The organism is Streptomyces sp. NPDC002845 (genome assembly GCF_053591955.1).
This window is the reverse complement of sequence record NZ_JBSFUU010000002.1, coordinates 57,672-115,342: the sequence shown is the minus strand read 5'-3', so window position 1 is coordinate 115,342 and position 57,671 is coordinate 57,672. Positions and strand designations below refer to the sequence as shown.

The following is a 57,671-nucleotide window of genomic DNA, read 5'->3' as shown; positions in this document are numbered from 1 at the left end:
CGGGACCTGGTAGCGGCCCGTACGGACCTGGGTGGCGAAGTCGTACATGGTCCGCGCCGAGTTGTCGCCCAGCATCCCGATGCGCCGGCCGGGGTAGTAGCCGAGCACCGAGGAGACGGCGGCCGCGAAGTGGACGCCCGCGAGCATGCCCACGTTCATCGGGAAGGGCCAGCCCCGGTAGTGGCAGGAGGGGGCGCCGACCAGGATCGCCCCCTCGGCCATGTGCGGCTCCTGGCTGAGGTAGAGCGTGCCGAGCTGTCCACCGAGGCTGTGGCCGAGCAGGTAGCGCGGTGCCCGGGGGAAGGCGTCCGCGACGGCACGGAACAGGGCGGGGTAGTCGTACGTCACCATCTCGTGGTAGCCGTAGCGCACCCCGCGCCGCACGCGGACGGAGCTCGTGCCCTGCCCCCGCAACTCGCCGACCACCACCTGGAAGCCGGCCTCGAAGAGGGCGTCCGCCAGGGGGGTGTAGTAGGCGGCCCGGGTGCCCATCGCGGGCATGCAGATCAGCACGGGGGCCGACGGGTCGTCGAGTCTGCGGCAGAAGCGGAGCCGGACCTCGGCGCCGTCGTCCGCGCGTACCGTCTCGGTGGTCACCTCGGTGGACAGGGTCACAACCCTTCCTCGCTCATCGCCGTCCTCCGCATGTCGCGGAACACGTTCAGCAGCTGGATCTCGCTCGACCCCTCGAAGATCGTGAGGGCGCGCGCGTCCCGCCAGCGCTTCTCGACGCCGTAGTCGGCGGCGATTCCCCGCCAGCCGTACAGCTGGAGGATCTCGTTCGAGGCACGCACGGCGAGTTCTGTGGCAGCGTACTTCGCCATGGAGCTCTCCGTGCCGAACGGCAGTCCCTGATCGGCCAGTTCGGTGGCCTCCCGCATGAGCCCACGGGAGGCTCGGAGCTCGACGTACAGCCGGCCCAGCGCCAACTGGACGTGGCTGAGGGTGTCCAGGCGGTCGTCCGGATACACGCGGCGCTCGCCCGCCCAGGTGAGGGCGTCACGGAGCATGGCGGCCACGATGCCCGTGCCGCACGCGGCGCCGCCGATGCGGATCGTCGCCAGGAGTCCCTGGAGAAGCGCCTCTCCGTCGCCGGCGCGGCCGATCAGGTGGACCGGTTCCAGGGCCACGTCCTGGAAGGTGACCGACGGCGTGGGCAGGCAGCGGAAGGCCGCCTTGTCGATGTCGTCGCTCACGGTCACGCCGGGGGTGTTCCGGGGGACGGCGAAGAACGACAGGCCGGTCCGCCGGGAGTCCACGACGGTGTTGGCGAGCACCAGGAACACATCGGCGACCGTGCCGTTCCCGGACATGCACTTGCCGCCGTTGAGCAGCCAGCCCGAGTCGGTCTTCACCGCTCGGGTGGTGGCGGCGAGGAGGTTCGAGCCGTTCTCGGGCTCGGTGAGGCCGAGGGCCGCGTACTCGCCCCGCTGGAGCAGCCGGGTGACGAAGAGGTCCTTCTGCTCGGGGGTGCCGGCTTCGAGTACGGGGTGCAGGGCGCCACGGCTGAACACGAGTGTCCAGGTGATGCCCGGGCAGACCGCCGAGAGTTCGGCGATGCCGTCGGCGAACTCCGTGTAGGAGAGCCCTCGTCCACCCAGTTCCTCGGGGAACGGAGCGCTGAGGAGTCCCTCGGCCGCCGCCTGTTTGTGGATCTCGACGGGGTAGCTCCGCTGTTCGTCGTGGCGCCGGACGTGGGGTGCCATCACCTCCTCGGCGAACCTGCGGCACTCCCACTTCCAGCCCGACTGGCTGCTGTTCGACTCTTCCATGACTGTCCTGGACCGCCTTAGACCGTTCTGCGAAACGTCCTGTGAGATCTGCGAGACGTCCTACGAGACGCTGATGACGAACTTGCCGATGTTGGCCCGGTTGCGCAGCCCCGTGATCGCCTCCGCGGCCTGGTCGAACGGGAAGACGCCGCCCACGACCGGCCGGAACACCCCCGCGTCGATCAGCTCGACGAGCCGCCCCATCAGCGGCTTGAGGCTCGCCGGATCCCGCGCCAGGGCACCGACGTTGACCGTGCAGAACGAGCGGCTGCTCATGAACAGGTCCCGCCCGTCGACCGCCAGGTCGAGCACGCCCGCCGCCCCGATCTCGATGAAGCGGCCCCCGGGCCGGAGGAGTTCCAGACCCCGGGCCACGGCGTCACCGGAGAGGGAGTCGACGATCAGGTCGAGCCCCTCGTCCGGCGAGAGGTCCCGTACGGCGTCGGCGAAGTCGGACTCCTCGTAGTTGACGGGGTGCTGGACCCCCATCGCGGCCAGGTGCTCCAGCTTGGCCGGCGTGCTCGCGGTGCCGAACACGGTGGCGCCGTGGTGCAGTGCCAACTGCACGCACGCGGTGCCGGTGGCGCCCGCCGCCGCCTGGATGAGGACCCGGTCGCCGGGGTGCACACGCGACTGGCGCTCCAGGCAGGCGATCGCGGTGAGGCCGCTGATCAGCATGGACACCGCGTCCGTGAAGGAGACGTCGCCCGGCAGCGGAACGACCGTGAAGGACTCCGTCGTCACCCGGGCCGCGTAACCCCCTTGCTGCGTCAGGGCGATGACTGGGTCGCCGGGCCTGACGTGCTCGACCGCGTCACCGACCGCGTGCACGACACCGGCGACCTCGTGGCCGGGGACGAACGGCGGGGTGGTGAGGAACGGGTGGAAGCCCGTGGAGGCCAGTACGTCGATGAAGTTGACTCCGACGGCGTGGACGTCGATGACGACCTCCTGGGGCCCCGGCGCGCGGACGGGCACCTCGCGCACGGTCATGGCGAGCCCGGAGGGGGCGGTGGCGATGACGTAGCCGGGGACGGTGCTGTGCCGCCGGGCCTCGTCGAGCTCGATCTCCTGCGCGCTCGACGGCAACGGCAGCGGGGCCTCGGAGGCGGCCGCCGGTTCCTCCGTGACGAGTACGCCGTCCAGGTAGAGCCCGACGGCGTCCACGGTCTGGTGGGTGAACAGGAACGTCGCCGGAAGCTCGATGCCGTAGTGCGCCCCGATCCTGCGGGTCACCGAGACGGCGAGCAGCGAGTCGACGCCCAGGCGGTCGAAGCGGACCGAGGAGTCGATCTCGTCCGGGGAGCGGCGCAGGGCACGGGCCAGTTCCGCCCGGACGAAGTCGGCCGCCGCGCCCGTCTCGGCCCCCGTACGTGCCCGGGGTGCCGGACTCACGGCGCCCTGCCCCCGGTTGAACCCGGCGACCAGCTCTTCCGCGACGTCATCACGCACGTCGAGCACCGCGAGCTGCCGGTGACCGCCGGCCAGGACGTGCAGGAAGGCGCGCGCCCCGTCCTCCGGGGTGATCGGATGCAGGCCCGATTCGAGCATCCGGCGCTGGTACTTGGCGTCCGCGACCATCCCCAGCTCCGCCCAGGGGCCCCAGTTGATCGACCGCACGGGCGTACGGCGACCGCGGCCGGTCCCGGTCAGGGCGTCGAGGGCCGCGTTGCCGGCCGCGTACGCGCCCTGTCCCGGTGTCACGAACAGGCTGGCCAGGGAGGAGAACAGGACGATGAAGTCGAGGTCCTCGGCGGCCACCGTGTCGATGAGGACCCGCGCGCCGCGTTCCTTCGGTGCCGTGATCGCGTGCAGCTGCTCGGCCGACGTCGACTGGATGAGGGCGTCGTCGAGGATGCCCGCGGTGTGGATGACGCCGTGCAGGGCGCCGAAGCGGCGCAGGGTCTCGTTCAGGGCGCGGCGCATGGAGGCCTTGTCGGTCACATCGGCCTGGATGTACAGCAGCCGTCCGCCCTCGGCCTCGACCGCTTCCTCAAGCTCCGAGTCGATCCGCTCGCGGCGTCCGGTGAGCACCACGCGGGCGCCCGCCTCGCGGGCGAGGGTCAGCGCGAGCGTCCGGCCGAGGCCGCCCTGGCCGCCGGTGATCCAGTAGACGCCACCGGGCCTGAGGTCGGCCGGTTCGGAGCTGGGCTCGACCGGTGTCAGGGTCGGCAGCACGCGCTCCCCGCGCTGGTAGCGCACGCCGAACGTGCCCAGCGGCAGGGCGAGTTCGGCCGCGATGTCACGGGCGAGCTCGCGTGTCGGGAGTTCGTCGGCGTCGATCCGGATGGCCCGTCCCGACCAGCCGACGGTCTCCTCTTCGAGGGCACGCAGGAGCGGCGGAAGGGTGACATCGCTGGTGACCAGGGCCAGTTCGCGCCGCGCGGGGGACGTGGTCCGCGCGGCGGCGCGCAGGAGGGCGAGGAACTCCTCCCGCTCCGGTTCGACGCACAGCAGCCGCGCGTCCGGCGTCTCCAGAGCGCCGTCCTCGGACAGCGGTGCGACCGTGCAGGTGGCGCCGGCCGCGGTCAGCTCCGCCACCAGCGGCGCGCATCGCCCGGCGTCCGGGGTGAGGATCACGACCCGGCCCAGGGGCTCGGGCTCGGCGGGCCGGGGCCGCGGCCGCTGCTCCACCGCCAGGAACCGCATCGCGTGCTGGTCGCGCATCCGCTTGAGCGACACGGACTCGAACCGTACGAGGACCCGGCCCTCGGCATCGAGGATCCGCACATCGCAGTCGAAGCTGTCGGCGTCCTCGTCCAGTTCGCCGCGCAGCCGTACATGGGAGTACGTCGGCCCCGTCCACTTCGCGAAGACGTCGGCCCGCCGGTAGCCGAACCCGACGAACGTGCCCCGGGCGCCCGCGTCGAGGGAGAGCCCGGCGATCGACTGCATCGCCCCGTCCACGACGTCCGCGGGCAGCCGGCGGCCGAGGGTCCGCTCCGACGGGGGCGCGAGCCGGGCGAGGAGCTCCCTCTCCCCCAGCCGCATGTCGGTGACCATGCGCATGCTGGCTCCGTACGAGAGCCCGGACGCCGCCAGGTGCTCGTACAGGGCCCGGGGCTCGACCTGCCGGCCGCAGCGGCTCCGTATCGCGGAGAGGTCGTCCGCGGGCGGGGCCGCCGGTGTGGCGGACCAGACCGCGGAGACGTGTTCCTCCCACACGGCGTCGGGGTCGTCGGCCGCGCGGCTCTCGACGGACAGATACGGTTCGTCGCCCGCGCGGCCCCGCCGTGAGACCCGTACGCGCCGTGACTCGCCCTCGGCGACGGCCAGCGCCTTGGTGACGAGGACGTCACCGAGGCCGTACCGGCTCTCCTGCCGGGGGTTGAGTTCGTGCAGCGCCGCGTCGAGCATCCACGCGGCCGGGGCGATGGCGCGCTCCTGGACGCGGTGGTCGCGGATCGCCGGGAGCGACCCGGTGACGAGGATCCCCTCCGAGCGGGGGCCCGGCGGCTCGGCCCAGCGCTCCTGCCGCTGCCAGGGGTACGTCGGCAGGCGTGTGCCGGAGCGGGGACGGCCGCCGTGGAACTTCTGCCAGTCGACGTCGTACCCGGCCTCGAAGAGCGCGGCGACGGACTCGTACGGTGCCCGGTCCTCGCCGCGCCGCATCGCGGGTACGGCGGCTCCGGCGTGGCCGGCGTCCTCCAGGCACTCGGTGACGGAGACGGACAGCAGGGGGTGCGGGCTCAGTTCCAGGAACACCCGGTGGCCGGCCTCTGTGGCGCCGCGCACGGCGTCCGCGAAGAGCACGGGTTCGCGCAGGTTGCGCCACCAGTAGCCGGCGTCGAGCGGGTGGGTGTCGTGGCGTCGTCCGGCGAGGGACGAGTAGAAGGGGACGGTCGCGTGGCGCGGCGACAGTCCGGCGAGTTCCTCGCGCAGGTCGTCCTGGAGGTCCTCCAGCAGGGCGCAGTGCGAGGCCACGTCGACCTTGATCCGGCGGCAGAAGGCGCCCCGGGTGTCCATCGCGGCGACGAACTCGTCGACGGCGTCGGTCTCGCCGGACACGACGGTGGTGTGGGGGCCGTTGTGCGCGGCGAGCGACAGGCGGTCGCCGTAGGGCGCCAGCAGCTCGCGTACCTCCGTCACCGGCAGCGAGACGAGTGCCATGGCGCCCTTGCCCCGGTGGCGCATCATCAGCGCGCTGCGGCGGCAGATGACCCGGGCCGCGTCCTCCAGCCGAAGGGCGCCCGACACGGCGGCCGCGGCGACTTCACCCATGCTGTGGCCGATGACCCCGGCCGGCTGGACGCCCCAGGAGCGGAAGACCGCGGCGAGGCCGACCTGCATGGCGAAGATCGCCGGCTGGACGACGTCGATGCGCTCCAGCAGGGGGGCGCTGTCCTCCTCGGTCAGGACCTCGCGCAGGGACCAGGAGACGTACGGGGCGAAGGCCTGCTCGCAGCGGGTGATGGCGAGGTCGAAGGCGGGTTCCGCATCCAGCAGGGCCCGCCCCATGCCGAGCCACTGGGCGCCCTGTCCGGGAAACACGAAGACGACGCCCTTGTCGTCCGGTGCCGGGGTTTCGGCGGCGAGCGGCGCCCGCAGGCGGGCGAGCAGCTCGTCCTTGTCGGTGAAGGCGATCGCGGCGCGCACGTCACGTCCGCGCGGGCCACGGCGTCCCCGGACGAGGGTCGCCGCCGCGCTGCCCTGCCACAGGTCCCCTTCCCAGGTGGCGAGTCGCTCGGCCTGGGCGCGCAGGGCGTCCTCGGTCGCGGCGGTCAGCGCCAGGATCTGTACGGGGTGCTCCCTTGCCGCCGGGGTCCCGGTCTCGGGGGCGGGGGCGAGGATCGCGTGGGCGTTGGTGCCGCCGAAGCCGAAGGAGCTGAGTCCGGCGACGCCGATCTCGCCGCGCGTCAGCCCGGTCTGCACACGCAGGCCGAGGCCGTCGAAGTCGATGTCGGGGTGGGGTTCCGCGCAGTGCAGGGACGGCGGCAGGGCCTTGCGTTCGAAGCTCAGGGCCAGCTTGATGAGTCCGGCGATGCCCGCCGCCGCTTCCAGGTGGCCGACGTTGGTCTTCACCGAGCCGATGGCACACGGCCGTTCGGGGTCGCGGCCCTTGGCCAGGGCGCTGCCGAGGGCGGCGGTCTCGATCTGGTCGCCGATCGCGGTGCCCGTGCCGTGGGCCTCGACGTAGTCGACCTCCCAGGGCTCGACGCCCGCGTGGTCGAGGGCGAGGCGGACGACCTCCTCCTGTGCGTGCCGGCTCGGCGCCAGCAGCCCGTTGGTGCGTCCGTCGGAGGTGACGGCCGAGCCCCGGATCACCGCCGAGACGCGGTCGCCGTCGCGCAGGGCGTCGCTCAGCGGTTTCAGTACGACGGCGCCGGCGCCCTCGCTGCGGACGTAGCCGTCGGCCCGCGCGGAGAACGTCTTGCAGCGGCCGTCGGGGGCCATGACGCCGGAGTTGTCGAAGGCCTCGGTGATCGACGGCGTCAGGATCACGTTGACGCCGCCGACGAGGGCGGTGTCGCACTCCCCTCGCCGTATCGCCTCGCACGCGAGGTGGACGGCGACCAGGGAGGAGGAGCAGGCCGTGTCGACGGCGAGGCTCGGCCCGCGCAGGTCGAGGAGGTAGGAGAGCCGGTTGGCGGCGACGCTGGAGGCCCCGCCGAGCAGGGAGTAGGCGTCGGCGGAGGGGGAGTCCGCGAGGACGTCGCGGTAGTCGGAGCTGGAGATGCCGACGAAGACTCCGGTGGGCGAGCCGGCCAGGCCGTACGGGTCGATGCCCGCGTCCTCGACGGCCTCCCAGGCGACCTCCAGCAGGAGCCGCTGCTGCGGGTCGATCTTGGCGGCCTCGTGCTCGCTGATCCCGAAGAAGTCGAGGTCGAGGCCGCCGACCTGGTCGAGGAACCCGCCGAGGCCCGCGCGCGGGGTGCCGGTGTTGCCGCGGCCCCACAGCGCGAACCGCTCGTCGGGCACCTTGCCGATGGCGTCGCCGCCCCGTTCGAGCAGGTCCCAGAACGCCTCCGGGTCCCCGGCTCCGGGGAACCTGCACCCCATGCCGACGATCGCGATCGGCTCGCCCTGGACGGCGTCGGCGGCCGCGCGGCGTGGCAGGGCAGCGGGGCTCTTCTCGGGCATGCGGTCCTGGAGGTGGTCCAGGAGTTCGCGCAGGGTGGGGTAGTCGTAGGCGATGGTCGGCGCGATCTTCCGGCCCAGGCGGTCGCCGATCTCACCGGCCAGCGCGACCGCGTCGGCCGACGACAGCCCGTACGCCGCCAGCGGTTCGTGGACCGAGATCTCCTCGGCCGTGTCCAGCCCCGCGAGTTCGGCTACGCGTGCGCACAGCCAGGTTTCCAGTTCGGTTCCCGCCACTGCTTCCCCCTCGGTCTCCGGCGTCATGACCTCAGTACTTTCCGTTCCACGGTGACTGGCCGGTCAGGTATTCCTTCTTCGACTCCCGGCGCTGGAGCTTTCCGCTGGATGTCTTGGGCAGGGCTCCGGCCGGCAGTAGGACGACGTCCCGTACGGCGATCCGGTGCTCCTGCATCACCGCGCGCCGTACCGCGCCCGCCACGTCGGCGGGGTCGGTCTCGTCCTGTCCGCGGCGGAGTTCGGCCGCGACGACGACGGTCTCCTCGCCGCCGGTGTCCACGCCGAAGACGGCCACGCAGCCGGGGCGGACGGCGGGGTGCGCGGACTCGGCGGTGCGCTCGATGTCCTGGGGGTAGTGGTTGCGGCCGTCGATGATGATGACGTCCTTGATGCGGCCGGTGACGAACAGGCCGTCCTCGGTCTCGAAGCCGAGGTCGCCGGTGCGCAGGAAGGGGCCCTCGCCGCTGTCGCTCAGCGTCGCCCCGAAGACCTCTTCGCTGAGGTCGGGTCGCTGCCAGTAGCCGACGGCGACGCTCTCGCCCGCGACCCAGATCTCACCGACCCGACCGGGGCGGCAGGCCACGCGCCGCTCGGGGTCGACGACGGCCACCCGCAGGCCCTGGCTGACGCCGACGCCGACGAGGACGCGGGCGCCGGGGCTGGACTCGGGCACACCGCGGGCGGTCCCGCGTTCGAGGTCGCCGCCGTCGAAGGTGCGGAGGATCCGCGGCTCGCTCGTCGTCGTGCCGCTCACCATGAGGGTGCCTTCGGCGAGTCCGTAGACAGGACGCATGGTCTCCGGCCGGAATCCGGACGACTCGAAGACCGTACAGAACCGGTCGATGGAATCCGCCCGAATCGGCTCGGCGCCATTGCACACGACGGCCCAGGACGACAGATCAAGTGCCGCGCGGTCCTCTTCGGTGGTTTTCCGCGCGCACAGCTCGAACGCGAAATTGGGGGACGCCGAAACCGTGCCCCGGTACTTCGAGATCGCGCGCAGCCACCGTACCGGTTTCTGCAGGAATGCCACGGTCGGCATCGTCACCGAGTGGATCCCCGTCACGGCCGGCAGGATGATCATCGAGATCAGGCCCATGTCGTGATAGGGCGGAAGCCATCCGACATAAACGGACGACTCGTCCAGGCCGAGCGAGCGGCAGATCAGCCCGATGTTGTGAATGAGGTTGCCGTGGGTGACCATCACTCCCTTCGGTCGGCCGGTCGAACCGGACGTGTATTGCAGCAGGGCGACGGAGTCCGGCGTCAATTCCGGGGCGGTCCACGCGGCGGCTCGCGTGTCGGGAATCGTGTCGGTGGTCAGCCAGGCCGTTTCCTGGAGTTCCGGAATGGCGCCCGCCGCCGGTTCGACGTAGGCCCGGATGTCGGAGGTGGTCAGGATGACGGCGGGCTGGGCGTCCTCGGCGATCCCGGCCAGCCGGAGCAGTCCGCGGGCGCGCTGCGCGGGGTGCGGGAGGTAGGTCGGGACGGCGACGACACCGGCGTACAGGCAGCCGAAGAAGGCGATGACGAAGTCCTGGCCGGGGGCGAACAGCAGCAGCGCGCGGGAGCCGGGCTCGACCTGCGCGCGAATGCTCGCGGCGACGGCCCGCGCCTTGGTGTCGACTTGCGCGAAGGTGAGCGGCTGCTCTTCCTCCTCGCCGTCGGGCAGGACGGTGAACAGCCGGTCGCGCGGAATACGATCCGCGTGCGCGCGTAACGCGTCGACGACCGTCTCGAAGGGGATGCCGTCGAGGGTCGCGACCTTTCCGGACGACATCGCGTGCTCGTGCTCAAGCATTCACAGCCTCATTCAATGCCGGGACAACAACAAACCGAGCCGTACGAGGTTCACACACACTGAGGGACATTGAGGGATCGCCGCGAGGACACGGCGTGAGTCACACAGAGAAACCCGGAAAATGGACAGTCCGATGGAATACGGCATGCCTGCCGTCAGAATTTCCGCGCCGCGATCGGCACGCACGCATACGCAATCTGCGCTTCCCCCTCCCCCGTGGCCGGACGGTCCACACAAACAGCTTCCGCGACTCCGCACAAAAGTTGTTGAAGGTGAAATGACCGCCGCTCGAAAAATCCTTGCATGAGTCACGCCGCATGGTCAACGCGTTTCCGTTGGCCGGATAATTCCCCTGGACCGGGAGCACGTGAGTGATTTTCGGCCACCCACGACGCACGCTCGATGACCGACCGCTCAGATCGGAACGACTCCGAGCACGGACGACGAGATCCGCGCCGAACGAACGCCGATGGCTACTGGCGAGTAAAAAAGCTCGCCCCAGGGGTCGGCATCACGCCACTCAGGCGCGTTTTGAGTTTCTGTGAAATGTGGAAGACGCGACGAAACCCCTGCGGCGAGCCCGCGCGCGGTCAGGACGACGTCACGACGGCGTACGCGCCGCCGCCAGCAGCCGTGTCACGTCGTCCGCGCCGATGGTGAGGGCGGCGCCCACGGTCGTGAGGACCTCGCGTTCGGCCGGGGTGTACGGCCCGTCCGCGAGGGCGATGCGGGCGCCCTGGAGGAGGATCGACTCGCGGCCGGCGGGGGCGAGGTGCGGGGCCAGTGGGTCGAGGGCCTCGTGGAGCTCTATGGCGAGGCCGGCACCGCAGGGTTCGCCGAGGATGCGGCCGGTGTCGGCGGCCAACGCCTCGACGAGCGCGCCCAGCTGGTCCTCGGTGCAGTCGTCGAAGCCGGCCGAGCGGACGGCGGTGGCGGCGGTCGCGAGGGACGTACGGGCGCAGGTGCCGCCCGCGGCGAGGACGGCCAGCGCGACGGTCTGGACGGCGTCGCGGAGCATCGCCGAGAAGCGGATGGTGGTCGGGTGGTCGAGGACGTCCGTGCCGAAGTGGCGGCGGCAGGCCGCGCACTCCACGACGGGGCCCGTCTCGCCGCGCGGGACGAGGGGAACGCCCACGACGGTGAAGCGGCGGCGTCCGATCAGGCGCTGGTAGTTGCGGTCGCCCCCGCAGCCTGGGCAGAAGAACTCGCCGTCCCCGGCGCCGGTCCACGCGGTCCGTGTGCCCAGGACGCGCGACAAACGGCCCCTTCGAACACGGTGGCCGTCCCGTCCCCGTCCGTGCAGCACGTCGCACCTCCGTAACGCCGCGGCAACATCGCCGCGCTTGCGTGATGTTAGCCACATGGGCGATGCGGAGTCAGTACCCCGGACGGTCCCTAAGAGTTCCCGATCGGCGGATTGGCCGGTAAGCGACGGGGTCCCGCCTGCCGCGAACGGCGGACGGGACCCCTGAATCCCCGGTCAGGAGGCGGTCAGCGGGCCGCCCGGTTGACGGCGGAGACGACGGCCTTCAGCGAGGCGCGTGTCGTATTCGCGTCGATACCGATGCCCCACAGGACCTTGTCCTCGATGGCGACCTCGATGTAGGAGGCGGCCTGCGCGGAGGCGCCGCCGTCGCCCATCGTGTGCTCCTGGTAGTCCAGCAGGCGGGCGTCGATGCCGATGCCCTGCAGCGCGTGGAAGAACGCCGAGATCGGACCGTTGCCGGTGCCGACCAGCGTGGTCTCCACGCCGTCCACCTCGGCCGCGACGGTGAGCGTGTCCACGCCGCCGGTGTCGGTGGTCGACTGGTTGTCGCGTACCTGGATACGGCCCCACGCGTTGTCCGGGTTGGGCAGGTACTCGTCCTGGAAGGTCGCCCAGATGGCCTTCGGGGTGACCTCGCCGCCCTCGGCGTCCGTCTTGGCCTGGATGAGCCTGGAGAACTCGATCTGCATCCGGCGCGGCAGGTCCAGCTTGTGGTCGTTCTTCAGGACGTACGCGATACCGCCCTTGCCGGACTGCGAGTTGACACGGATGACCGCCTCGTAGGAACGGCCGACGTCCTTGGGGTCGATGGGCAGGTACGGCACCGCCCACTCGATATCGTCGACCGTCCTGCCCTGCTCCTTGGCGGACGCCTCCATCGCGTCGAAGCCCTTCTTGATGGCGTCCTGGTGGGAGCCGGAGAAGGACGTGTAGACCAGGTCGCCCACGTACGGGTGGCGCGGGTGGACCTCCATCTGGTTGCAGTACTCCCACGTACGGCGGATCTCGTCGATATCGGAGAAGTCGATCTGCGGGTCGACGCCCTGCGAGAACAGGTTCATGCCCAGGGTGACCAGGTCGACGTTGCCGGTGCGCTCACCCTGCCCGAACAGGCAGCCCTCGACGCGGTCGGCGCCGGCCATCAGCGCCAGCTCGGCCGCCGCGACCGCTGTACCGCGGTCGTTGTGCGGGTGGATCGACAGGCAGACGTGCTCGCGGCGGGAGAGGTTGCGGCCCATCCACTCGAAGCGGTCGGCGTGGGTGGACGGCGTGGAGCGCTCCACGGTCGCCGGCAGATTGAGGATGATCTCGCGGCCCGGGCCCGGCTGCCAGACGTCCATGACCGCCTCGCAGACCTCCAGCGCGAAGTCCAGCTCGGTGTCGGTGAAGATCTCGGGGCTGTACTGGTAGCCGAATTCCGTCTCCGCGCCCAGCAGCTTCTCCGCGTACTCCATCACCAGCCGCGTGCCGTCGACGGCGATCTGCTTGATCTGGTCCTTGGAGCCACGGAAGACGACCCGGCGGAACACCGGCGCGGTGGCGTTGTACAGGTGCACGGTGGCCCGCTTGGCGCCCTTCAGCGACTCCACGGTCCGCTCGATCAGGTCCTCACGGGCCTGGGTCAGCACGGAGATCGTCACATCGTCCGGAATGGCACCGGGCTCCTCGACGATCGAGCGCACGAAGTCGAAGTCGGTCTGCCCGGAGGCCGGGAAGCCGACCTCGATCTCCTTGTAGCCCATCTTGACCAGCTGGTCGAACATCCGGCGCTTGCGCTCGGGCGACATCGGGTCGATCAGTGCCTGGTTGCCGTCGCGCAGATCGGTGGACAGCCAGCGCGGGGCCTTGGTGATCCGCTGCTCCGGCCACGTACGGTCGGGGATGTCGACCTGCTCGTAGCCGCGGTACTTGTGGACCGGCATGGACGTGGGCTGCTGGCGGTTCTGGCTCTTCGCCATGATGCTTCGGGCTCCTCATTGGTGTCCGGAAGGACGGCCGACGACGCAACGCCAAGCTCCGCGGGGAGGGAGTCGGCCTCGACTACAGGCCCTCGCCGCGGCAGCTAAGGAGAAGCAGCCCGAAACGCATGATGCTCCGCAGCGTAGCCGAGTCCTGTTCCGTGCGGGGGGCTGTATCAGTATGCGGGATTGCGGGGGCACACGGGAAAAAAGGTGCGCAATGCCACAAAAGGCGAGATGGAGCGCCCTGAAGGGGCGCGGGGCTGTGACATTGTGCGGCTCCGCCGCGTGGGCGCGAGCAACCCCATCGCGCCCGCAGCCGCCACTCAACCTGAACCACCCCCCACAGCGGCGACGGTCCACGCAACCCATACGCCCACATTTCACCAATCAAGGTCGCCCCTAGTGACACGCCCCTAACGGAGTGCAATCGTGCGGGCATGACGACCAACGGGGGCCACGAGCCCGTCTTCTGTACCGTCGTACCACCACACGTCCTCGACAAGCTCGCCCAGTCCGAGGACCCCGCGCTCGCCGATCCCGCCCGCCGCACCCTCCAGCGCGACGCCTACGAGCGCACCCACCGCCGTCTGACCACGGTCGTCGGCGCCCCGTCCATCGCCGCGGCCGCCGGGGCGGAGGCCGGCAAGCCGCAGCGGACCGTCTACGACGCCGGACACGGCACCGCCCTGCCCGGCAGCAAGGTGCGCGGCGAGGGCGAGGAGCCCGGCCAGGACGCCACCGTCAACCGCGCCTACGCAGGCCTCGGCGCGACCTTCGACCTGTTCCTCAAGGCGTACGAGCACGACTCGATCGACGGCAACGGGCTGCCGCTCGACGCGACCGTGCACTACGAACGCGACTACAACAACGCCTTCTGGAACGGCGAGCAGATGGTGTTCGGCGACGGGGACGGCGAGATCTTCCTCGACTTCACCATCCCGATCGACGTCATCGGCCACGAACTCGCCCACGGCGTCACGCAGTACACGGCCAACCTCACCTACTTCGGCCAGCCCGGCGCCCTGAACGAGTCGATGTCGGACGTCTTCGGCGCCCTCATCAAGCAGTACACGCTCGGCCAGACCGCCGCCGAGGCCGACTGGCTGATCGGCGCGGGCCTGCTCGCCCCGCGCGTCACCGGTGTGGCCCTGCGTTCGATGAAGGCTCCGGGCACGGCGTACGACGACGACGTCCTCGGCAAGGACCCGCAGCCCGCGACGATGGACGACTTCGTCCGCACCGGCCGCGACAACGGCGGCGTCCACATCAACTCCGGCATCCCCAACCACGCGTTCTACCTGGCCGCGCAGGCACTCGGCGGTCACGCCTGGGAGCGGGCCGGGCAGATCTGGTACGACGTCCTGACCGGCGGCGAGCTGAAGGCCCAGGCCATGTTCACCGACTTCGCCACGCTGACCGCCGCTGCCGCGAAGGCACGGTACGGCGACGGCAGCGAGGAGCTCCAGGCCGTACTGAAGGCGTGGGAGCGGGTCGGGGTGCGCACCCTGTAGTTCCGTACTAGACAGGAACCATGCGTATTCAGGTACGGCGCACCGGTGGATTCGCGGGCATCGAGCGGCACGCCGAGGTGGACACCTCGGGGCGGCCCGACGCCCAGGAGTGGCACGCCCTGGTCGAACGCGCGGTCGCGGACGGCCGGGGCACGCCCCCGATCGGGGTCCCGGACGGCTTCAGCTACCAGATCACGGTGGACGAGAAGACGGTGTACTGCTCGGACCCCCGGCTGACGGACGAGCAGCGGACACTGATCACGAAGGTGCTCAAGGAAGGGGCGTGAGGCGAACGCCACTACGCGCGTAACCGGTTGTTCACGCCTGCCCGTTGACTTCCGTTACCGGTGGTACGGGATGATCCGGCGCATGACGACGAACCCGATACCCCAGTTCCCGGCCGACTTTCTGTGGGGCGTCTCGACCTCCGCACACCAGATCGAAGGGGCCGTGGAGGAACGCGAGCCCTCCGTCTGGGACGCCTTCTCGGCCGAGCCCGGACGGATCAAGGACGGCTCGACGGCGGCGGTGGCCTGCGACCACTACCACCGCTACCGCGAGGACGTGGGCCTCCTGCGCGACCTGGGCGTGGACGCGTACCGCTTCTCGATCGCCTGGCCGCGGGTGAACGCCCCCGGCGGCCTCGACTTCTACGACCGTCTGGTGGACGAGCTGTGCGCGGCGGGCGTACGGCCGGTCCCGACCCTCTTCCACTGGGACCTGCCGGTGTCGGCCGAGGAGGCGGGCGGCTGGCTGAGCCGCGACACGGCGTCCCGTTTCGCCGACTACGTGACGGTGGTGGCCGACCGCCTCGGCGACCGCGTCACCAAGTGGATCACTCTCAACGAGCCCGCCGAACACACCTTGCTGGGCCACGCCCTGGGCACCCACGCCCCCGGCAAGCAGCTCCTGTTCGACGCGCTCCCGGCCGCCCACCACCAGCTGCTGGCGCACGGCCTGGCCGTACGGGCCCTGCGTGCGGCCGGAGCGACGGACATCGGCATCGCCAACTCGCACGGCCCGACCTGGCCGGCGTCCCGGGAGCAGGCGGACCTGGAGGCGGCGGAGTTCTACGACCTCCTGCTGAACCGCCTGTTCGCCGACCCGGTCCTCCTCGGCCAGTACCCGGACGGCATCGGCGAGTTGATGCCGGGCGGGCCCGACGGCATCGAGGTGGACCTCAAGATCATCGGGGAGCCCCTGGACTGGTACGGGATCAACTTCTACGCGCCGACGAAGGTGGGCGCGCCGCGGGGCACGGAGATCGAGTTCGGCGGTGTGACGATGCCCGCCGAACTCCCCTTCTCCGTCCAGGAGATCGAGGGCCTTCCGGTGACGGACTTCGGCTGGCCGGTGGCCCCCGAGGCCCTGACGGAACTGCTCGTCGCCTACCGCGAGCGCTACGGCGACCGCCTCCCGCCCGTCGTCATCACCGAGAACGGCTGCTCGTACGAGGGCATCGACGACCAGCAGCGCATCGCCTACCTGGACGGTCATGTCCGGGCGCTGCACCGGGCGTTGGAGGCAGGCGTCGACATCCGCGGCTACTTCGTGTGGTCGCTGCTCGACAACTTCGAGTGGGCGGAGGGGTACGCGCGCCGCTTCGGCCTGGTCCACGTCGACTACGACACGCAGGAGCGGACGCCGAAGGCCTCGTACAGCTGGATGAAGGACATGCTTCGGGCCCAGAGATGACGGCGGCCGACGCCGTCCGCCCACCGGCCGCGCTCACCGAGCCCGTCGAACCGGTCGGCCGGGGCTGGACGGCGGCGCTCGGCCTCGCCAACGGGGCGATCTGGGTGGGCTGGTACGGCCCGCTCCAGATCCTCCTGGCCTCCCAGGCCGAGGACTTCGCACCCGGCACCGGCATGTCCAAGGAGACGATGCTCGCCTGGGTGACGGGCGCGGGCGCGGTGGTGTCCCTGTTCGCCAACCCGCTCTTCGGCGCCCTGTCCGACCGCACCACGGCCCGCTGGGGCCGCCGTACGCCCTGGATCGTGGCGGGGACGTCGGGCGGCGCCCTGTCGCTGCTGCTTCTGGCGGGCGCGGGCGGGCTGTGGACCATGATTCTGGGCTGGTGCCTGGTCCAGCTGACGCTGAACGCGGCCTACGCGGCGGTCACGGCAGCCGTGCCCGACCGGGTGCCCAGGCTCCAACGGGGTTCCGTGGGCGGCTGGTTGGGCGCCGCGCAGATCCTCGGCGTGGTCGCGGGCACGGGCCTGGCCACGGTCGCGGGAGGCGTCGGGGGCGGCTATGCGGCGTGCGCGGTGTTCACGGTGGTGGGGGTGCTGCCGTACGTCATGCGCCACCGGGACCTGCGGCTGCCGCCGGAAGCCCGCCCGGTGTGGTCCTGGCGGAGGTTCCTGTCCGGCTTCTGGCTGAGCCCGCGCCGCCACCCGGACTTCGGCTGGGCCTGGCTGACCCGCTTCCTGATCAACCTGAGCAACACCCTCGGACTCCTGTACCTCCTCTACTACCTGAGAGACGGCCTGCACCACGCCGACCCCGAGCAGGGCGTACTGATCCTCACGGCGGTGAACGCGGTGACCCTGCTCTCCACGGTCGTGGTCAGCGGGGTGTGGTCGGACCGGGTGGGCCGCCGCAAGCCGTTCGTCATCTGGTCCGGCGTCCTGATGGCGGCCGCCACGGCGATCATCGCGGCCTGGCAGACCTGGCCCGCCACGATCCTCGCCGCCGCCCTCCTCGGCATCGGCTTCGGCGTCTTCACCTCGGTCGACTTCGCCCTGATGACCGACGTCCTGCCCCGGGCCCGCGACCGCGGCAAGGACCTCGGCGTCATCAACGTCGCCAACGCCCTCCCCCAGGTCGCCGCCCCGGCCCTGGCGGCGCCGATCGTGATGTACCTGGGCGGATACCGTGGCCTCTACCTCGTGGCGGCGTTGATCGGGGTGGCGGGGGCGGTGCTGGTGGGGCGGATTCGGGGGGTGGACTGAAGACCGGGACAGCGGCGGCTGTATCGCGGTATGGTTGCCCCATGGTCACCAAGAAAATCACCATCACAGTGCCTGAGGAACTTGTTGAGTCAGCGCGTGAGCTCACCGACAACATCTCCGGGTTCGCGGCAGAAGCCCTTGCCGCCAGGATTCGACGCGAATTGCTGGCCGAAGATCTCCGGCGTTACGAGGAGGAGCATGGAGCGTTTACCGAGGAGGAGTTGGCCGAGGCCTTCGCTCGACTCCACGGAACCGCCCCCTCGAAGCAGGAAGCCGCGTGACTTCGATCGCTACCCTCGTCCTCGGCTCCGAAGGACTCTCGGCCTGGATGGCTCAGGACCGCAAGACCGCCGCCCTGTTCAGGGTGACCTCCGAGGCGAACCTCGTCGTGTCGGCGAACACCATCATCGAGGTCACCCACATCGGCACCAGCATGCCCCGCCTGAACTGGGCTCTGTCCCGCATAAAGGTCGAGCCCGTCACCGAACACACCGCCAAAGCCGCGGCCAAGCTCCTCAAGGACGCGGGCCTGCACGGCCACAAGTACGCCATCGACGCGACCGTCGCCGAAGCGGCCCTCCGTCAGCCGGGGCCCGTCGCGATCCTCACCTCGGACGTCGACGACATGACCAAGCTCTGCGGTCGGCGGGTCAGGGTCGTCCCACTCTGACCCGGCCCGTCAGAACCCCAGCCGCCGCAGCTGCTTCGGATCCCGCTGCCAGTCCTTGGCGACCTTCACGTGCAGGTCGAGGAAGACCGGCGTACCCAGAAGCGCCTCGATGTGCTTCCGCGACTTCATTCCGACCTCCTTCAACCGCTTGCCCTTGGGGCCGATGATGATGCCCTTCTGGCTGGGCCGCTCGATGTAGACGAAGGCGTGGATGTCGAGGAGGGGCTTGTCGGCGGGCCGGTCCTCGCGGGGCAGCATCTCCTCGACGACGACGGCGATGGAGTGCGGCAACTCGTCCCGCACCCCCTCCAGCGCGGCCTCGCGGATGAGCTCGGCCACCATGACCTGCTCGGGCTCGTCCGTGAGGTCACCCTCCGGGTAGAGGGCGGGCCCCTCCGGCAGCAGGGGCACCAGCAGATCCGCGAGCAGATCCACCTGCTTGTCCCCGACGGCGGACACCGGCACGATCTCGGCCCACTCGAACCCGAGCTCCTTGCCGAGCTGATCGATGGCGATGAGCTGCTCGGCGAGCGTCTTGCTGTCCACGAGGTCGGTCTTCGTGACGATCGCGATCTTCGGCGTCTTCTTGATGGACGCCAGCTCCTTCGCGATGAAACGGTCACCGGGCCCGAGCTTCTCGTTCGCCGGCAGACAGAAACCGATGACGTCGACCTCGGCCCAGGTGGTCCGCACGACGTCGTTCAGCCGCTCCCCCAGCAGCGTGCGCGGCTTGTGCAGCCCAGGGGTGTCGACCAGGATCAGCTGGGCGTCGGGCCGGTGCACAATCCCCCGCACCGTGTGCCGCGTCGTCTGCGGCTGATTCGCGGTGATCGCCACCTTCTGGCCGACCAGAGCGTTCGTGAGGGTGGACTTGCCCGCGTTGGGGCGGCCCACGAAACAGGCGAAGCCCGCGCGGTGCTCCCCCACTGCCTCAATGGCGTGGGAGGTGCCCCCGCCCTCGGACGGCTCGGATGACTGACTACGAACGCTCATGGCGCCCATTGTCCCTGATCGCCGGAGCGCCACTGCACCGCGACCGGGAACCACACCTTGGGCGAGCACCCGGAACAGCGACGGGCTTCCGTGCGGGTGAGAAGCAGGAGCACACCGCCGCGGCCCTTACGGCGCACGCCGGGACGGCTTACGATCACGGAGTTCTGGGGCACGGCTCCCCGCTCACGTCGTCCGTGTCATCCGTATCGTCCGTGTCATCCATGTCGCCCCTGTCGTCCGTGTCCCCGTCCCCCGTCCCCACCACCGAGAAGGCCAAGGCCCAGGCATGAAGCTCATCACCGCCATCGTCAAGCCGCACCGCCTCGACGAGGTCAAGACCGCCCTCCAGGAAGTCGGCGTGCACGGCCTGACCGTCACCGAGGCAAGCGGCTACGGCCGTCAGCGCGGGCACACCGAGGTGTACCGCGGCGCCGAGTACCAGGTCGACCTCGTTCCCAAGGTCCGCATCGAGATCCTCGTCGAGGACGCGGACGCCGACGCGGCCATCGAGGCGATCGTCAAGGCCGCGCAGACCGGCAAGATCGGCGACGGCAAGGTCTGGGCGCTGCCCGTGGAGACCGTCGTCCGCGTCCGGACGGGCGAGCGCGGCCCCGACGCCCTCTGAGACCGGCCCCCGGCACGGCGCGACGGAGACCGTTGCCCCTGCCGGGGCACCAGGCCCCGCCTACCCCCCGAGCCGCGCCTGGCGCCGCCGTACCCTGATCACCACGACCGCCCCGGCCAGCAGCGCCGCGAGCACCACCGCCACCAGCCACGGCAGCGCGAAGAACGACACGCTCACCGATTCGCGGGTGCCCTCGGCGGACGCGGTCAGGGTGATGTCGCCCCAGTCGAACTGGGGTGCCCCGCGCCAGGGTTCGGTGAGCCGCACCCGCTGGCCGGGCAGCAGCTCCGAGGGGAGCCCGGTCAGGTCGCGGGCCAGGAGCGTACGGCCGAAGAGGCCCACGGCCCGCAGTTCGACCCGGGGATCGACGGTGACGTTGCCGGTGTTGTGGAGGGTGTACGAAATCGTCGCGGTGCTGGAGCCGATGCCGGGGACCAGGGGCCGGTCGTGCCGGACGCGGACCTGCTCGACGGCGAGCGCGGGCACCGTCGGCCCGCTCACCCGGAGGTAGATCCGGGCACCCACGGCCCGCTGCACCCCGAGGGCCGTCGCCCCGTCGCCGGGGTCGATCCGCTCGTCGAGGGCGACCAGCGCGCCCGGGTGGTCGCCGGGTTCGGCGCGCTCGGGCACCCGGAGGGTGAACGGCACGGTGACCGAACCGCGCGCCGGAACGGTCACCCGGGACTTCGAGGGCTTCGCCCAGGCGCCCACGCCCCGCTGCTTCTCCGTCACGGTCCTGATCGCGAAGCCGCCGTCCCGGGCGGTGTTGTAGGCGTCGGCGGCGTAGAGGCGGAAGGTGAGCGGCTCGGCGGTCTTGTTGGTGACGACCACCTTGTCCCGGACGGTCGTGCCGGGGTCGGCGGTCACATAGAAGTAGGGCCGCGTGGAGATCTCGGAGGCCTGGGGGAACACGGACCAGCTGCCGTTGTCGGCGGCGTACGACGGCGCGGCGGGCCAGAGCAGCAACAGGGTCAGGAGGAGGACATACGGCTTGCGCATGGGTGCGGACCCCCGCGGAACGCGGTGGGCGGGCGGGTGCGCGCCCGGCCCACCTGGACTGTTGGCCGGTCGGACTTCTCGCTCAGGCGAGGGTCAGCGTCAGGACGCCCGCGTAGGTGCCGGGCGGGGTGTACGCCGGGACCTTCAGCGAGAGCCGGGCGTCGACGGTGAACTCACCACCGGTGAGGGTCCCGTCGGGCGCGGACGCCAGGGTCGCGCCCGCGCTGCCCACCGAACCGGCGGAACCGGCCTGGCAGGTGCTCGGACTGCCGTCCTTGGTGACGCACGCGGGCGTCCAGCTCAGCTTCGACGCCGGGATGCTGGCCCCCGGACCGGCGAAGTCGGTGACCTTGCCCGTCAGGGACCAGCCCGCGGAGCCGCCGCGGTGGTCCTTGACGGTCACCGTTTGCAGGTCGCCCTTGGCGGACCCGCCCGAGCCGAACTCGACGTCACTGAGGGCGACGGTGTCTCCGGCCTGGGTCATCGACAGGGTCCCCGCGGTCACCTTGGAGGTGATCCGCTGGCTGTTCTCGGGGACCGGGGTGTCGTCGATGACGACGTACGTGGCCGGACCGGCGCCCTTGTCGGCGCTCCAGCTGTCGCCCTCGTACGCCACGATCCCCGTCGTCGTACGGTCGTTGACCGTGAGCGAACCGCTGAACGCGCCGCCGCCGTCCGCGGTGACCGTGGCCGTGTCCGCGGTCTGGGTTCCGCCCGCGCGTCCGGCGAGGGTGACGGTCGCCCCCGGGGTGAAGTCGCTGCCGGTGACGGTGACGCTGTCACCGGGTGCCCCGGATGCCGAACCGAGCGAGATGGAACGGGTGTTGGGCTGGCTCACGTCCGTGGCGGTGACCGTCTCGGAGACGGGTGCGGGCGGGTTGGTCACCGTGCAGGGGGTGTCCAGTTCGACGATGTAGCTGGTGTGGATGTTGTAGTCGCCGGGCGAGAGCGTGATAGCTCCGGGCGCGGTGACGGTGAAGGTGCCGGTCATCGAGAACGACGGGAAGGTGCCCCGGCCGGGCACCGGGTCGTTCTTCTGCGGTCCGGCGACCGTGACGTCGCCCGTCTGCGCCCCGCCGAGGGTGACCTTGCCGGTGGGCGTCATGATGTCGGCCGGCAGGGCGAGGTCGGTGGGGTTGCCGGCGGCGGGTTCGACCACCGTGTACGTCACGGTGACGGTGTCGCCGACCTTGGGCGCCGTGTTGTCCACCGTGATCTCCGCGGTGGTGGTGCCGTCGATCGGCGGGATGCCCGCGATCGGCGGCGGGACGCAGTGCGTGGGGAAGTCCACGGCCGTGGACTGGGCGCTCGCGGCACCGGCGGGCACGGCCAGCGCGCCTCCCGCGGTGACCGCCAGCGCGGTCGCCCCGAGAAGCGCCGCCAGACGGCGTCTTCGCGCGGCTCTCCGGGTGGTGGGTCCCATGAATGCCCCCTCCTGAGGGATGGCGGGCGCAGCGGCTCGTCTGCGCCGACAGGGGGCCATTGATGTGCGGGTTGTGTGAAAAGTCAATGCATACGCAAGACGTCAACTGATGGGCCATCAGTTTCTGCCAACATCACCCTCTCACCCGTGAGTTGGCATATGTGAACCCGCGCGCCGACCGGTGCCGCCCGACCATGGGACGACACCGGCCCTCATATACCCCGCACAAGCACAGGGCTCACTCTTGAAGTTCTCTCCCGGATGAATCCGGGAGATTCTCCCCTGGATCTCTCCGGGAAGTTTGACAGGTCACGCCTGTCCGACGACGACCCTTCCGGCCGCTGGAGCAAGTACGGGACTCACTCGGGTTGTTGGGGACTTGGCTGTCGTCCCCGACGATGCACTGAGCGTACCAGATGCGTTACGAAGTGTAGACGAACGGCCCCGGCGACTGCGGGCCATCGGCGGTGCACGTCACGGTGATCCCGAAGATCACCATCTGCAGCGAGCCGCCGTACGCGTCCAGGCTGTCGCCGGAGGCGACGGTGCCGGTGAGCGGTCCGACGGTGACGTTGTCTCCGGTGGCCATCGCCGGGTTCTCGGTGCCCGTGAAGGCGACGGTGCCGCCGCCCGCGTTCGTCATGGTGAGGGTGGACTGGATGGAGTCCTCGGCGAGGGCGAGCGGCGCGGTGATGGCCGAGGTGAGGGTGATGGTGGCGGAGGTGCCGTCCTGGGTGGCCGTGAGGGTGGCCTCGCCGCCGCCGAACAGCCCGCAGTCGGCGGTGATGGTCGCGGACTGCGGGTCGACGGCCGCGGCAGCGGGCGCGAAGGCGAGCCCGGCGAGGGCGACCGCTCCGGCCGTGAGGGCCGCGCTGACTCCGAATCGCTTGCGTGTCATGTGATCGAGTTCCCTTCCCTGGTACGGGAATTGCCGTGTGGGGACGGATCGGCGGACCACGGGCGTCCGGGGCGCACGCGCGCATCGCCGCGCCGGTGAACGACTGGGCGACGAGGTGGGGAAGCGTGCACACACGGAACCCACCGCCACGGGTGGGGTGCGGCACACCACGCGGCGGAATCTGACGGTCCGTCTGGAGAGCGGTTTCCATTGATGCGCGGGCGACCGGAGATTGCAAGACACGCCCGCCACTTGTCCCAGGGGGCGGCGAAAGTGGCCGAAGTCATTCCCTGACGGGCCGTCAATCTGTTTGCGATTGGGAGGTGTTGAGGGGATGTGTCCCCGGCGGGGCGGTGGCGCGAGAAACGGCATCTGTCGCACCGGTACGGCTTTCCGCGGCCCCGGAGGACCGAGTACCGGCCGATCCGCTCCGCCGGAGCCCGGGCGGGCCGGCACGGGACACGGAGCCGGCCCCCGACGCTCACCCGGCGGTGACGACGCCCCGCACCGTGCCATCGGGACCGGCCAGGAGAACCGGCGTCCCGGGCCCACCGAGATCCCGCACGGCCGCAAGGTCCTCCTCCGACGCGCTGTCTCCGTCGGAGACCACCGCCGCGGCCTCCAGCGACTTCGCCCCGGACGCCACCGCCATCGCCACCGCCGTCCGCAGCGCGCTCAGCTTCAACGAGTCCAGGTCGACGGTCCCGGCCACATACGTACGCCCTGTCTCATCACGCACGGCCGCGCCCTCGGGCACACCGTTGCGGGCCCGCGCGGAACGGGCCAGGGTGACGATCTTGCGGTCTTCGGGGTCAAGCGCGCTGCTGTCGGTCATGAGCCGAGCATACGTAGGCCCCGCCGTCCGGCGCGGCTCAGGGGCGGTCCAGCCGGAGCCGTTCGGCGCGCGGCAGCCCCGCCACAACCAGGTCGTACGAGTCCTCGACGAGCTCCCGGACGAGACGGTCGGGGAGGTCGCCGTCCACGGTCACCGTGTTCCAGTGCCGCTTGTTCATGTGCCACCCGGGCACGATCAGGCCCTCGTACTCGGCCCGGAGCCGTACCGCGTCCTCGGGGTCGCACTTCAGGTTGACCTTCAGCGGGCGGGCGTCGAGAGCGCTCAAGGCAAACATCCTGCCCAAGACCTTGAACACCGAGGTCTCCGGGGTGAACGGGAAGTCCTCGACGGCCGCGTTGAAGGAGAGGCAGAGGCCGCGCAGCTCCTGGGGGGTCACTCCGCCTTCTCCTCCTCGTCGCCGACCGGATTCGCCGGACCGATCGGCTCCACCAGCACGGTCACGATCTTGTTCCGGCGCCCGGCCGCCGCCTCCGCCGTGAGCCTCAGCTCCCGCTCGTCCGGCAGGCACACGACCGACGACGCCCCGGCGATGGGCACCCGGCCCAGCGCCTTCGCCAACAGCCCGCCCACCGTCTCGACGTCCTCGTCGTCGTACGCCTCGATGCCGTACAGCTCGCCGAGGTCGCCGATGTCGAGGCGGGCGGTGACGCGGTAGCGGTCGTCGCCGAGATCCTCGACCGGCGGCAGCTCACGGTCGTACTCGTCCGTGATCTCGCCGACGATCTCCTCAAGGATGTCCTCGATGGTGACGATGCCGGCCGTGCCGCCGTACTCGTCGATGACGACGGCGACATGGTTGCGCTCCTGCTGCATCTCGCGCAGGAGGGCGCCGGCGTTCTTGGTGTCGGGCACGAAGGCGGCCGGCCGCATGGCCGTGGAGACCAGCTCGGACTCGGCGTCCCGGCTGATGTGCGTCTTGCGGGCCAGGTCCTTCAGATACACCATCCCGACGATGTCGTCCTCGCTCTCCCCCGTGACCGGGATGCGCGAGAAACCGGAGCGCAGCGCGAGGGTCAGCGCCTGGCGGATGGTCTTGTACCGCTCGATGACGATCAGGTCGGTCCGGGGGACCATCACCTCCCGTACGAGCGTGTCGCCCAGCTCGAACACCGAGTGCACCATGCGGCGCTCCTCGGCCTCGATCAGGGACTCCTTCTCGGCGAGGTCGACCAGCGCGCGCAGTTCGGCCTCGGAGGCGAAGGGACCGCGACGGAAACCCTTGCCGGGGGTGAGGGCGTTGCCGATGAGGATCAGCAGCGGCGGGATCGGGCCCATGATGCGGGCCAGCGGGAGCAGTACGTACGCGGCTGCCGTGGCCGTGTTCATGGGGTGCTGGCGGCCGATCGTGCGCGGGGACACGCCCACCGCCACGTACGACACGAGGACCATGACGCCGATGGCGACGGCCAGGGCCTCCCAGGTCTCGTCGAACTCCTGCAGGCAGGCGTACGTGATCAGCGAGGCGGCGGCCATCTCGCAGGCGACGCGGATCAGCAGCGCCATGTTGAGGTAGCGGGTCGGGTCGGCGGCGACCTGGGCGAGCTTGGCGCCGCCGCGCCTCCCGCCGCGTACGGCCTCCTCGGCGCTGAAGCTGGAGACGCGCGCGAGGCCGGCCTCGGCGCAGGCCGCGAGCCAGGCGACGACGACCAGGGCGACGGCACCGGTGACGAGTGGGAAGCTCATGACACGGTCGGGGCCGGGGACGGGCCGGTCAGGCCCTCCTCCGCGCGCCAGCCGTCCACGATGGCGGCCTGCAGGCCGAACATCTCGGCCTTTTCGTCCGGGACCTCGTGGTCGTAGCCGAGCAGGTGCAGCACCCCATGGACGGTCAGGAGCTGGAGCTCCTCGTCCATGGAGTGCTGCGTCGCGGCTTCCTTGCCCTGCCGCTCGGCGACCTCGGGGCAGAGCACGATGTCGCCGAGCAGGCCCTGCGGCGGCTCGTCGTCGTCCTTGGACGGGGGCCGCAGCTCGTCCATGGGGAACGACATGACGTCGGTCGGTCCCGGCAGGTCCATCCACTGGATGTGCAGCTGCTCCATGGCGTCGGCGTCCACGACGATCACCGAGAGCTCGGAGAGCGGGTGGATACGCATCCGCGCGAGCGCGTAGCGGGCGATGTCGAGGATCGCCTGCTCGTCGACCTCGGTTCCGGACTCGTTGTTGACGTCGATCGACATGGTCGTGCTGGTCTACTTCCCCTTGTGCCCGGACTTGCCACGGCCCTTGTGCGTGCCGTTGTCGGTGCCGTGCTTGTCGTCGTACTTCTCGTACGCGTCGACGATACGGCCGACCAGCTTGTGCCGTACGACATCGTGGGACGACAGCCGCGAGAAGTGCACGTCGTCGACCCCCTCCAGGATCTCCTGCACCTGCCGCAGCCCGGACTTGGTGCCGTTCGGCAGGTCGACCTGCGTCACGTCACCCGTGATCACGATCTTCGAGTCGAAGCCGAGGCGGGTGAGGAACATCTTCATCTGCTCGGGGCTCGTGTTCTGGGCCTCGTCGAGGATGATGAAGGCGTCATTGAGGGTGTTGTGCGTCAGCAGGTAGTCCTGGGTGACGTAGAGGGAGTCCTCGGCGGCCACCTGGATGCAGACAGTCTCCTCCCTGCCCGCGGGCTCGATCGAGTCGATGAAGCGCATCGGGCGTCCGCCGCCCCCGGCCGCGTGGTACTTGTCGCGCTTGCGGGCCAGGCGGAAGGGTTCGATGCCTTCGGGGAGGCGGATGTCGATGATGTGGGCGTCGCGGCGGTACTCACCGCGTGTGGTGCTGCTCTTCGTCCGGCCCTCGGCCATGCGGCGCCGAGTGTAGGCGACACCGCCCAGCGACTGCACGAGCGAGATCACATCATCTCGGAGGATGATCGACGTGGTTGTGTACTGGATCCGGCAGGTGCGGTCCTTCTGCGTGACCGGGCCTCCGTCCGTGTCGAGCAGCCCTTGTAGGACCGCGAGACGTACATCGGCTGAGTTGTAGAGGTAGTCGTCTGGGATGAACTTCGAGTACGCCTTGCTTCCGAGCAGGTCCAGCATGCGCAGCGCCTGTTTGAGCGGATGCGTCAGAACGCCGCCCTCGCCGTCGCTCGGCATCGGGAGGCGGTTGATGAGGTAGTTGTAGCCGCCTCGCGACCGCACCTTGATGCCTGGAAGCGCTGCCTCCAGGGCGGGGATCATCTCCGGGTCCGCTGTAGCGAACGAGGGCGTGCCTCCCTTCGAGATGCATCCATCGCCGAGCAGAAGACCCAACGCGTACGGATCGATGGGAACCTCGCGCTTGGGGAAGCACACCGGCGCCGTGAGCAGCGGCAGCTCGTACCGGCGATAGTGCGCCGCCCGCAGGTTGCCGATCATGTCCTGGGTCTCCAGGACACGCCACGGCTTGTTGCGGCGCTTGTCGTCGCGCGTCCTGACCGTCCACAGGTGCTCGCCGCAGCACAGGGTCCAGGAGCCGTCCTGGGCTGTGACGCGGTAGACATCCTTCTCGCCCTGCGGATAGACGCCCAGGACCGGGGTCGGCTCACCGTTCGAACCGATCACCAGGTCACCGACCTGGAGGTCACCGATAGGGCGCCAGCCGTCTGGTGTGAGGACGTTTGTGAACGTCGGGTGGGCACGGCCCCTCATATACGCCAGCGGCGCCACCTCAATGGTCCCCGCCGCCATCAACCGCGGAATGGAATCCGGGTCGAGCATGTCGTGCAGCGCGTCGTAGAGGGGCCGCAGATACGGGTCGATCTTCTCGTAGAGCGTGCCCGGCAGGAAGCCCAGCCGCTCCCCCGCCTCCACCGCCGGGCGGGTCAGGATGATGCGGTTGACCTGCTTGGACTGGAGGGCCTGGACGGCCTTGGCCATGGCGAGGTATGTCTTGCCCGTACCGGCCGGGCCGATGCCGAAGACGACGGTGTGCTTGTCGATGGCGTCGACGTACCGCTTCTGGTTGAGCGTCTTGGGGCGGATGGTGCGGCCGCGCGAGGACAGGATGTTCTGCGTGAGCACCTCGGCCGGGGTCTCCTGGCCGTCGCTCTCCCCGTTCTCGCTCGCCCTGAGCATGGCGATCGAGCGTTCCACTGCGTCCTCCGTCATCGGCTGCCCGGTGCGGAGCACCAGCATCATCTCGTCGAACAGGCGCTGGACGAGGGCGACTTCACCGGCCTCGCCGACCGCGCTGATCTCATTGCCCCGGACATGGATGTCGACCGCCGGGAAGGCCTTCTCGATCACGCGCAGGAGGGAGTCGCCGGAACCCAGCACGGTCACCATGGGGTGCGCGGCCGGGACGGTGAACTGTGCTCGTGCCTGCCCCTGCGCGGGGGTGTGAGCTGTGGGTGTCTGTGTCATGGGCCGGCTCTGTAGGCCTTGCTCGTCCTCCTCGAAACGGCTCGCGTGCCACGTGGGCAGCCTGGCGATTTCCAGGGTACGACGGGGCACCGACAACGCCGTAGGCCTTTTCACGGTCGGATGGTCCGACGCCGTGGGGGTCAGGCCGAGCGGCGGAAGCCGATGGTCGGTACCGCGCGGCGGAGGGGCCACGGTCTCGCGCTCTGCTGGGGCACGAGGTCGTCGAGGAAGGCGTACCGGCGCAGCGCGGCCGGGTCCTGGGCCTCGACGGACTGGACGCGGCGCCACCAGGCGGCGATCTCGGACCAGCCGGGAGCCGACAGGGACCCCCCGAACTCCTGCACGGACAGCGCGGCGGTCAGCCCCGCGAAGGCCAGCCGGTCGGCGAGCGGCCAGTCGGCGAGTGTGCCGGTGACGAAGCCCGCCACGAACACGTCACCCGCGCCGGTGGGGTCGAGCGCCTCGACGGCGATGGCCGGAACCTCGGCGCTCTCGCCGGTACGCCCGTCCACGGCGTACGCGCCCTCCGCCCCCAGAGTCACCACGGCGAGCGGCACATGGTCGGTGAGGGCGCGGGCGGCGGCGCGAGGGCAGTCGGTGCCGGTGTAGTTCATCGCCTCCTCGGCGTTGGGCAGGAAGGCCTCGCAGTCCGCCAGGTCGGCCAGACCGGCCAGGTCCCAGGCGCCGGTGTCGTCCCAGCCGACGTCCGCGAAGATCCGGGTGCCCTTCTTCGCGGCCTGCGCGATCCAGGGCGCGCGCTTGCCGGGCGCCAGCGAGGCGATGGCGGCACGCGTGCGTGGCGGGCACTCCGGCGCGGGCTCCTCCGGGGGCGGCTCGTGGCCGTGGGAGACCATCGTGCGCTCCCCCTCGTACGCCATGGAGACGGTGACCGGGGAGTGCCAGCCCGGAACGGTCCGCGACGCCGACAGGTTGATGCCCTCGCCATGCTCCAGCGCGTCCCAGCAGTACTCCCCGTAGTGGTCGTCCCCGAAGGACGCCGCCAGGGAGGTCTTCAGCCCGAGGCGGGCCAGGGCGGTCGCCATGTTCGCCACGCCACCGGGGCTGGACCCCATTCCGCGCGCCCAGGACTCGGTCCCGCGCACCGGGGCGGAGTCGAGTCCGGTGAAGATGATGTCGAGGAAGACGGTGCCGGTCAGATACACGTCCCAGGGCGGATCGCCCGGGGCACGCAGGTCTGCCAGCGGGTCGACCTGGGCCCGGCAGTACGGTCGCTCTCCCTTGGACGCGGTCACGGTGGGCTCCCTGACATGATGCGGATCAGGCCAGTGTGCACCACCCCACTGACAACACGCCGAGGATCGAGCCCGAGCCGCTCCGGGCGTCGCACCGGGCCACCACCGGCCCGACCGTCACCAGCGAGGCACCACCGGCGTGACCCACTCCGCATCCGCCACCCGCATCGCGGCCGTGTCGTCCCGGTCGCGCAGCGAACCGTCGTCCTCGGCCCATCGCCGATGCAGCAGCGCCAGCTTGTCGCGGTCGAGCCGGACCCCGAGACCGGGCGCGTCGGAGACGGTGACCTTGCCGTCCACGAAGGCGAGACGCTCGGTGAGCACGTCCTCCGACTGCCAGGGGTAGTGGGAGTCGCAGGCGTGGTGGAGGTCGGGGACGGTCGACGCGACGTGGGTCATCGCGGCCAGCGAGATCCCCAGGTGGGTGTTGGAGTGCATGGACACCCCGACACCGAACGTCCGGCAGATGGCAGCCAGTTCACGCGTGTTGCGCAGCCCGCCCCAGTAGTGGTGGTCGGACAGCACCACCTGCACGGCCCCTTTCGCGAACGCCTCCGGGATCTCCGCGAACGTCGTCACGCACATGTTGGTGGCGAGCGGCACGCCGGTCCGTGCCGCGACCGCGGCCATGGCAGGCGTACCGAGGGCCGGGTCCTCCAGATATTCGAGTACGTCACCGAGCTCGCCCGCGACCCTCAGCGAAGTCTCCACGCTCCACGCCCCGTTGGGGTCGAGCCGCAGCGGATGCCCGGGAAACGCCTCGGCGAGCGCCCGTACGGCCGCGACCTCCTCCTCGGGCGGAAACACCCCACCCTTGAGCTTGAACGACCCGAACCCGTACCGCTCCTTGAACTTCCGCGCCTGCTCGACGACTCCGCCCGGGTCGAGGGCCGCCCCCCAGTCGTCCCGCTCCCCGACGACCCCCTCGGGATGATCGGCCCACTTGTAGAAGAGATACGCGCTGTACTCGACCGCGTCCCGCACCTTGCCCCCGAGCAGCGCGTGCACCGGCAGACCGAGCGCCTTGCCGAGGGCATCGAGACAGGCTACCTCGAAGGCGGACACCACCGACAGCCGCAGCTTGTCGGCAGTCTGAACACCCCGCAGCCCACCCACGTCGACCTGCCCGGAAACCCGCGACCCGTCGACGGCCACTTCCTCCGCAACAACGAACAGCCCGTTCAAATCCGATACTTGACGCCCCACCACCTTCCGGGCGAACGGCCGGGCCAGCTCCAGATACTTGGTGTCCCCATACGTCTCACCAACACCAGCGACCCCGTCGGCGGTCACGACCTCCACGATCAGCCGAGGGGTATACGGCTGGTGAACGCCCTGCGTGTTCAACAGCGGCGGATCGGCCACCAAGATCGGCGTCAGCCGCACCTCGGCGATGGTCAGGTCGCACAGCGCCGCACCCACACCCATCTCCCCACATGGAAACCATTCACATACGGAGATGGAGATTAGACAGCCGAACAGACCCCGTCAACGGACGCACCCACGGCGAGACAGCCGCGTACGCACGGAAGCGGAAGGGGGTGTGCCGGGGGGCCGACCGCAGCGGATGTCGCGACAACGCAGCTCATTTCTATCCGCGTACGGCAACGAAACCCCGTTGCGCGCGGCCGGCGCAAACGCCCGAACCACTCACCGCCGCTTCGGCACCGGCACCCGCAGCAGATCACGCGCCACGGTCAGCTCCCCCTCGAACCCGGCGGCCCGAGCCTGCCGCTCGAACTCTCCCCCAGACTCCGTCCGGGAGGTGCCCCCAGGCTCGGAGTACCGCTGGCTGAAGTGCGTCAGCACAAGATGCCGCACTCCCGCGTCCACAGCGACCCGCCCCGCCTGACCGGCCGTCAAATGCCCGTACTCAACGGCGAGTTCCTGATCCTCATCCAGAAACGTCGACTCGATGACGAGCATGTCGCACCCCTCGGCCAGCGCGTACACCCCGTCGCACAGCCGCGTATCCATGACGAACGCGAACCGCTGCCCCCGCCGCACCTCACTCACGTCCTCAAGGGCGACACCCCCCAGCGCCCCCTCACGCTGGATGCGCCCCACATCCGGCCCCTCGATCCCGTACGCGGCGAGCCGCGCGGGCAGCATGCGGCGCCCGTCGGGCTCGATGAGCCGGTACCCGTACGACTCGACGGGATGGGAGAGCTTGCGCGCCTGAAGGCTGTACGCGGCGGTCGCGGCCAGCACACCGTCGGAGGCGACCGGCGCCTCGATCAGCCGCACGGTCTCCCGATACGCCGTGGCGTACCGCAGCCGGTCGAAGAACCGCTGCCCGGAGCGCGGATAGTGCGCGGTGACGTCGTGCGGCACCCGGTCGAGGTTGATGCGCTGGATCACCCCGGCCAGGCCCAGCGAGTGATCCCCGTGGAAGTGCGTGACGCAGATCCGGTGCAGGTCATGGGCGGCGACCCCGGCCCGCACCATCTGCCGCTGCGTGCCCTCGCCGGGGTCGAACATCAACCCCTCGCCGTCCCACCGCAGCAGATAGCCGTTGTGGTTACGGTGCCGGGTCGGGACCTGGCTGGCCGTGCCGAGGACCACCAATTCACGTACGGACACGACAAGTTACCCGGGCGGCCATTCGAGCCCGCGTCCGCCGAGGACGTGCGCGTGGGCGTGGAACACGGTCTGCCCGGCGCCGCTGCCGGTGTTGAACACGACCCGGTAGCTCTCCAGCTTCTCCTCGCCCGCGACCTCACCGGCCTCGTGCAGCACATCGGCGGCGATGCCCGGCTCGGCGGCGGCGAGGGAGGCGACGTCGGGGTGGTGGACCTTCGGGATGATCAGCACGTGTGTCGGCGCCTGCGGATTGATGTCCCGGAACGCGACGATCGTGTCGGTCTCCCGCACCACGGTCGCCGGAATGTGCCCCGCCACAATCTTGCAGAACAAGCAGTCTTCCTGCGGCGCGCCGTCCTCTTGTCGCGGCTCCCCTGCCATGCGTGTGCCTCCTCACGCCAGCTGATCGTTACGTCGGCATCGTATCGGCCGTAAGGCGTACGCCGCCCGATGCGGCCCCGCCCAGGGGCCGCACCGTCCAGACCAGAGCAAGGTCCCCCAGGCCGCCCTACAGCTCAGGCACCCCCGGAGCCGTCTTCGCCGGGTCCTCCGCGAGAGCGGCGAGCGCGATGCGAATCGCCTCGTCCAGCTGAACGTCCCGCCCGGCCACGTAGTCCTGCGGCGCCTGCACGACCTCGACGTCCGGGTCGACGCCGTGGTTCTCCACGCCCCACCCGTAACCCTCCAGCCAGAAGGCGTACTTGGGCTGGGTCACGAGCGTGCCGTCGACCAGGCGGTACCGGCTGTCGATCCCGACGACACCGCCCCAGGTGCGCGTACCGACGACCGGACCGATACCGAGGGCCTTTATCGCCGCGTTGACGATGTCCCCGTCGGAGCCGGAGAACTCGTTGGCCACGGCGACGACGGGACCGCGCGGGGCGTCGTCCGGGTAGCTGGACGGGCGCATGCCACGCGGCACGTCCCAGCCGACGATCCGCCGCGCGAGCTTCTCGACGACGAGCTGCGACGTGTGCCCGCCCCGGTTCTCGCGGACGTCCACGACGAGCCCCTCCCGCGCCACCTCGATCCGCAGATCGCGATGCAGCTGGGCCCAGCCGGAGCCGACCATGTCCGGCACGTGCAGGTACCCGAGCCGCCCGCCGGACTTCTCGTGCACGTACGCCCGCCGGTCCGCGACCCACGCGTGGTAGCGCAGCGGCTCCTCGTCGGCGATGGGGATGACGACGGCGTGCCGTGGATCACCGCCGCCGGAGGGCGAGACGGTCAGCTCGACGGGCTTGCCCGCCGTCCCGACGAGCAGCGGTCCGGGCCCGGCCACCGGGTCCACCGGCACACCGTTGACAGCGACGATCGCGTCCCCGGCGCGCACCGCCACGCCCGGCGCGGCGAGCGGCGCCTGCGCGTCCGGATCGGAGGTCTCCGAGGGCAGCACCCGGTCGATACGCCACTGTGCCGGTCCCTGGGAGCCGTCCTCGTGCCGGGAGATGTCCGCCCCGAGCAGCCCCTGCCGCCGGTCGCCCCAGCCGCCTCCCCCGCGCGGGGTGACGTACGCGTGCGAGGTGCCCAGCTCGCCCTGCACTTCCCACAGCAGGTCCACCAGGTCGTCGTGGGTGGCGACGCGGTCGAGCACCGGCCGGTACCGGTCGAGCACGCCGTCCCAGTCGACGCCGCCCAGGTCCGGCCGCCAGAAGTTGTCGCGCATGAGGCGGCCGGTCTCGTCGTACATCTGGCGCCATTCGGCGGCCGGGTCGACGGTCTGCCGTACCCGGGACAGATCGACGGTGATGTTGCTGTCGCTCTCCTCGTCGTTCGAGGCGCGCCGGTCGCTCGGTACGACCTTGAGCTTGTCGTCGGTCCACAGCAGGACGCGTTTGCCGTCGCCGGTGACGGCGAAGTGGTCGGCGTCGGCGGCGAGGTACTCGACGCGCCGCTGGGCGAGGTCGTACCGCTCCAGGCTGGTCTTCGGGTCCGGGTCGTCCGGGGTGGCCCGGGAGTGGCCGAGCACGCCGCGCACCGGGTGGCGCAGCCACAGCACCCCGTCCTTGGCGGCCCGCAGCCCCGTGTAGCGCGCGGCCTCGACGGGGAACGGCACGATCCGGTCGGCGAGCCCTTCGAGGTCGATACGGGTCGCGGGGGCGCCCTCGCTGTCGGGGGTCTCGTCCTTCTCCGGGGCCTCGAACGGCCGCCCGTGGCGCTGTGGCCCGAAGGGGGACGGGGTCGTCGCGGCGAGCGTGATGAGGTACGGCCGTGAACCGCCCACGAAGGCGAGGTCGAAGACGTGCTCGTCGTAGACCGGGTCGAAGGAGCGCGCCGACAGGAACGCGACGTGCTTGCCGTCGAGGGTGAACGCGGGCGCGTAGTCGCGGAAGCGCAGCGGAGTCGCCTCGGTGACCGACAGGTCGGCGGTGTTGGCGAGCTTGAGCTGCCGCAGCGGGCTCGGTCCGGCGTGCGACCAGGCGAGCCAGGCGGAGTCGGGCGAGAAGACGAGTCCCGACGCCTCTCCGTCCTCGCTGCGGTCGACCTCCCGTACCTCTCCGGTCTCCCGTTCGACGAGCAGTACCCGGCCGTCGTGCGAGGCCACGGCCGCCCGGCTGCCGTCGGGCGCCATCGCGAGCCCGAGCACCCGGCCCAGCTGCCCGGCGGCCAGCCTGCGCGGGGTGGCCCCCGGGGCGACCCCGGTCGCCGGCGCGAACTCCAGCGCGTCGTCGCCCTCCGCGTCCGTCACCCAGACCACGTGTTCCTCGCCGTCCGCGCGGAAGGTGCGCGGCATCCGGGCCCGTACGCCGTGCTCGACGGCGAGCGCCCGCGCGGGCCCCGAGCGGTGGGTGACCCAGTGCACGGCCCCGCGCACGGCGATCGCGCTGCCCCGCCCGGTGTGGTCGGGCGCGGCCGCCCCGAACCACCGGCCGGCGCTCACGGGATGCGGTTGCAGATCGACCCGCTGCCCGCCGAGCCGGATGTCGAGCCGTCGCGGTTCGGCGCCGTCCAGGTCATCGAGGAGCCACAGTTCACCGGCGGAGGAGTACACGACCCGCGACCCGTCGGTGGCCGCGTGCCGGGCGTAGAACCCGTCGACCGCCGTGTGCCGCCGCAGATCCGACCCGTCACCCAGGGACGAGTAGAGCGCCCCCACACCCTCGTGATCGGAGAGAAAAGCGATCCGCTCCCCCACCCAGGACGGGTACTCGATGTTCCCGTCCAGCTCGGCGTGCAGCCGTACGAACTCGCCCTGGTCCTCCCGGTCGATCCACAACTTGCCCGCCGTACCGCCCCGGTACCGCTTCCACCACGCGGCCTCGCGCCCCATGGGGGCGGACAGCAGCACGGTGGCGGGCCCGTACGCGACCTCGCCGACGGGCCCGTACGGCAGGGTGGTCGCCGGTCCGCCGTCGAGCGGGACCGCGCGGGCCCAGGTGCGGCGCAGGCTGGCCTGGCCCTGGGTGCTGAGCGCCAGGACCTGCCCGTCCGGGGTCCAGCCGCGTACCTGGGTCTTCGAACTCCCCCAGTACGTGAGCCGTTTGGCGGGCCCGCCGTCGATGGGCGCGATGTGCGCCTCGGACGCCCCGTCGCGGGTGGAGGTCCAGGCGACGGTGGTGCCGTCCGGGGAGATGCGTGGATGGTTCACGGGGACGTTGTCGACGCTGACCCGCCAGGCGCGGCCACCGTCGAGGGGCGCGACCCAGACGTCGTCCTCGGCGGTGAAGGCGACCGACTCGCCATGCAGATGCGGATACCGGAAGTACGCAGACGGTGCAGACTCTGTCACCAGGTCACCTTACGCAGCGTGCGTTCCTGAGGGCAGGGGTTGGCGCTTTTTCGACTAGGAGTGCGCACAAGGCAGCTTTAACTCGATCGTGTGGTGGTCGACTCACGGGCTTGCGGCGTCCTGGGGCCGTTCGGGCTACGGTGATCGTGCGATCTGGGACGCCGGGTACGGCGCCAGCGTGCGGGACCCCCGCTCCACGGGAGTGATGGTTCGGGGCCTCCCCGTCGCCTCTGGCCGTACCCATATGGCGAGGTCGCGCAGGGCAGCGTCGATCAGCGGCCTCCGGCCGCGGGGGCCTCGCGGGCCCGGACCACGCACAGGATGCGTGTCGCCGCCCCGGGGTCGAGTACGCCGGGGACCAGTACGCCCAAGACCGTTCGGGGCGTGCGGCTGAGCAGAATCACTCCTGCTCAGTCTTCAGACGGTTTGGATCACTTGCCCTACTGTCCTACCGCCCTACTTGCCCTCGGGCCAGCACTGCGGGTCCGTCTGGCACCAGATGCTCTTGGTGACGGTCACGGTGGGCCCGGGCTGTCCTGGCCGGCTGCTGCTCGGCCGGGCAGTCCGTTCCCGACCTCGCAGGCGGACGCGCCCACGACGGCACCCACGGCGAGTGCTGTTCCCAGCAGAACCCGACGCCCGCCCAACCGGTGCCGTAAACGCCTCAACGCACCCATGGGCAGCAGCCTGCCACCGACGTGGGTACGGCGGTAGGTCTCATACCGCCACGCCCCGGAGACCGGTCAGGACCAGCGGCCCGTGCGTCCGAGCAGCAGCGCGACCGCCGCGGTGCCGGCGGTCGACGTACGCAGGACACTGCGCCCCAGCCGGTACGCCTTCGCCCCTGCCTCGCCGAACAGGGCCAGCTCCTCGGGGGAGACGCCCCCTTCGGGCCCGACGACGAGCACGATCTCGCCGGAGGCGGGGAGTTCGGCGGTGGCCAGCGGCTCGCTGTCGTGGTCGCGGTCCTCGTGCAGTACGGCGGCGAAGTCGGCTTTGGCGAGAAGTGCGGCAACCTGCTTGGTCGTTGCCGCGTCCGCGACCTCCGGGAAGCGCACGCGGCGGGACTGTTTGCCGGCCTCGCGGGCGGTGGCCCGCCACTTGCCGAGTGCCTTCAGCCCGCGCTCGCCCTTCCACTGCGTGATGCAGCGGGAGGCCGCCCAGGGCACGATCGCGTCGACGCCGGTCTCGGTCATGGTCTCGACGGCGAGTTCTCCGCGGTCGCCCTTGGGCAGGGCCTGGACGACGGTGATACGGGGCGACTCCTCGGGTTCCTCCGCGACGGCGTCCCTCCGGACGATCAGCCGGTCCTTGCCCTCGGTGCCGAGTACGACGCAGTCGGCCCACCGCCCGTGTCCGTCCGTGAGGACGACGTCCTCGCCGGCCCGCAGGCGCTTGACGGAGACGGCGTGACGTCCCTCGGCCCCGTCGAGGACGTACCGTCCGCCGTCCCCCGCGCTGAAGTCCTCCACGACGAACACGGGAGCGGTCATGAGGCACCCCCGTCAGCGGGGTGTCCCGACAAGGCCGCCTTGGCGGAGGCGAGTTCCGCGGCCAGTACCTCGACCAGCCGACCGGCGGGGAGTTCGCGCGCCAGCCGGTGCCCCTGTCCGGCCCACAGCGCCATGCCCTGCGCGTCGCCCGACTTGGCGGCGGCCTTGCGCAGCGGCGAGGTGAGGTGATGGACCTCGGGGTAGGCGGCGGGGGCGTACGGGCCGTGCTCGCGCATGAACCGGTTGACGAGCCCGCGGGCCGGGCGGCCGGAGAAGGCGCGCGTCAGCTCCGTACGGACGAAGAGGGGGTTGGTGAGCGCCTCCTTGTGCACGGCGTTGGCGCCGGACTCGGGGGTGGCGAGGAAGGCCGTGCCGAGCTGCGCCGCGCAGGCGCCCGCGGCGAGCACCGCGGCGATCTGGCTGCCGCGCATGAGGCCGCCGGCGGCGACGATGGGCAGGGAGACGGCCTCCCGCACCTGCCCGACGAGGGCCAGCAGCCCGATCCCCGCGCAGTCCCTCTCCGGATCATCCCGATGGGTGCCCTGGTGGCCCCCCGCCTCCACCCCCTGCACGATCACCGCGTCGGCGCCCGCCCGCTCCACGGCCTGCGCTTCCTCGGCGGTGGTGACGGTGACGAGGGTGCGGGTGCCCTTGCGGGCGAGGGACTGGAGCACCTCTGGGGCAGGGCAGCCGAAGTGGAAGGACACGACAGGCACCGGGTTGTCGAGCAGGACGGCCAGCTTGGCGTCGTACCCGTCGTCCCGCCCGCTCTCCGGGTCGCCCAGCTCCGTCTCGTACCAGGCGGCTTCTCCGGCCAGCTGGTTGGCGTAGACCTCGACGGCGGCCGGGTCCGCAGACTCCGGCTGCGGCATGAAGAGGTTCACCCCGAAGGGGCGGTTCGTGAGTCCGCGCAGCTGCTTGATCTCCTGGTACATGCCGTCGGCCGTCTTGTACCCGGCAGCCAGGAACCCCAGCCCGCCGGCCCCGGACACGGCCGCGGCGAGCTGCGGGACGGAGACTCCGCCCGCCATCGGGGCCTGCACGATCGGGTGAGCGAAGAGATCGGTCAGCGCGGAGGACATGACGGCATGTTGTCACGTCCTCCGAACAAGTCCGAATCGGGTCCGACGGGCTCCCCAGCCCACCCAAGCCCCGACATCCGGTCAAGCCACGAGGGTCCTCGCCCCCGCCGCCCCTACCTCAGCCGCACCGCCCCCGGCACAACAGCTCGGCGCGCGCCTCAGCGCCCGTTGAACGCGTCCTTCAGGCGCGAGAACAACCCCTGCTGCCCCGGCTGGAACTGCCCCGTGGGCCGCTCCTCGCCCCGCAGCTTGGCCAGCTCGCGCAGGAGCCGCTCCTGCTCGGGATCGAGCTTGCTCGGCGTCTGCACCTCGACGTGGACGACAAGATCGCCCCGCCCGCCACCGCGCAGATGGGTGACCCCACGCCCGTGCAGCGGGATCGACTGCCCGGACTGAGTGCCCGGACGGACGTCGACCTCCTCCATCCCGTCCAGCGTCTCCAACGGCACCTTCGTCCCCAGAGCCGCCGCGGTCATCGGAAGGGTGACCGTGCAGTGCAGGTCGTCGCCCCGCCGCTGGAAGGTCGGATGCGGCAGCTCGTGGATCTCGACGTACAGGTCACCGGCGGGACCCCCACCGGGCCCGACCTCACCCTCACCCGCGAGCTGAATCCGCGTGCCGTTGTCGACACCGGCGGGGATCTTCACCGTCAGGGTCCGGCGGGACCGTACGCGGCCGTCCCCCGCACACTCCGGGCACGGGTTCGGCACGACCGTCCCGAACCCCTGACACTGCGGACAGGGCCGCGACGTCATGACCTGCCCGAGGAAGGACCGCGTGACCTGAGAGACCTCACCACGGCCCCGGCACATGTCACACGTCTGCGCGGTGGTCCCCGGAGCGGCACCCTCGCCACTGCACGTGGTGCACACCACGGCCGTGTCGACCTGGATGTCCTTGGTGGTCCCGAAGGCCGCCTCGTCGAGCTCGACCTCCAGCCGGATCATCGCGTCCTGGCCGCGCCGGGTACGCGAGCGCGGCCCGCGCTGGGACGCCGTACCGAAGAAGGCGTCCATGATGTCCGAGAAGTTCCCGAAACCGCCGGCGCCGAAGCCACCCGCACCACCCGCGCCGCCCGCCTGGGACAGCGGGTCGCCACCGAGGTCGTAGACCTGCTTCTTCTGCGGGTCCGACAACACCTCGTACGCGGCGTTGATCTCCTTGAACCGCTCCTGCGTCTTCGGATCGGGATTGACGTCCGGATGCAGCTCGCGTGCGAGCCTCCGGAACGCCTTCTTGATCTCGTCCTGGGACGCGTCGCGGCGCACGCCGAGTACGGCGTAATAGTCCGTGGCCACTTACGACTCCGCCAGGATCTGTCCGACGTACCGTGCCACCGCTCGTACCGCTCCCATCGTTCCCGGATAGTCCATGCGTGTCGGTCCGACCACGCCCAGCTTGGCGACTGCCTCGCCGCCCGAACCGTAGCCGACCGAGACCACGGACGTGGAGTTGAGTCCCTCATAGGCGTTCTCATGACCGATCCGCACCGTCATGCCCGAATCCCCCGCCTCCCCAAGCAACTTGAGGAGAACGACCTGCTCCTCCAGCGCTTCGAGCACCGGCCGGATCGTGAGAGGGAAGTCATGCGCGAAGCGTGTCAGATTGGCGGTGCCGCCGATCATCAGCCGCTCCTCGGTCTCCTCGACGAGTGTCTCCAGGAGGGTGGAGAGCACGGTCGAGACGGCGCCGCGGTCGTCGGCCTCGAAGGCCTCGGGCAGGTCCTGCACCAGTTGCGGCACGTCCGCGAAACGGCGGCCCGCCACCCGGCTGTTGAGCCGCGCGCGCAGATCCGCGAGAGACATTTCTCCGAACGGTGCCGGGCAGTCGATCATGCGCTGCTCCACGCGGCCCGTGTCCGTGATCAGCACGAGCATCACGCGCGCGGGGGCGAGCGACAGCAGCTCCACGTGCCGCACGGTCGACCGCGTCAGCGAGGGGTACTGCACGACGGCGACCTGCCGGGTCAGCTGCGCGAGCAGCCGTACGGTCCGGCCGACCACGTCGTCGAGGTCGACGGCGCCGTCGAGGAAGTTCTGGATCGCGCGCCGCTCGGGCCCGGTCATCGGCTTGACGCCGGCCAGCTTGTCGACGAAGAGCCGGTAGCCCTTGTCGGTGGGGATGCGACCCGCGCTGGTGTGCGGCTGGGCGATGAACCCCTCGTCCTCCAGGACCGCCATGTCGTTGCGGACGGTCGCCGGCGAGACGCCCAGGCTGTGCCGCTCGGTGAGCGCCTTGGAACCCACCGGCTCCTCGGTGCCCACGTAGTCCTGGACGATGGCGCGCAGCACTTCGAGCCTGCGTTCACTGAGCATCGCGCACACCTCCAGTTCGCCTCTCCCGCGACTCCCCCTTGGCACTCACCCCGGGCGAGTGCCAACACTCCCCGCCCAGTGTACGGCGGTGGGGTACGGCCCCGGCAAGGCCCGCCCCGCCTTGTCCATGCCGACGTGTACGGACGTGTCCTGCGATGTCGTAGCCGATGTCATGGCGGATGCCATGAAGCCGATGTCATGAGCTGGGTTGCGGCGCCTGTCATGGGCTGGGTTGCGGCGCCGCGACGAGGGTCTCCGGCTAGCGTCGGCGTATGACCGTGACTTGGGAAGAGGCGGGGTGGGAGAAACTCGCTCCGCACGTCGGGCGGTGCCGCCTCCCCGGCTGGGACTGCACGGCCGGGCTGGTCGTCGGCGGTGGCGGCCACGCGCTCATGATCGACGCGGGGTCGAGCCTGCGGGAGGGCGCCCGGTTGCGTACGGAGGCGTGCCGGCTTCCGGGCGGCGCCCGTGTGACACATCTCGCGCTCACCCATCCCCACTTCGACCACGTCTTCGGGGCGGCCGCCTTCGCGGGCGTGGAGGTCTTCGGCGCGGTCGGCCTGGACACGGTCCTCGTCCACGAACGCGAGGAGCTGCGCGCCGACGCCGTCCGCCACGGCCTGGCCGCCGGGGAGGCCGCCGAGGCCGCCGACCTGCTCGTACGCCCCCGCCATCACGTCTCCGGCGAGTGGACCCTCGACCTGGGAGGCGGCCTCCAGGTCCTGCTGGCCAACGTGGGCCCGGGCCACACGGGCCACGACCTGGCGGTGTTCGTACCGGCGACTGAGGCCTCCCCCGAGGTGGTCTTCTGCGGCGACCTGGTCGAGGAGTCCGGCGAACCCCAGGCGGGCCCCGACGCCGTACCGTCCCACTGGCCCGCCGCCCTGGACCGCCTGCTCGACCTGGGAGGCGAGGACGCCGTGTACGTGCCGGGCCACGGGGCGACGGTCGACGCGGCCTTCGTGCGGGCACAGCGGGACGCGCTGGCGCGCCGCTTCGGCGTGTCGCGCTGATGGCGTACGGGCTTCTCCTACCGTCATCTCCTATCGTCATCCGAATGCGCCAGTACTCCCCGGACCTGACCCCGCCCTGGAAGAAGCCCAAGCCCGTCCCGGAGGTCCCGGCGGAGCCGGGGCTCGTCGTCGAGGAGCCCACCACCGGCTTCTGCGGCGCCGTCATCCGCTGCGAGGCCGGCACGGTCACCCTGGAGGACCGCTTCGGCAAGCACCGTGTGTTCCCGATGGAGCCGCGGGGTTTCCTGCTGGAGGGCCGCGCGGTGACGCTCGTACGACCGTCGTCCGCCCCCGCGCGCCCCACCCGTACGGCCTCCGGTTCGGTCGCCGTCCCCGGCGCACGCGCGCGCGTGGCCCGCGCCGGACGCATCTACGTGGAGGGCCGCCACGACGCCGAACTCGTCGAAAGGGTCTGGGGCGACGACCTGCGGATCGAGGGCGTCGTCGTGGAGTACCTGGAGGGCATCGACGACCTCCCCTCGATCGTCGCCGACTTCGACCCGGGCCCGGACGCGCGCCTGGGCGTCCTGGTCGACCACCTGGTCCCGGGCACGAAGGAGTCCCGCATCGCCGCCTCGGTGACCAGCGAACACGCCCTGGTCGTCGGCCACCCGTACATCGACATCTGGGAGGCCGTGAAGCCGTCCTCGGTGGGCACCCCCGCGTGGCCGCGCGTGCCGCACGGGCAGGACTGGAAGACGGGGGTGTGCCGGGCCCTGGGCTGGCCGGAAAACACCGGTGAGGTGTGGCAGCGGCGGATTCTGGGGCGGGTGCGGTCTTACAGGGACTTGGAGCCGGAGCTGCTGGGGCGCGTGGAAGAGTTGATCGACTTCGTGACGGGTCCGGGATCCTGAGCCCGTCCGGCGATTGAGGACGAGCCCGAAGGGCGATCCGGGGGTGCCAGGGGGCGGAGTCCCCTGGTTTCGGGAAGGGCGGAGTCCCCTGGTTTCGGGAAGGGGTGGGGCAGGGGCTAATCCACCAGGTCCCGCACCACCGCGTCCGCCAGCAACCGCCCCCGCAGCGTCAGCACCGCGCGCCCCTCCTCGTACGGCCCGGCCTCCAGCAGCCCGTCCGACAGCGCCCGCCGCGAAGCCCCGAGCCCCTCCGGCCGTAGCAGCGACAGCGGACAGCCGTCCCGAAGCCGCAGCTCCAGCAGGACGCGCTCCACCCGCCGGTCCTCCTCGGACAGCAGCTCCCGCCCGGCCCCCGGAGTCCGCCCCGCCGCCAGCGCCGCCGCATACGCCCCCGGGTGCTTCACGTTCCACCACCGCACCCCACCGACATGGCTGTGGGCGCCGGGCCCCGCGCCCCACCAGTCGGCACCGCGCCAGTACAGCTCGTTGTGCAGGCAACGACCGGCCGTACTGGTCGCCCAGTTCGACACCTCGTACCAATCAAATCCAGCCGCCGACAGCACCTCGTCGGCGATCAGGTACCGGTCCGCGTGGACGTCGTCGTCCGTCATCGGCACCTCGCCCCGCCGGATACGGCGGGCCAGCTGCGTGCCCTCCTCGACGATCAGCGCGTACGCCGACACATGATCGGGCCCGGCGCCGAGCGCGGCGTCGAGGGAGGCCCGCCAGTCGTCGTCCGTCTCGCCCGGGGTGCCGTAGATCAAGTCCAGGTTCACGTGCTCGAAGCCCGCCGCCCGCGCCTCGGCGACGCACGCTTCGGGGCGCCCCGGCGTATGCGTACGGTCCAGGACCTTGAGCACGTGCTGCCGGGCGCTCTGCATGCCGAAGGAGACGCGGTTGAAGCCGCCGGCCCGCAGCTGTGACAGATACGCCGGATCAACCGACTCCGGATTCGCCTCCGTCGTCACCTCGGCGTCGTCCGCGAGCCCGAACTCGTCCCGGATCGCCCCCAGCATCCGTACGAGATCACCGGCGGCCAGCAGCGTGGGCGTACCGCCGCCGACGAAGACCGTGCGCACCGGGCGCGGGTCGTCGCCCAGCACCTTGCGGGCGAGGCGGACCTCCTCGATCAGGGTCTCGGCGTAGTTGTCACGGGAGGCAAGGACGCCGCCGGTGCCGCGCAGCTCGGTCGCGGTGTACGTGTTGAAGTCGCAGTAGCCGCAGCGGGTCGCGCAGTACGGAACGTGCAGGTAGAACCCGAGGGGACGCTCGGCCGACCCGGCCAGGGCGTGCGCGGGCAGCGACCCGTCGTCGGGGACGGGCTCACCGTCGGGGAGTGCGGAAGGCATGTCCTCCATTGTCCAGCACCGGCGCGCTCCTCTTACTCGTCCTGTCCTGTTCTCGTCCTGTCCTGTTCTCGTCCTGCCCTGTTCTCGTCCTGTCCTGTTCGTCCGGCCCTACTCATCCTGTCCTACTCGTACTGCGCCTGCTCGTACTGCGCCTGCAGGACCAGCAGTGCCAGGTCGTCCGCCGGTGGCCGTCCGCCGAAGTCGTGCACCAGCCTCCGGATGCGTGCGGCGATCCGCTGCGCGCTCAGGCCGGCGCAGTCGGCGAGGGCGGCCGCGAGCCCGTCCCCGTCGTCGAACATCCGGGGCCCGCAGCGCCGCTCCGTGATGCCGTCCGTCACGCAGAGCAGCGTGTCGCCGGGGCGCAGCTCGAAGGTCTCGGCGGCGTACGTGGCGTCCTCGATCACGCCGAGCAGGGTCTGCGGTTCGGCGGCGGTCCGTACGGTGCCGTCGGGGCGCAGGAGCAGCGGCAGCGGATGTCCGGCGGAGGCGAGGGTGCAGCGGACCCCGCCGTCGAAGGGTTCCAGCTCGCCGTAGAGGAGGGAGAGGAAGCGGTTCTGCGGGCCCTCGTCCGCGCCGAGCCCGGGTCCTCCGGCGGCCACCAGTGCGCGTGCCGCCGCGTCGGAGGCCTCGGTGGCGTCGTCGAGGAGGAGCTGGTTGAGGCGGTCGAGGACGTCGGCGACGTCGTACCCCTCGCGGGCGAGCAGTCGCAGCCAGGGCCGGGCGAGGCCGATGACGACGGCGGCCTCGGGGCCCTTGCCCTGCACGTCGCCCAGCGCGAAGCACCAGCGGCCGTGGCCCGCCGGGAACAGGTCGTAGAAGTCGCCGCTGGGCCCTCCCTTGTCGCACGGCTCGTGGACGAGGGCGCTGTGCAGGCCGGGGATCTCGGCGACCGCGCCGGGCAGCAGCCCGCGTTGCAGGATGCGGCTGATGGTGGCCTGGCGCGCGTACTGCCGGGCCGCGCCGATCGCGAGCGCCACCCGACGGCTGAGGTCCTCGACGAGCCCGGTGACCTCGTCGGGGAAGCGCTGCAGTCCGGCCCGGCCGATGACCAGGGTGCCGAGCGGGCGGCCACCCGCGATCAGCCGGTACGCGAGCGCCGTCCCGGTCGCCTCACTCGCCGCCTCCGGCTCCGCGTCCGCTTCCTCCCCGGGCCATGGCACGGGCACCGCCCGCGACCGCACCGATTCGGGCAGCCGGGGCGGGTTCTTCTCCAGGGCGCCCCGGAGCTCCTCGACGCGGTTCTCGCTGACGTGCCACACCCTGGCGAGCCGTGGCCCCGCGGGCAGCACGCCCTCGGAACCGCGCCAGCCCATGCCCTCGTCCTCCAGCCACACCGCGCACCAGTCGGCGAGGCGCGGCACCAGGAGCTGTCCGGCGAGCGCGGCGACGAGGTCCTCGTCGAGCTGTCCGGTGAGGAGGTCGGAGGCCTCGGCGAGGAAGGAGAGGGCGCCTCGGTTCAGCCACTCCCGGTCGCGCTCCATGCTCTGCTTCGGCGCGGGGGCGAGGAAGTCGGCGGTGTGTAACTCCCGCTCACCGGCGTACGCGCCGGGCCGCTCGTCCCTGCCGACGGCCGCGCTCCCGTCCACCGGCAGCCGGGCCCACACGGTCTTGATGCCCGTGCGGTACGTGATCCCCCATGCCTCGGAGAGCGTGGACACGAGCCGCAGGCCGCGCCCGTACTCCGGTGTTCCACAAGGTCGTTCGGTGTCGCGCGGCTGTTCGCCGTCCTCCTCCTCCCGTACCGCACGGGAGGGGTGACGGTCCGAGACCTCGACCACCAGCCACCCGGGCTCGTGGTTCTCGTGGCGCCCCCGGCCCTCGTAGCCCTCCTGGCCGTCCTGGCTCTCCTGGCCCTCGTGGTCGCGGTCCGCATGGCCGAGGTCGACACGATCAAGGTTCGCGTGATCGATCCGGCACACCACTTCGACATCCGTGCCCGCGTGCACCACCGCGTTGGTGACCAGCTCGCTGACCACCACCTGCACGTCCTCGGCGAGCCGTGCGACGACCGTTTCCGCACCGGGCAGCCCGAGTTCGGCCCACTCGGCGAGCGTGGCGCGGGCGAAGCGGCGGGCGGCGCCCGGCGCGAGCGGGCTGCCGGGGAGCGACACCCGTGCCACCGCACGCCGGTTCGCGCCCGCGTGCGCAGGCGTGGCGTACGCGGACGAATCAGGAGCTCGGGACAGAAACTCCCGCTGTGTCGGAATGGCCCCCACTGTGCGGCTCCCTGAGCAGTTCGGACGAATGGGCCTCAGGCGGCACGGACAGAGTGACAGACCGGCCACGCCCATAAGCACCGAGTTACCGAAGTGGGCCACCATGTGTGAGAACAGTGCTACGCAAGTGCTCGAAGTCGGTCACGAAGACGACAGGATTCGGACATCCGAGCTTCATCCCTTGCTCGCCGCGGTGCCGGCCGCCCGCCACGGCCGACTCGACGAGCGGCTCCCGGCGAGCACGGCCAGGGCCACTGGACGTCCCGCTGGACGTCCCGCGTCAACGACGTGAACCAGTCGCTCGACACGATCCGACACGGGTGGGTGGGCGCTGTAGCCCACCCACCCGTGTCCGCACGCCACGCCTCCCCGCTACGCCTCCCGCGTCCCCGCGTACATCTCGTCGATCAGGTGCTGATACTCCCGCTCGACCACCGGCCGCTTGAGCTTCAGGCTCGGGGTCAGTTCGCCGTGCTCCACGTCGAGGTCGCGGGGCAGGAGGCGGAACGTCTTGATGGTCTGCCAGCGCTGGAGGCCCTCGTTGAGGCGCTGGACGTAGCCGTCCATGAGCTCGACGGTGGCGGAGGCGGCGACGACATCCTCGTACGACTTGCCGCCGAGGTCGTTCTCCTTGGCCCAGCCGAGGATGGACGGTTCGTCGAGGGCGATGAGGGCGGTGCAGAAGTTGCGGTCGGCGCCGACGACCATGATGTTCGACGTGAACGGGCACAGGGCCTTGAACCGGCCCTCGATCTCCGTCGGGGCGATGTACTTGCCGCCGGAGGTCTTGAACAGGTCCTTCTTGCGGTCGGTGATGCGCAGGTAGCCGTCGGGCGACAGCTCGCCGATGTCGCCGGTGTGGAACCAGCCGTCGGCTTCGAGGACCTCGGCGGTCTTCTCGGGCAGCCCGTGGTAGCCCTCCATGATGCCGGGGCCGCGCAGCAGGACTTCGCCGTCGTCGGCGATGCGCACCTCGGTGCCGGGCAGCGGCTTGCCGACCGTGCCGGTGCGGTAGGCCTCACCGGGGTTGACGAAGGAGGCGGCGGAGGACTCGGTCAGGCCGTAGCCCTCCAGGATGTGGATGCCGGCGCCGGAGAAGAAGTAGCCGATCTCGGGGGCCAGGGCGACCGAGCCGGAGATGCAGGCGCGCAGGTTGCCGCCGAAGGCCTCGCGCAGCTTGGAGTAGACGAGGGCGTCGGCGACCTTGTGCTTGGCCGCGAGACCGAAGGGCGCGCTGCGGCTGCCGGTGCGCTGGAAGTTGTCCTGGGTGACCTTGGCGTATTCGCGGGCGACTCCGGCCGCCCACTGGAAGATCTTGTACTTGGCGGCGCCGCCCGCGCGGGCCTTGGCGGCGACACCGTTGTAGACCTTCTCGAAGATGCGGGGCACGGCCGCCATGTACGTCGGCTGCACGACCGGCAGATTCTCGATGATCTTGTCGACGCGGCCGTCGACGGCGGTGACGTGCCCGACCTCGATCTGCCCGGCCGTGAGCACCTTGCCCATGACGTGCGCGAGCGGCAGCCACAGGTACTGCACGTCCTCCGCACCGACCAGGCCGGTCGCGGCGATCGCCTTCCCCATGTACGCCCAGTTGTCGTGCGGGAGCCGGACGCCCTTGGGGCGGCCCGTGGTGCCCGAGGTGTAGATGAGGGTGGCGAGCTGGTCCTTGGTGATCGCACCGACCCTCTCCTTGATCAGGTCGGGGTTCTTCTCCAGGTACGCGGCGCCGCGCTTCTCCAGCTCGGCGAGCGAGAGGATCCAGTCCTCGGAGAGGTCCACGCCGGTGGGGTCGATGACGACGACGTGGGTGAGCTCGGGCAGGTCGGCCCGCTTCTCCGCGGTCTTGGCGACCTGCGCGGCGTCCTCCGCGACGAGGACCTTGCTGCCGGAGTCGGCGAGGATGAAGGCCGACTCGTCGGCGTTCGTCGACGGGTAGACGGTGGTGGTGGCGGCGCCCGCGCACATGATGCCGAGGTCGGCGAGGATCCACTCGATCCGGGTCGCGGAGGAGAGCGCGACGCGCTGCTCGGGCCGCACACCCAGTTCGATCAGGCCGGCCGCGATGGCGTAGACCCGCTCGGCGGTCTGCCCCCAGCTCAACGACTTCCAGTCGTCCGGGCCCTCACCCGATGCGGGCGGCACGGGGTAGCGGTAGGCCTCGGTGTCGGGCGTGGCCGCCACGCGTTCCAGGAAGAGGGCCGCCACGGACGGCGGACGGTTCTCGATCAGGGTCTGTGTGTCGCTCACGACATCCTCCGGGGCCCGCGACAGTGCGGCTGGCTCATTGCGGCTGTTGTTTAACTCGCGAGTAACCATCGAGTGGTGATCAGAGTAGAGCGCGGTTGGCCGGATCGTAAGGGGCGGCGAGCCGTCACTTTCCCCCGAGAACGACCACACGTATGACTGCGCATACGCAGGCGCGCACAAACGTACGGGCCCGCCGCGGCGAAACGCGACGGGCCCGCATTGTGCCCGAGTTTCCGGGGGCAACGGGGGTGCCCCACGGGGTTGACGGAGGTTGACGCCAGCCGGGCGTCGGCCGGGCGATGGGGCCGCGGTGGGCCCGGTGGTAGGCCTGGCGCTGTGCCCGGTGGTGGGCCCGGCGCTGTGCCCGGCAGTGGGCCTGGCGGTGGCTACTTCTTGCCCTTGCCCCCGCCTCCGCCGTCGTCGCTGGACAGCACGGCGATGAAGGCCTCCTGCGGAACTTCCACAGAGCCCACCATCTTCATCCGCTTCTTGCCTTCCTTCTGCTTCTCCAGCAGCTTCCGCTTACGGGAGATGTCACCGCCGTAACATTTGGCGAGGACGTCCTTGCGGATGGCGCGGATGGTCTCGCGCGCGATGACCCGGGAGCCGATGGCCGCCTGGACGGGCACCTCGAACGCCTGCCGCGGGATCAGCTCCCTCAGCTTGGCGACGAGCCGCACGCCGTACGCGTACGCCTGGTCCTTGTGCGTGATCGCCGAGAAGGCGTCCACCTTGTCGCCGTGCAGCAGGATGTCGACCTTCACCAGGGAGCTGTCCTGCTCGCCGGTGGGCTCGTAGTCGAGGGAGGCGTAGCCGCGGGTCTTGGACTTCAGCTGGTCGAAGAAGTCGAAGACGATCTCGGCGAGGGGCAGTGTGTAGCGGATCTCCACACGGTCCTCGGAGAGGTAGTCCATGCCCAGGAGCGTGCCCCGGCGGCTCTGGCACAGCTCCATGATCGAGCCGATGAACTCGGTGGGCGCGAGGATCGTGGCGCGTACGACCGGCTCGTACACCTCGTTGATCTTGCCTTCGGGGAACTCGCTCGGGTTGGTGACCGTGTGCTCGGTGCCGTCCTCCATCACCACGCGGTAGACCACGTTCGGCGCGGTGGCGATCAGGTCGAGCCCGAACTCGCGCTCCAGCCGCTCGCGGATGACGTCGAGGTGCAGCAGCCCGAGGAAACCGACGCGGAAGCCGAAGCCGAGAGCGGCCGAGGTCTCCGGCTCGTAGACGAGCGCGGCGTCGTTGAGCTGCAGCTTGTCGAGGGCGTCGCGCAGCTCGGGGTAGTCGGAGCCGTCCAGCGGATAGAGGCCCGAGAAGACCATGGGCTTCGGGTCCTTGTAGCCCCCCAGCGCCTCGGTGGCCCCCTTGCTCTGCTGGGTGATCGTGTCACCCACCTTGGACTGCCGGACGTCCTTGACCCCGGTGATGAGGTAACCGACCTCGCCCACGCCGAGCCCGTCCGCGGGCAGCATCTCCGGGGAGTTGGTGCCGATCTCCAGCAGCTCGTGGGTGGCGTTGGTGGACATCATCCGGATGCGCTCACGCTTGCTGAGCTGCCCGTCGATGACCCGGACGTAGGTCACGACCCCGCGATAGGAGTCGTACACGGAGTCGAAGATCATCGCGCGGGCGGGCGCGTCGGCGACACCGACGGGCGCCGGAACCTCGGCGACGACCTTGTCGAGCAGCTCCTCGACCCCCAGCCCGGTCTTGGCGGAGACCCTGAGCACGTCACCGGGCTCGCACCCGACGAGATTGGCGAGCTCCTCGGCGAACTTCTCGGGCTGGGCGGCCGGCAGGTCGATCTTGTTGAGTACGGGGATGATCGTGAGGTCGTTCTCCATCGCCAGGTAGAGGTTGGCGAGGGTCTGGGCCTCGATGCCCTGGGCTGCGTCGACGAGGAGGATGGTCCCCTCGCAGGCGGCGAGCGACCGCGAGACCTCATAGGTGAAGTCGACGTGCCCCGGGGTGTCGATCATGTTGAGGATGTGCGTCTTGCCGGGATCCCCGGTCGGGGCCCAGGGCAGGCGCACGGCCTGGGACTTGATCGTGATACCGCGCTCGCGCTCGATGTCCATGCGGTCGAGGTACTGAGCGCGCATCTGCCGCTGCTCGACCACACCGGTCAGCTGGAGCATCCGGTCGGCGAGCGTGGACTTGCCGTGGTCGATGTGCGCGATGATGCAGAAATTGCGGATCAGAGCCGGGTCGGTACGGCTCGGCTCGGGCACATGGCTAGGGATCGCGGGCACGCAGGGTCCTGATTCTTGAGGGCGTCCGCAGCCGTCTGCGGTCTCGGGTCGGAGCAATACGTAGGCTCCATGGTCCCATGCATACGGTGCTGCGACCGGTTTGGGCCACCCGGACGCCGCCTGGTAGCCTGAACAGCTGTGTCTCATGCCCTCTCGCAGGAGGCACATCTTCAAGAAATCACCGGCACGCGGGGCCCTGAGGTCCGGCGTGCCTGAACCTGAAAAGGCTCATTCGTGGCGAACATCAAGTCCCAGATCAAGCGGATCAAGACCAACGAGAAGGCTCGGCTGCGCAACAAGTCCGTCAAGTCCTCCCTGAAGACCGCGATCCGCAAGACCCGCGAGGCCACGGCCGCGGGTGACGTGGAGAAGGCGACCGTCGCCCTGCGCGAGGCCTCGCGCAAGCTCGACAAGGCCGTCTCCAAGGGCGTCATCCACAAGAACCAGGCTGCCAACAAGAAGTCGGCCCTGGCTGCCCAGGTCGCTTCCCTCAAGGGCTGAACCTCTCCTTTGATCTGACCGCCGGCTGGACCCAGAGCGGGCCCTCTCTCATCCGCTCCCACCCGGCACCCCGAACCTGTACGCGGCCTGCGTTCGCCACGCGGGTACAGGTTCACCAGCTCGACCCGGGCCCCGCCCGCCACCCTTCCCCAGGGCGGCGAGCGGGGCTTTTGGTGTGATCAATACCGACCTGCGCCCCGTCCCCGCCCCTTAAGGGGCGGGGGGAACTGCGCGACCAGCCACAAACAACCCGCACCCCCCAACCAACCCACACCACCCACCCCCTACCGGGCAAGCGGGGTCGAAGGGGCAGAGCCCCTGGAGGATGGGACGGGTAGGGGCGGCGGGGGCGAAACAAACCCCCCGGCACCCCGGCGGCCTCACCCCCGCCGCGCCCGCGCCGACCGCGCCGCCCGCGCAATCGTCACAACCGCCTTCTCCAACGCGTACTCAGGATCATCCCCCCCACCCTTCACCCCCGCATCGGCCTCCGCGACCGCCCGAAGGGCAACAGCAACCCCATCCGGCGTCCACCCCCGCATCTGCTGCCGCACCCGATCGATCTTCCACGGCGGCATCCCCAACTCACGCGCAAGATCAGCCGGCCGCCCCCCACGCGTAGACGACAACTTCCCAATGGCCCGCACCCCCTGAGCAAGCGCACTGGTGATCAACACAGGCGCGACCCCCGTGGACAACGACCACCGCAACGCCTCCAACGCCTCCGCGGCCCGCCCCTCAACCGCCCGATCGGCCACCTCGAAGCTGGACGCCTCGGCCCGCCCGGTGTAGTACCGCCCGACCACGGCCTCGTCGATCGTCCCCTCGACATCCGCGACCAACTGCGACACCGCAGACGCCAACTCCCGCAGATCACTCCCGATCGCGTCGACAAGCGCCTGACAGGCCTCCGGCGTGGCAGACCTCCCGAACGCCCGGAACTCCCCCCGCACGAACGCCAGCCGATCCGCCGGCCTCGTCATCTTGGGGCACGCCACCTCCCGCGCCCCCGCCTTGCGTGCCGCGTCCAGCAGCCCCTTCCCCCTGGCCCCGCCCGCATGCAGCAGCACGAGGATGATCTCCTCGGCGGGCGCCCCCAAATACGCCTTCACGTCCTTGACCGTGTCGGCCGACAGATCCTGCGCATTGCGTACCACCACGACCTTGCGCTCCGCGAAGAGCGACGGACTCGTCAGCTCGGCGAGCGTGCCGGGCTGCAACTGGTCCGAGGTCAGGTCACGTACGTCCGTGTCGGCGTCGGCGGCCTTGGCGGCGGCCACCACCTCCTGCACGGCACGGTCGAGCAGAAGGTCCTCCTGGCCCACGGCGAGCGTGACGGGGGCGAGAGGGTCGTCGTTTGCAGTCTTCCTGGCCATCCCTCACAGCATCCCACGCACCACTGACAACGCGGCCCTGCCACCGCGAGCCCCCACAGTGACGACAGCCGGGGGGAAACGAGCCCTCTCCCTACGGCTCCTCCCGCCAGCCGTCCCACTCCCCCGCGAACTCGTCCAACTCCGCGGGATCGAACCGCTCCTCCTCGTCACGCAGAACCACCAGCCACTGCGCGTCCTCGGCATCGTCCTCGCCGGCCAGGGCGTCCCGCACGAGCCGCGGCTCCTCGGCAACCCCGAACCGCTCACCGAGCGCCTCCGCCACCTCCTCCGCGGCATCACGGTCGGGCAGCACCAGCACATGTCTCACATCACTCACGCGGCCATTTTCCGATACGCCCACCACGACCGGTGCCGGAGGCGAGTGCGGCCCACCGAATGCGAATGACGAACCAACGACGAACCTTCGGGGGGCCTCCCCCTCCCCCTCCCCCTCCCGCCCCTCCCACCCCACCCCCCTCAGCCCTCCCGCACCTCCGGCACCCCCTCCAGCTCGATCCCGAACCGCTCCCGGTACACCCCGAGCACCTCCTCGTCCGTCCCCAGCTCCGACACGTCCCGTCGGCCGTCCACGGACGTGACCGTGAACCGGCGGCCGCTGAGCGTGATCCGTCCTCCGTCCTCCGTCACCCGGGAGCAGACGAGCGAGCGCGTGAAGTGCGACTCCGGTGACGTGCTGTGCCACCAGGCGCCGGCCACGAAGTCGGCGAGCTCCCGCGGCCGTACCTCCAGCCGGTACTGGGGTCTGCCGTCCCGCAGCACGTCCAGGTCCCCGAACCCGCGCGCCCCACCCTCGCGCTCCGCCGCCTCGACCACCCGGAACGTGCCGCCCGGGTCCTCCTGCTCACCCCTCGACCCGAAGGCCAGCGGGCCGTGGCTGTGCGCCCCGAACCCGACGTCGGCCAGCCAGTCGCCCCCGTCCACCGTCCGCACCAGCAGCGCGAGATGGTCGTACGGAATCCCGAGCCGCCCCTTCTCGCCGTACACGCGCGCCGCGAGCAGCGTCACGTCGAAGCCCAGTGTTGCGAGCAACGCCCCGAATGCCCCGTTCAGTTCGTAGCAGAAGCCGCCTCTGCGGGCGCCGACCACCTTGTCGAACAGCCGCTTCTCGTCCAGCACGATCTCCTCTCCGAGGTGGATGGACAGGTTCTCGAACGGCACGGTCCGCAGATGGCGCAGGTGCAGTTCGCGCAGTACGTCGAGGGTGGGCCACGCGGGGTGCCCGGCCCTGATACGACGGAGGTAGGCGTCGGCCTGTGCGGAGTTCATGGTTTCAGTCTCGCGCCACTCGCAGCCCGTTCGCCGTACCCGCGACGGCGATCGCCCCGTCCTCGTCCGTACGCAGCACCATCGCGCCCCCGGACCGCAGCGCCGCGACCGTACTCGGCGCCGGATGCCCGTACGAGTTGTCCGCACCGACCGAGATGAGCGCCAGCTTCGGGGCCACCGCACGTATGAGGTCCGGATCCTGATACGCCGACCCGTGATGCGCGACCTTCAACACGTCCACGCCTCCCAGCTCCGCCGCCGCCGGGGATCTCAACAGCGCCCGTTGGCCCGGGGGTTCCAGGTCCCCGAGCAACAGCAGGCTCAGCCCGCCGGACCGTACGAGCATGGTCACGCTGGCGTCGTTCGGCCCCTCGGGCGCGGGGGCGGTGCTCGGCGGCGGCCACAGCACCCGCCATGCCAGGTCTCCCGTACGCCGCTCCTCCCCCGCCACGGCCCGCGTCACCGGGATGCGCCGGGCCGCCGCCTGTCTCCGTACGAACTCGGCCTGGTCCATCGGCTCCTCGAACCCCGTTGTCTCGATCGCCCCCACCGAACGTCCGCGCAGTACGCCTGGCAGCCCCGCCACGTGGTCGGCGTGGGAGTGTTCTTCGCTTTCGGCATGTCTCATGAGACATGCCGCCCGGCGCCAGGCGCGCGATTGACCTGGAAGTTGGTGGCATTGGCGAGAGCCGTGGCGTCGGATTGGGCTAATGGTGGCTGAGACGTCTCAGACGAGCATGCCGGGTCGCAACGAGGACTCAAGTTCCATCCGACTGCACCCGGCGCCCAGGGTGCGGACCGACATGCCCGGAGGGGGGCTCGCCTATCGCCCTGAACGGCCAATTTGTGCGTCGGCGTATCGGCGACGCAGTCGGTTGAGGCGCCCCTCGACAGCCTTTTCAGTGATGCCAAGCTGTCCTGCGATGGCCTGGTTCGTATAGCCGGCAGCCCTCATGGCCAGCATCTTCCGAACGTCGGTCGGCAGGGTCCCGACGATCCGCCGCACCTCGTCGCGGTCTTCGGCGATCGCTGCCGGACCGCGCTGACGGCTCTCAACATCAAATGTCCCGGACAGGTCCAGAGGTTCCTCCGAAAATGACCTGGACCTCCGCGCATCCCAACTCCGGTAAATGTTAGGGAAGTCCAGAATCAGCGCGCCGGTGAAGTAGGTCGTCAATTGGCTTCGCTCCGGCTGCCAATCCCCGTTCGCCAGCCGATCACGGAACTTTGGTAGTGCAGCCAGGACGGTGTCGATGGCAAGCTCGGACCGCAGGTCGAGGTCAGACCGGAGAACTTCCAAGACGTCGGGTGTGACCTTTAGTGCGCGGCCTCGCTTAGCACACTCGTAGAAGATTGCGCCGCTGAAGATCCAACTGCTGAGCACCCTCCACCCGTACTCCATCAGGCGGCTGGTGAACTCGTCCCATCGCGGGCCCCTGAAGCCGTCCGCAGCCAGAGCTCTCACGAGGGCGGCATCCGCCGCCGCCCTGCTGACCGTTTCAGGGGTGCCCGAGGTTGCCGAAGACACGTTGGTGCCTTCGGCAACCTCGGAGGTGATGCCGCGCTGACGCACCGCCCTGAGCTAGCGCTCGCTGTGGAAGAGCGCGACCAGCAGGCTGAGGGCCTGGAGGACCAGTTCGGGGGTGACGTAGCCGTATCCAAGCAGCGGGATGATCAGGATCACGATCCAGATCTTGGCCTGCTGATCACCGACGGCGTGACCGTGGCCCTGGTGGCCATCGATGGCCCTGCTGTCGGCCCGGCGACTCATTTCGCCCCAGGGCTCATCGCCCCAGGCCGCGACGTATGCAGACATACGTCTCCTTAACTATCTCGCGCTGTTGCGGAAGGGCTCCAGCTCCGGCATGAACGAGGCACGCTCCCGCACCGACCGTGCGGCCGGTGATGAAAGCGTGACTGAGCGCGAAGGGCCAGCGCAGGCGAATGACCAGAGTGTGGTCCGCGTCACGCAGGCATGAGTAATAGGGGTCCGCCGGTTCTCTTTGCCGGAGCTCGGCGGACCCCTCAGCGCGAGAGACCCCACGTTCATGAGGAAGCTCGACTAGCCAAGTCATAGGTGCAATAGACGGGCCCTCCCCTCGCGAACGTGACACACATCACATGCGCCATGTCTTCGTGTTCATTCTTGGCAGCTGCCAAGGATTCATCTGGATGAGTTCCGGCTTGCCGCTTAGCGGCGTGAGCGCGGGCCCCGGGGGCGAATGGGTGTCACGGCTGTCGAGGAACCTCTGTTGAGCTGCTGCCGCAGGGCCTCGTTGTCATGGAAAAGTGCGGCGATCGCTGTGTGGGCGGCCTTGAGCTTCTTCTCCAGGAGCGTGCATTCCTGGGTCTTCGTGGTCAGACGCTTCTTGAGGTCGGCGATGGTCGCGTCGCGTTTGGCCTCGCCGGGGGTGGCCTTGCCGTGGGCGGCAAGGTGCGCGTCCCATTCGGCCAGGATCGCGTGTGCTCGGTTCATGGTCGCGCGGCTGACCTGGGCCTCTTTGTAGAGGTTCTCCTTCGTGAGGCGGCCGTCGGTCCGCTGCGGACGTCCTTCGAAGAGGCGGGTCATCGCAGCCCGCAGGGCGGCGGCGGTCTTGGGACTGACTTGGTCTTCGGGGGTGTCGGTGGGGTGGGTCACTGGGGCTGGCCTGCCAGGGTGAGCACGTTGCGAGTGATCTCCAGTTCGCGTTCGGCGAGGTCTCTGCGGCAGGCGGGTGTGGCGGGGCTGTTGATGATCTGGAGCTGTTTGCGCTGGTGGGAGTCGTAGATCGGTAGGTGTTCGGGGCCGATCATGCTGTTGGCGCATCGGTCCGGCCGGCATCGTTCGTCGAGGGGGCCGGTGTGTCCTTCAGGGACGATCGCGTTCTCCAGGCAGACGGCGCCGACTGGGTTGGTGTGGTCAGCGGTGCAGTTGTTGAGCATGCCGAAGCGGATGTGGATCCTGGTCGTTCCCAGGAGGGCCTCGGCGGTGCGGGCGTCGCCGTTGCGGGCCTTGACAGTCGCGGCGATCTGGTCGAAGGCGTCCTTGACGCGTTCGGCGCCGGGCCCGAATCCGATCTCCTCGCCTTCGGCATGACGGTGGTAGAGCTCTTTGATCTTGCGGAACTTGACGTTGTCCAGAGCGCCTTCGAGGTATTTGACCCACTCGGCGTCGGAGGCGGCGTAACTCTGGGTGGTGGCGTTGGCGAGGGCCCGTGCGGCGATGTGCTTGAGCTGGATGCCGCTGGCGATCTCGGAGCCGGGGAACTGGTCGGTGAGCATGGCCATCGTGCGGCGGAACATGTGGGGCCGGATGTAGGTGGTGGGGATCTCGTCGAGCCCGGTCCTGGCTCGGTTGGCGTTCGCGAAGGCCACGAACGCGGCCAGCATCCTGACTCCGAGGGTGGCGCCGTCCTGCTTGCTGGCGGTGACTGGGGAGAAGATGCGTTCGGGGTGTAGGGAGATCGCTTCGGCGACTGCGAGTGCCTCAACGACGGGTTCGGCAATCCACCAGTGCTTGCCGGGGCGCTGGGTGGTGCCCTTGATCTTGGTGGAGGCGATCGCGGGGGTGCTGTAGTGCTCGACGACGGGCTCCCGCAAGATCTCGTGAATCTCCGAATCGCGCATCATGGACAGGCCCACGACCAGTACGAATGCGGCATCTCGCAGTACCGTTTTGAGGTCGGTCAGGGCCCGGCGTTCGATGCCGGGGTGCCATCCTCCGGTGCTGCCGTCCGGCCGAGCGACCTGGTG

The 57,671-nt window shown here is 70.5% G+C and carries 45 protein-coding genes and 1 pseudogene (2 of these 46 cut by a window edge); 10 read left to right on the top strand and 36 right to left on the bottom strand.

Annotated features, from left to right (window positions below):
• The 6 genes from ACWD3C_RS01730 to leuA all read right to left on the bottom strand — a co-directional run.
• Positions 1 to 615 carry the 5' portion of an alpha/beta hydrolase family protein gene (locus tag ACWD3C_RS01730; RefSeq protein ID WP_451138937.1) on the bottom strand. The gene continues 252 nt to the left of window position 1, outside the view, so the window shows 615 of its 867 coding nt (coding positions 1-615); it begins with the start codon at positions 613 to 615; the stop codon falls past the left edge of the window.
• Positions 612 to 1,772 (bottom strand): acyl-CoA dehydrogenase family protein, encoded by a 1,161-nt coding sequence (locus ACWD3C_RS01725; RefSeq protein ID WP_451138935.1) that lies wholly within the window; start codon positions 1,770 to 1,772, stop codon positions 612 to 614. Before ACWD3C_RS01725 ends, ACWD3C_RS01730 begins: the two co-directional genes overlap by 4 nt.
• Before the next feature lie 60 nt (positions 1,773 to 1,832).
• Positions 1,833 to 8,114, bottom strand: coding sequence for an SDR family NAD(P)-dependent oxidoreductase (locus tag ACWD3C_RS01720; protein ID WP_451138933.1), 6,282 nt, complete (start codon positions 8,112 to 8,114; stop codon positions 1,833 to 1,835).
• A 4-nt stretch (positions 8,115 to 8,118) separates the two neighbouring features.
• Positions 8,119 to 9,888, bottom strand: coding sequence for a fatty acyl-AMP ligase (locus ACWD3C_RS01715; RefSeq protein ID WP_451138931.1), 1,770 nt, complete (start codon positions 9,886 to 9,888; stop codon positions 8,119 to 8,121).
• 601 nt (positions 9,889 to 10,489) lie between these two features.
• A complete protein-coding gene (locus ACWD3C_RS01710) occupies positions 10,490 to 11,194 on the bottom strand; it encodes a TerB family tellurite resistance protein (RefSeq protein ID WP_451138929.1) in 705 nt (234 codons plus the stop codon).
• 185 nt (positions 11,195 to 11,379) lie between these two features.
• Positions 11,380 to 13,113 carry a 2-isopropylmalate synthase gene (gene leuA, locus ACWD3C_RS01705; RefSeq protein WP_451138927.1) on the bottom strand — a complete coding sequence of 578 codons (1,734 nt, stop codon included), beginning with the start codon at positions 13,111 to 13,113 and terminating at the stop codon, positions 11,380 to 11,382.
• 440 nt (positions 13,114 to 13,553) lie between these two features.
• Here leuA and ACWD3C_RS01700 point away from each other — a divergent pair, with 440 nt between their 5' ends.
• From ACWD3C_RS01700 to ACWD3C_RS01675, 6 genes are all read left to right on the top strand, one after another.
• Positions 13,554 to 14,627, top strand: a complete 1,074-nt coding sequence (locus tag ACWD3C_RS01700) for a M4 family metallopeptidase (RefSeq protein WP_451138925.1) — start codon at positions 13,554 to 13,556, stop codon at positions 14,625 to 14,627.
• 20 nt (positions 14,628 to 14,647) lie between these two features.
• Entirely contained in the window at positions 14,648 to 14,914 is a 267-nt protein-coding gene (locus ACWD3C_RS01695) for a protealysin inhibitor emfourin (protein WP_451138923.1), read from the top strand.
• A gap of 70 nt (positions 14,915 to 14,984) precedes the next feature.
• Positions 14,985 to 16,322 carry a GH1 family beta-glucosidase gene (locus tag ACWD3C_RS01690; protein ID WP_451138921.1) on the top strand — a complete coding sequence of 446 codons (1,338 nt, stop codon included), beginning with the start codon at positions 14,985 to 14,987 and terminating at the stop codon, positions 16,320 to 16,322.
• Entirely contained in the window at positions 16,319 to 17,581 is a 1,263-nt protein-coding gene (locus tag ACWD3C_RS01685) for an MFS transporter (RefSeq protein WP_451138919.1), read from the top strand. The genes ACWD3C_RS01690 and ACWD3C_RS01685 overlap by 4 nt, the downstream gene beginning before the upstream one ends.
• Positions 17,582 to 17,622: 41 nt before the next feature.
• Positions 17,623 to 17,862, top strand: a complete 240-nt coding sequence (locus ACWD3C_RS01680; RefSeq protein ID WP_451138917.1) for a type II toxin-antitoxin system CcdA family antitoxin — start codon at positions 17,623 to 17,625, stop codon at positions 17,860 to 17,862.
• Between the two features lie 47 nt (positions 17,863 to 17,909).
• Complete coding sequence (locus ACWD3C_RS01675; protein ID WP_451139216.1) at positions 17,910 to 18,251, top strand: DNA-binding protein; 342 nt, start codon at positions 17,910 to 17,912, stop codon at positions 18,249 to 18,251.
• A gap of 9 nt (positions 18,252 to 18,260) precedes the next feature.
• Here the strand turns inward: ACWD3C_RS01675 and era are convergent, their stop codons facing one another.
• Positions 18,261 to 19,253, bottom strand: coding sequence for a GTPase Era (era, locus tag ACWD3C_RS01670; protein WP_451138916.1), 993 nt, complete (start codon positions 19,251 to 19,253; stop codon positions 18,261 to 18,263).
• A gap of 277 nt (positions 19,254 to 19,530) precedes the next feature.
• On the opposite strand from era, the gene ACWD3C_RS01665 reads away from it, so the two are divergent.
• Positions 19,531 to 19,869: a P-II family nitrogen regulator gene (locus ACWD3C_RS01665; RefSeq protein ID WP_451138914.1), complete on the top strand. Its 339-nt coding sequence runs from the start codon at positions 19,531 to 19,533 to the stop codon at positions 19,867 to 19,869.
• A 60-nt stretch (positions 19,870 to 19,929) separates the two neighbouring features.
• On the opposite strand, the gene ACWD3C_RS01660 is transcribed toward ACWD3C_RS01665, so the two are convergent.
• The 17 genes from ACWD3C_RS01660 to hrcA form a co-directional block, all read right to left on the bottom strand.
• The gene (locus tag ACWD3C_RS01660; RefSeq protein ID WP_451138912.1) at positions 19,930 to 20,868 is read right to left on the bottom strand and encodes a WxL protein peptidoglycan domain-containing protein; all 939 of its coding nucleotides are present in this window, start codon (positions 20,866 to 20,868) and stop codon (positions 19,930 to 19,932) included.
• An 82-nt stretch (positions 20,869 to 20,950) separates the two neighbouring features.
• On the bottom strand, positions 20,951 to 22,291 hold the full coding sequence (locus tag ACWD3C_RS01655) for a beta-xylosidase (protein WP_451138910.1): 1,341 nt from the start codon (positions 22,289 to 22,291) through the stop codon (positions 20,951 to 20,953).
• Between the two features lie 421 nt (positions 22,292 to 22,712).
• Positions 22,713 to 23,189: a hypothetical protein gene (locus tag ACWD3C_RS01650; protein WP_451138908.1), complete on the bottom strand. Its 477-nt coding sequence runs from the start codon at positions 23,187 to 23,189 to the stop codon at positions 22,713 to 22,715.
• 481 nt (positions 23,190 to 23,670) lie between these two features.
• The gene (locus ACWD3C_RS01645) at positions 23,671 to 24,024 is read right to left on the bottom strand and encodes a cytidine deaminase (protein ID WP_451138906.1); all 354 of its coding nucleotides are present in this window, start codon (positions 24,022 to 24,024) and stop codon (positions 23,671 to 23,673) included.
• 37 nt (positions 24,025 to 24,061) lie between these two features.
• Positions 24,062 to 24,421, bottom strand: coding sequence for an MmcQ/YjbR family DNA-binding protein (locus ACWD3C_RS01640; protein WP_451138904.1), 360 nt, complete (start codon positions 24,419 to 24,421; stop codon positions 24,062 to 24,064).
• Positions 24,418 to 25,728: a hemolysin family protein gene (locus ACWD3C_RS01635; RefSeq protein WP_451138902.1), complete on the bottom strand. Its 1,311-nt coding sequence runs from the start codon at positions 25,726 to 25,728 to the stop codon at positions 24,418 to 24,420. Before ACWD3C_RS01635 ends, ACWD3C_RS01640 begins: the two co-directional genes overlap by 4 nt.
• Positions 25,725 to 26,222 carry an rRNA maturation RNase YbeY gene (ybeY, locus tag ACWD3C_RS01630; protein ID WP_451138900.1) on the bottom strand — a complete coding sequence of 166 codons (498 nt, stop codon included), beginning with the start codon at positions 26,220 to 26,222 and terminating at the stop codon, positions 25,725 to 25,727. Before ybeY ends, ACWD3C_RS01635 begins: the two co-directional genes overlap by 4 nt.
• A 12-nt stretch (positions 26,223 to 26,234) precedes the next feature.
• A complete protein-coding gene (locus tag ACWD3C_RS01625; protein ID WP_451138898.1) occupies positions 26,235 to 28,382 on the bottom strand; it encodes a PhoH family protein in 2,148 nt (715 codons plus the stop codon).
• A 140-nt stretch (positions 28,383 to 28,522) separates the two neighbouring features.
• Complete coding sequence (locus tag ACWD3C_RS01620; RefSeq protein ID WP_451138896.1) at positions 28,523 to 29,635, bottom strand: carbohydrate kinase family protein; 1,113 nt, start codon at positions 29,633 to 29,635, stop codon at positions 28,523 to 28,525.
• Between the two features lie 117 nt (positions 29,636 to 29,752).
• Positions 29,753 to 31,045 carry a glucarate dehydratase family protein gene (locus ACWD3C_RS01615; RefSeq protein WP_451139214.1) on the bottom strand — a complete coding sequence of 431 codons (1,293 nt, stop codon included), beginning with the start codon at positions 31,043 to 31,045 and terminating at the stop codon, positions 29,753 to 29,755.
• Positions 31,046 to 31,285: 240 nt separating this feature from the next.
• Positions 31,286 to 32,218 (bottom strand): ribonuclease Z, encoded by a 933-nt coding sequence (locus ACWD3C_RS01610; RefSeq protein ID WP_451138894.1) that lies wholly within the window; start codon positions 32,216 to 32,218, stop codon positions 31,286 to 31,288.
• A 6-nt stretch (positions 32,219 to 32,224) separates the two neighbouring features.
• A complete protein-coding gene (locus ACWD3C_RS01605; protein ID WP_451138892.1) occupies positions 32,225 to 32,599 on the bottom strand; it encodes a histidine triad nucleotide-binding protein in 375 nt (124 codons plus the stop codon).
• A gap of 127 nt (positions 32,600 to 32,726) precedes the next feature.
• Positions 32,727 to 35,948: a S41 family peptidase gene (locus ACWD3C_RS01600; RefSeq protein ID WP_451138890.1), complete on the bottom strand. Its 3,222-nt coding sequence runs from the start codon at positions 35,946 to 35,948 to the stop codon at positions 32,727 to 32,729.
• A 743-nt stretch (positions 35,949 to 36,691) separates the two neighbouring features.
• Positions 36,692 to 37,441 carry a 16S rRNA (uracil(1498)-N(3))-methyltransferase gene (locus ACWD3C_RS01595; RefSeq protein ID WP_451138888.1) on the bottom strand — a complete coding sequence of 250 codons (750 nt, stop codon included), beginning with the start codon at positions 37,439 to 37,441 and terminating at the stop codon, positions 36,692 to 36,694.
• Positions 37,438 to 38,523 (bottom strand): nitronate monooxygenase, encoded by a 1,086-nt coding sequence (locus ACWD3C_RS01590; protein ID WP_451138886.1) that lies wholly within the window; start codon positions 38,521 to 38,523, stop codon positions 37,438 to 37,440. Before ACWD3C_RS01590 ends, ACWD3C_RS01595 begins: the two co-directional genes overlap by 4 nt.
• Positions 38,524 to 38,681: 158 nt before the next feature.
• Positions 38,682 to 39,821 carry a molecular chaperone DnaJ gene (dnaJ, locus tag ACWD3C_RS01585; protein WP_451138884.1) on the bottom strand — a complete coding sequence of 380 codons (1,140 nt, stop codon included), beginning with the start codon at positions 39,819 to 39,821 and terminating at the stop codon, positions 38,682 to 38,684.
• Positions 39,822 to 40,838 (bottom strand): heat-inducible transcriptional repressor HrcA, encoded by a 1,017-nt coding sequence (gene hrcA / locus ACWD3C_RS01580; RefSeq protein ID WP_451138882.1) that lies wholly within the window; start codon positions 40,836 to 40,838, stop codon positions 39,822 to 39,824.
• 272 nt (positions 40,839 to 41,110) lie between these two features.
• Between hrcA and ACWD3C_RS01575 the strand changes: the two genes are divergently transcribed.
• Both ACWD3C_RS01575 and ACWD3C_RS01570 read left to right on the top strand, forming a co-directional pair.
• Positions 41,111 to 41,851, top strand: a complete 741-nt coding sequence (locus tag ACWD3C_RS01575; RefSeq protein ID WP_451138880.1) for an MBL fold metallo-hydrolase — start codon at positions 41,111 to 41,113, stop codon at positions 41,849 to 41,851.
• Between the two features lie 44 nt (positions 41,852 to 41,895).
• Positions 41,896 to 42,705 (top strand): DUF3097 domain-containing protein, encoded by an 810-nt coding sequence (locus ACWD3C_RS01570; RefSeq protein WP_451138878.1) that lies wholly within the window; start codon positions 41,896 to 41,898, stop codon positions 42,703 to 42,705.
• Positions 42,706 to 42,821: 116 nt separating this feature from the next.
• Here the strand turns inward: ACWD3C_RS01570 and hemW are convergent, their stop codons facing one another.
• The 4 genes from hemW to lepA form a co-directional block, all read right to left on the bottom strand.
• Entirely contained in the window at positions 42,822 to 44,054 is a 1,233-nt protein-coding gene (gene hemW / locus ACWD3C_RS01565) for a radical SAM family heme chaperone HemW (protein WP_451138876.1), read from the bottom strand.
• A gap of 122 nt (positions 44,055 to 44,176) precedes the next feature.
• Complete coding sequence (locus ACWD3C_RS01560) at positions 44,177 to 46,270, bottom strand: SpoIIE family protein phosphatase (RefSeq protein ID WP_451138874.1); 2,094 nt, start codon at positions 46,268 to 46,270, stop codon at positions 44,177 to 44,179.
• A 372-nt stretch (positions 46,271 to 46,642) separates the two neighbouring features.
• Complete coding sequence (locus ACWD3C_RS01555) at positions 46,643 to 48,520, bottom strand: AMP-dependent synthetase/ligase (RefSeq protein ID WP_451138872.1); 1,878 nt, start codon at positions 48,518 to 48,520, stop codon at positions 46,643 to 46,645.
• A gap of 386 nt (positions 48,521 to 48,906) precedes the next feature.
• The gene (gene lepA / locus ACWD3C_RS01550) at positions 48,907 to 50,775 is read right to left on the bottom strand and encodes a translation elongation factor 4 (RefSeq protein WP_451138870.1); all 1,869 of its coding nucleotides are present in this window, start codon (positions 50,773 to 50,775) and stop codon (positions 48,907 to 48,909) included.
• Between the two features lie 234 nt (positions 50,776 to 51,009).
• Here lepA and rpsT point away from each other — a divergent pair, with 234 nt between their 5' ends.
• Positions 51,010 to 51,276: a 30S ribosomal protein S20 gene (gene rpsT / locus ACWD3C_RS01545; protein ID WP_451138868.1), complete on the top strand. Its 267-nt coding sequence runs from the start codon at positions 51,010 to 51,012 to the stop codon at positions 51,274 to 51,276.
• Positions 51,277 to 51,656: 380 nt separating this feature from the next.
• Here the strand turns inward: rpsT and holA are convergent, their stop codons facing one another.
• The 8 genes and pseudogenes from holA to ACWD3C_RS01505 form a co-directional block, all read right to left on the bottom strand.
• Positions 51,657 to 52,652 (bottom strand): DNA polymerase III subunit delta, encoded by a 996-nt coding sequence (gene holA, locus ACWD3C_RS01540; protein ID WP_451138866.1) that lies wholly within the window; start codon positions 52,650 to 52,652, stop codon positions 51,657 to 51,659.
• Positions 52,653 to 52,743: 91 nt separating this feature from the next.
• Positions 52,744 to 52,989: a hypothetical protein gene (locus tag ACWD3C_RS01535; RefSeq protein WP_451138864.1), complete on the bottom strand. Its 246-nt coding sequence runs from the start codon at positions 52,987 to 52,989 to the stop codon at positions 52,744 to 52,746.
• A gap of 140 nt (positions 52,990 to 53,129) precedes the next feature.
• Positions 53,130 to 53,939, bottom strand: a complete 810-nt coding sequence (locus tag ACWD3C_RS01530; protein ID WP_451138862.1) for an arylamine N-acetyltransferase family protein — start codon at positions 53,937 to 53,939, stop codon at positions 53,130 to 53,132.
• Between the two features lie 4 nt (positions 53,940 to 53,943).
• Positions 53,944 to 54,543 (bottom strand): annotated as a pseudogene (locus tag ACWD3C_RS01525) (ComEC/Rec2 family competence protein); the annotation flags it as partial.
• 219 nt (positions 54,544 to 54,762) lie between these two features.
• The gene (locus ACWD3C_RS01520) at positions 54,763 to 55,512 is read right to left on the bottom strand and encodes a sigma factor-like helix-turn-helix DNA-binding protein (RefSeq protein ID WP_451138860.1); all 750 of its coding nucleotides are present in this window, start codon (positions 55,510 to 55,512) and stop codon (positions 54,763 to 54,765) included.
• 9 nt (positions 55,513 to 55,521) lie between these two features.
• Positions 55,522 to 55,755, bottom strand: a complete 234-nt coding sequence (locus ACWD3C_RS01515) for a hypothetical protein (RefSeq protein WP_451138858.1) — start codon at positions 55,753 to 55,755, stop codon at positions 55,522 to 55,524.
• A 375-nt stretch (positions 55,756 to 56,130) separates the two neighbouring features.
• Complete coding sequence (locus ACWD3C_RS01510) at positions 56,131 to 56,577, bottom strand: hypothetical protein (RefSeq protein ID WP_451138856.1); 447 nt, start codon at positions 56,575 to 56,577, stop codon at positions 56,131 to 56,133.
• Positions 56,574 to 57,671, bottom strand: the 3' portion of a protein-coding gene (locus ACWD3C_RS01505; protein WP_451138854.1) for an integrase. 1,005 nt of this gene lie beyond the right edge of the window; only the last 1,098 of its 2,103 coding nucleotides appear in the window; its start codon lies off the right edge, out of view — the gene reads right to left on this strand; the stop codon is at positions 56,574 to 56,576. The genes ACWD3C_RS01510 and ACWD3C_RS01505 overlap by 4 nt, the downstream gene beginning before the upstream one ends.

Bases quoted from the DNA above. Each gene is read 5' to 3' on its own strand.
- ACWD3C_RS01715 (WP_451138931.1), bottom strand. From the start codon at position 9,888: ATGCTTGAGCACGAGCACGCGATGTCGTCCGGAAAGGTCGCGACCCTC.
- ACWD3C_RS01700 (WP_451138925.1), top strand. From the start codon at position 13,554: ATGACGACCAACGGGGGCCACGAGCCCGTCTTCTGTACCGTCGTACCA.
- ACWD3C_RS01660 (WP_451138912.1), bottom strand. From the start codon at position 20,868: ATGCGCAAGCCGTATGTCCTCCTCCTGACCCTGTTGCTGCTCTGGCCC.
- ACWD3C_RS01595 (WP_451138888.1), bottom strand. From the start codon at position 37,441: ATGACCGCTCCCGTGTTCGTCGTGGAGGACTTCAGCGCGGGGGACGGC.
- hrcA (WP_451138882.1), bottom strand. From the start codon at position 40,838: ATGCTCAGTGAACGCAGGCTCGAAGTGCTGCGCGCCATCGTCCAGGAC.
- ACWD3C_RS01695 (WP_451138923.1), top strand. From the start codon at position 14,648: ATGCGTATTCAGGTACGGCGCACCGGTGGATTCGCGGGCATCGAGCGG.
- ACWD3C_RS01725 (WP_451138935.1), bottom strand. From the start codon at position 1,772: ATGGAAGAGTCGAACAGCAGCCAGTCGGGCTGGAAGTGGGAGTGCCGC.
- ACWD3C_RS01655 (WP_451138910.1), bottom strand. From the start codon at position 22,291: ATGGGACCCACCACCCGGAGAGCCGCGCGAAGACGCCGTCTGGCGGCG.
- era (WP_451138916.1), bottom strand. From the start codon at position 19,253: ATGGGCGCCATGAGCGTTCGTAGTCAGTCATCCGAGCCGTCCGAGGGC.
- ACWD3C_RS01685 (WP_451138919.1), top strand. From the start codon at position 16,319: ATGACGGCGGCCGACGCCGTCCGCCCACCGGCCGCGCTCACCGAGCCC.
- holA (WP_451138866.1), bottom strand. From the start codon at position 52,652: ATGGCCAGGAAGACTGCAAACGACGACCCTCTCGCCCCCGTCACGCTC.
- ACWD3C_RS01605 (WP_451138892.1), bottom strand. From the start codon at position 32,599: ATGGCAGGGGAGCCGCGACAAGAGGACGGCGCGCCGCAGGAAGACTGC.
- ACWD3C_RS01625 (WP_451138898.1), bottom strand. From the start codon at position 28,382: ATGACACAGACACCCACAGCTCACACCCCCGCGCAGGGGCAGGCACGA.
- ACWD3C_RS01530 (WP_451138862.1), bottom strand. From the start codon at position 53,939: ATGAACTCCGCACAGGCCGACGCCTACCTCCGTCGTATCAGGGCCGGG.
- ACWD3C_RS01690 (WP_451138921.1), top strand. From the start codon at position 14,985: ATGATCCGGCGCATGACGACGAACCCGATACCCCAGTTCCCGGCCGAC.
- ACWD3C_RS01570 (WP_451138878.1), top strand. From the start codon at position 41,896: ATGCGCCAGTACTCCCCGGACCTGACCCCGCCCTGGAAGAAGCCCAAG.
- ACWD3C_RS01645 (WP_451138906.1), bottom strand. From the start codon at position 24,024: ATGACCGACAGCAGCGCGCTTGACCCCGAAGACCGCAAGATCGTCACC.
- ACWD3C_RS01675 (WP_451139216.1), top strand. From the start codon at position 17,910: ATGGCTCAGGACCGCAAGACCGCCGCCCTGTTCAGGGTGACCTCCGAG.
- ACWD3C_RS01575 (WP_451138880.1), top strand. From the start codon at position 41,111: ATGACCGTGACTTGGGAAGAGGCGGGGTGGGAGAAACTCGCTCCGCAC.
- ACWD3C_RS01680 (WP_451138917.1), top strand. From the start codon at position 17,623: ATGGTCACCAAGAAAATCACCATCACAGTGCCTGAGGAACTTGTTGAG.
- ACWD3C_RS01720 (WP_451138933.1), bottom strand. From the start codon at position 8,114: ATGACGCCGGAGACCGAGGGGGAAGCAGTGGCGGGAACCGAACTGGAA.
- ybeY (WP_451138900.1), bottom strand. From the start codon at position 26,222: ATGTCGATCGACGTCAACAACGAGTCCGGAACCGAGGTCGACGAGCAG.
- ACWD3C_RS01590 (WP_451138886.1), bottom strand. From the start codon at position 38,523: ATGTCCTCCGCGCTGACCGATCTCTTCGCTCACCCGATCGTGCAGGCC.
- ACWD3C_RS01515 (WP_451138858.1), bottom strand. From the start codon at position 55,755: ATGTCTGCATACGTCGCGGCCTGGGGCGATGAGCCCTGGGGCGAAATG.
- hemW (WP_451138876.1), bottom strand. From the start codon at position 44,054: ATGCCTTCCGCACTCCCCGACGGTGAGCCCGTCCCCGACGACGGGTCG.
- ACWD3C_RS01650 (WP_451138908.1), bottom strand. From the start codon at position 23,189: ATGACACGCAAGCGATTCGGAGTCAGCGCGGCCCTCACGGCCGGAGCG.
- ACWD3C_RS01635 (WP_451138902.1), bottom strand. From the start codon at position 25,728: ATGAGCTTCCCACTCGTCACCGGTGCCGTCGCCCTGGTCGTCGTCGCC.
- ACWD3C_RS01665 (WP_451138914.1), top strand. From the start codon at position 19,531: ATGAAGCTCATCACCGCCATCGTCAAGCCGCACCGCCTCGACGAGGTC.
- leuA (WP_451138927.1), bottom strand. From the start codon at position 13,113: ATGGCGAAGAGCCAGAACCGCCAGCAGCCCACGTCCATGCCGGTCCAC.